At 41.1% G+C, this 57,671-nt stretch carries 52 protein-coding genes (1 of these 52 running past the window's edge); 30 read left to right on the top strand and 22 right to left on the bottom strand.

The genetic code is table 11. The annotated features are described in order from the left end of the window. The 3 genes from ubiD to fre form a co-directional block, all read left to right on the top strand. Nucleotides 1–413 carry the 3' end of a 4-hydroxy-3-polyprenylbenzoate decarboxylase gene (gene ubiD / locus F8B77_RS08165; RefSeq protein ID WP_151654948.1) on the top strand. 1,432 nt of this gene lie to the left of the window's left edge, so only the last 413 of its 1,845 coding nucleotides appear in the window; the start codon falls outside the window, past its left edge; it ends in the stop codon at nt 411–413. Between the two features lie 182 nt (nt 414–595). Continuing rightward, the gene (locus F8B77_RS08160) at nt 596–859 is read left to right on the top strand and encodes a 2Fe-2S iron-sulfur cluster-binding protein (RefSeq protein ID WP_005416876.1); all 264 of its coding nucleotides are present in this window, start codon (nt 596–598) and stop codon (nt 857–859) included. Nucleotides 860–956: 97 nt separating this feature from the next. Further along, nucleotides 957–1,667 (top strand): NAD(P)H-flavin reductase, encoded by a 711-nt coding sequence (gene fre / locus F8B77_RS08155; protein ID WP_151654947.1) that lies wholly within the window; start codon nt 957–959, stop codon nt 1,665–1,667. A 97-nt stretch (nt 1,668–1,764) separates the two neighbouring features. On the opposite strand, the gene F8B77_RS08150 is transcribed toward fre, so the two are convergent. Genes F8B77_RS08150 through hemC form a run of 4 tightly spaced genes read right to left on the bottom strand, consistent with a single transcriptional unit; the run spans nt 1,765 to nt 5,877 of the window. Next, nucleotides 1,765–2,949 (bottom strand): heme biosynthesis HemY N-terminal domain-containing protein, encoded by a 1,185-nt coding sequence (locus F8B77_RS08150; protein WP_151654946.1) that lies wholly within the window; start codon nt 2,947–2,949, stop codon nt 1,765–1,767. Then, entirely contained in the window at nt 2,946–4,181 is a 1,236-nt protein-coding gene (locus tag F8B77_RS08145) for a uroporphyrinogen-III C-methyltransferase (protein ID WP_151654945.1), read from the bottom strand. The genes F8B77_RS08150 and F8B77_RS08145 overlap by 4 nt, the downstream gene beginning before the upstream one ends. Beyond that, on the bottom strand, nt 4,178–4,939 hold the full coding sequence (locus F8B77_RS08140; protein ID WP_151654944.1) for a uroporphyrinogen-III synthase: 762 nt from the start codon (nt 4,937–4,939) through the stop codon (nt 4,178–4,180). The genes F8B77_RS08145 and F8B77_RS08140 overlap by 4 nt, the downstream gene beginning before the upstream one ends. Nucleotides 4,940–4,941: 2 nt before the next feature. Next, complete coding sequence (hemC, locus tag F8B77_RS08135) at nt 4,942–5,877, bottom strand: hydroxymethylbilane synthase (RefSeq protein WP_151654943.1); 936 nt, start codon at nt 5,875–5,877, stop codon at nt 4,942–4,944. Nucleotides 5,878–6,132: 255 nt separating this feature from the next. Here hemC and F8B77_RS08130 point away from each other — a divergent pair, with 255 nt between their 5' ends. Together F8B77_RS08130 and uvrD are read left to right on the top strand one after the other, a co-directional pair. Next, nucleotides 6,133–8,649 (top strand): class I adenylate cyclase, encoded by a 2,517-nt coding sequence (locus F8B77_RS08130; protein WP_151654942.1) that lies wholly within the window; start codon nt 6,133–6,135, stop codon nt 8,647–8,649. 151 nt (nt 8,650–8,800) lie between these two features. Further along, nucleotides 8,801–11,005 (top strand): DNA helicase II, encoded by a 2,205-nt coding sequence (uvrD, locus tag F8B77_RS08125; RefSeq protein WP_130087426.1) that lies wholly within the window; start codon nt 8,801–8,803, stop codon nt 11,003–11,005. A 67-nt stretch (nt 11,006–11,072) separates the two neighbouring features. On the opposite strand, the gene rarD is transcribed toward uvrD, so the two are convergent. Further along, nucleotides 11,073–11,987: an EamA family transporter RarD gene (rarD, locus tag F8B77_RS08120; RefSeq protein WP_151654941.1), complete on the bottom strand. Its 915-nt coding sequence runs from the start codon at nt 11,985–11,987 to the stop codon at nt 11,073–11,075. A gap of 181 nt (nt 11,988–12,168) precedes the next feature. Here rarD and recQ point away from each other — a divergent pair, with 181 nt between their 5' ends. The 5 genes from recQ (at nt 12,169) to spfP (ending at nt 18,922) form a co-directional block, all read left to right on the top strand. After that, nucleotides 12,169–14,004, top strand: a complete 1,836-nt coding sequence (gene recQ, locus F8B77_RS08115) for an ATP-dependent DNA helicase RecQ (protein ID WP_151654940.1) — start codon at nt 12,169–12,171, stop codon at nt 14,002–14,004. A gap of 3 nt (nt 14,005–14,007) precedes the next feature. Then, a complete protein-coding gene (locus F8B77_RS08110; protein WP_151654939.1) occupies nt 14,008–14,298 on the top strand; it encodes a DUF3630 family protein in 291 nt (96 codons plus the stop codon). Between the two features lie 138 nt (nt 14,299–14,436). Further along, nucleotides 14,437–15,111, top strand: a complete 675-nt coding sequence (locus F8B77_RS08105) for a 7-cyano-7-deazaguanine/7-aminomethyl-7-deazaguanine transporter (protein ID WP_151654938.1) — start codon at nt 14,437–14,439, stop codon at nt 15,109–15,111. A 729-nt stretch (nt 15,112–15,840) separates the two neighbouring features. Beyond that, nucleotides 15,841–18,642 (top strand): DNA polymerase I, encoded by a 2,802-nt coding sequence (gene polA / locus F8B77_RS08100; RefSeq protein ID WP_151654937.1) that lies wholly within the window; start codon nt 15,841–15,843, stop codon nt 18,640–18,642. A gap of 232 nt (nt 18,643–18,874) precedes the next feature. Then, complete coding sequence (gene spfP, locus F8B77_RS18120) at nt 18,875–18,922, top strand: small protein SpfP (RefSeq protein WP_439903470.1); 48 nt, start codon at nt 18,875–18,877, stop codon at nt 18,920–18,922. Nucleotides 18,923–19,365: 443 nt separating this feature from the next. On the opposite strand, the gene yihA is transcribed toward spfP, so the two are convergent. Then, nucleotides 19,366–20,013 carry a ribosome biogenesis GTP-binding protein YihA/YsxC gene (gene yihA / locus F8B77_RS08095; RefSeq protein ID WP_130045179.1) on the bottom strand — a complete coding sequence of 216 codons (648 nt, stop codon included), beginning with the start codon at nt 20,011–20,013 and terminating at the stop codon, nt 19,366–19,368. A 286-nt stretch (nt 20,014–20,299) separates the two neighbouring features. On the opposite strand from yihA, the gene F8B77_RS08090 reads away from it, so the two are divergent. The 5 genes from F8B77_RS08090 to hemN all read left to right on the top strand — a co-directional run bounded on the left by F8B77_RS08090 (nt 20,300) and on the right by hemN (nt 24,236). Further along, the gene (locus F8B77_RS08090; RefSeq protein WP_151654936.1) at nt 20,300–20,917 is read left to right on the top strand and encodes a c-type cytochrome; all 618 of its coding nucleotides are present in this window, start codon (nt 20,300–20,302) and stop codon (nt 20,915–20,917) included. A gap of 155 nt (nt 20,918–21,072) precedes the next feature. After that, a complete protein-coding gene (locus F8B77_RS08085) occupies nt 21,073–21,714 on the top strand; it encodes a class I SAM-dependent methyltransferase (protein ID WP_130048011.1) in 642 nt (213 codons plus the stop codon). Next, nucleotides 21,714–22,262, top strand: a complete 549-nt coding sequence (gene yihI / locus F8B77_RS08080) for a Der GTPase-activating protein YihI (protein WP_151654935.1) — start codon at nt 21,714–21,716, stop codon at nt 22,260–22,262. The genes F8B77_RS08085 and yihI overlap by 1 nt, the downstream gene beginning before the upstream one ends. Before the next feature lie 2 nt (nt 22,263–22,264). Continuing rightward, nucleotides 22,265–22,756: a DUF2489 domain-containing protein gene (locus tag F8B77_RS08075; protein WP_151654934.1), complete on the top strand. Its 492-nt coding sequence runs from the start codon at nt 22,265–22,267 to the stop codon at nt 22,754–22,756. Between the two features lie 106 nt (nt 22,757–22,862). Then, nucleotides 22,863–24,236 (top strand): oxygen-independent coproporphyrinogen III oxidase, encoded by a 1,374-nt coding sequence (gene hemN, locus F8B77_RS08070; protein WP_151654933.1) that lies wholly within the window; start codon nt 22,863–22,865, stop codon nt 24,234–24,236. A 193-nt stretch (nt 24,237–24,429) separates the two neighbouring features. Here the strand turns inward: hemN and asnC are convergent, their stop codons facing one another. Beyond that, on the bottom strand, nt 24,430–24,891 hold the full coding sequence (asnC, locus tag F8B77_RS08065) for a transcriptional regulator AsnC (RefSeq protein WP_130045173.1): 462 nt from the start codon (nt 24,889–24,891) through the stop codon (nt 24,430–24,432). Nucleotides 24,892–25,045: 154 nt separating this feature from the next. Between asnC and F8B77_RS08060 the strand changes: the two genes are divergently transcribed. Next, a complete protein-coding gene (locus tag F8B77_RS08060; RefSeq protein ID WP_151654932.1) occupies nt 25,046–25,822 on the top strand; it encodes a class I SAM-dependent methyltransferase in 777 nt (258 codons plus the stop codon). A gap of 17 nt (nt 25,823–25,839) precedes the next feature. Here the strand turns inward: F8B77_RS08060 and F8B77_RS08055 are convergent, their stop codons facing one another. Then, complete coding sequence (locus F8B77_RS08055; RefSeq protein WP_151654931.1) at nt 25,840–26,268, bottom strand: universal stress protein; 429 nt, start codon at nt 26,266–26,268, stop codon at nt 25,840–25,842. 183 nt (nt 26,269–26,451) lie between these two features. Between F8B77_RS08055 and ftnA the strand changes: the two genes are divergently transcribed. From ftnA to F8B77_RS08035, 4 genes are all read left to right on the top strand, one after another. Further along, nucleotides 26,452–26,979, top strand: coding sequence for a non-heme ferritin (gene ftnA, locus F8B77_RS08050; RefSeq protein WP_151654930.1), 528 nt, complete (start codon nt 26,452–26,454; stop codon nt 26,977–26,979). Between the two features lie 94 nt (nt 26,980–27,073). Further along, entirely contained in the window at nt 27,074–27,412 is a 339-nt protein-coding gene (gene uspB / locus F8B77_RS08045; RefSeq protein WP_151654929.1) for a universal stress protein UspB, read from the top strand. A gap of 48 nt (nt 27,413–27,460) precedes the next feature. Next, the gene (locus tag F8B77_RS08040) at nt 27,461–28,645 is read left to right on the top strand and encodes a BaiN/RdsA family NAD(P)/FAD-dependent oxidoreductase (protein ID WP_151654928.1); all 1,185 of its coding nucleotides are present in this window, start codon (nt 27,461–27,463) and stop codon (nt 28,643–28,645) included. A 144-nt stretch (nt 28,646–28,789) separates the two neighbouring features. Further along, entirely contained in the window at nt 28,790–31,279 is a 2,490-nt protein-coding gene (locus F8B77_RS08035; protein ID WP_151654927.1) for a bifunctional diguanylate cyclase/phosphodiesterase, read from the top strand. On the opposite strand, the gene F8B77_RS08030 is transcribed toward F8B77_RS08035, so the two are convergent. Together F8B77_RS08030 and F8B77_RS08025 are read right to left on the bottom strand one after the other, a co-directional pair. After that, nucleotides 31,243–31,869: a tRNA-uridine aminocarboxypropyltransferase gene (locus F8B77_RS08030; protein ID WP_151654926.1), complete on the bottom strand. Its 627-nt coding sequence runs from the start codon at nt 31,867–31,869 to the stop codon at nt 31,243–31,245. The genes F8B77_RS08035 and F8B77_RS08030 overlap by 37 nt on opposite strands. Before the next feature lie 4 nt (nt 31,870–31,873). Further along, on the bottom strand, nt 31,874–32,890 hold the full coding sequence (locus F8B77_RS08025) for a COG3650 family protein (RefSeq protein WP_151654925.1): 1,017 nt from the start codon (nt 32,888–32,890) through the stop codon (nt 31,874–31,876). Nucleotides 32,891–33,038: 148 nt separating this feature from the next. Here F8B77_RS08025 and F8B77_RS08020 point away from each other — a divergent pair, with 148 nt between their 5' ends. Beyond that, the gene (locus F8B77_RS08020) at nt 33,039–33,674 is read left to right on the top strand and encodes a bifunctional 4-hydroxy-2-oxoglutarate aldolase/2-dehydro-3-deoxy-phosphogluconate aldolase (protein WP_151654924.1); all 636 of its coding nucleotides are present in this window, start codon (nt 33,039–33,041) and stop codon (nt 33,672–33,674) included. A 122-nt stretch (nt 33,675–33,796) separates the two neighbouring features. Here F8B77_RS08020 and add read toward each other — a convergent pair whose 3' ends face one another. The 5 genes from add to glnA form a co-directional block, all read right to left on the bottom strand. Beyond that, nucleotides 33,797–34,798: an adenosine deaminase gene (add, locus tag F8B77_RS08015; protein ID WP_151654923.1), complete on the bottom strand. Its 1,002-nt coding sequence runs from the start codon at nt 34,796–34,798 to the stop codon at nt 33,797–33,799. Between the two features lie 164 nt (nt 34,799–34,962). Beyond that, nucleotides 34,963–36,366, bottom strand: coding sequence for a nitrogen regulation protein NR(I) (gene glnG / locus F8B77_RS08010; protein ID WP_151654922.1), 1,404 nt, complete (start codon nt 36,364–36,366; stop codon nt 34,963–34,965). A gap of 42 nt (nt 36,367–36,408) precedes the next feature. Next, on the bottom strand, nt 36,409–37,464 hold the full coding sequence (gene glnL, locus F8B77_RS08005) for a nitrogen regulation protein NR(II) (RefSeq protein WP_151654921.1): 1,056 nt from the start codon (nt 37,462–37,464) through the stop codon (nt 36,409–36,411). Nucleotides 37,465–37,545: 81 nt separating this feature from the next. Continuing rightward, nucleotides 37,546–38,073 carry a DUF4124 domain-containing protein gene (locus F8B77_RS08000; RefSeq protein WP_151654920.1) on the bottom strand — a complete coding sequence of 176 codons (528 nt, stop codon included), beginning with the start codon at nt 38,071–38,073 and terminating at the stop codon, nt 37,546–37,548. Nucleotides 38,074–38,238: 165 nt separating this feature from the next. Continuing rightward, nucleotides 38,239–39,648 (bottom strand): glutamate--ammonia ligase, encoded by a 1,410-nt coding sequence (gene glnA, locus F8B77_RS07995; RefSeq protein WP_130047975.1) that lies wholly within the window; start codon nt 39,646–39,648, stop codon nt 38,239–38,241. 557 nt (nt 39,649–40,205) lie between these two features. Here glnA and typA point away from each other — a divergent pair. From typA to F8B77_RS07975, 4 genes are all read left to right on the top strand, one after another. Beyond that, nucleotides 40,206–42,041, top strand: a complete 1,836-nt coding sequence (gene typA, locus F8B77_RS07990) for a translational GTPase TypA (RefSeq protein WP_151654919.1) — start codon at nt 40,206–40,208, stop codon at nt 42,039–42,041. A 296-nt stretch (nt 42,042–42,337) separates the two neighbouring features. Continuing rightward, a complete protein-coding gene (locus F8B77_RS07985) occupies nt 42,338–43,270 on the top strand; it encodes a virulence factor BrkB family protein (protein WP_151654918.1) in 933 nt (310 codons plus the stop codon). Next, nucleotides 43,242–43,676 carry a D-aminoacyl-tRNA deacylase gene (dtd, locus tag F8B77_RS07980; protein WP_151654917.1) on the top strand — a complete coding sequence of 145 codons (435 nt, stop codon included), beginning with the start codon at nt 43,242–43,244 and terminating at the stop codon, nt 43,674–43,676. The genes F8B77_RS07985 and dtd overlap by 29 nt, the downstream gene beginning before the upstream one ends. 375 nt (nt 43,677–44,051) lie before the next feature. Next, a complete protein-coding gene (locus tag F8B77_RS07975; RefSeq protein ID WP_151654916.1) occupies nt 44,052–44,951 on the top strand; it encodes a bifunctional GNAT family N-acetyltransferase/hotdog fold thioesterase in 900 nt (299 codons plus the stop codon). A 441-nt stretch (nt 44,952–45,392) separates the two neighbouring features. Here the strand turns inward: F8B77_RS07975 and trmH are convergent, their stop codons facing one another. The 4 genes from trmH to gmk all read right to left on the bottom strand — a co-directional run bounded on the left by trmH (nt 45,393) and on the right by gmk (nt 49,447). Further along, nucleotides 45,393–46,082, bottom strand: coding sequence for a tRNA (guanosine(18)-2'-O)-methyltransferase TrmH (trmH, locus tag F8B77_RS07970; protein WP_151654915.1), 690 nt, complete (start codon nt 46,080–46,082; stop codon nt 45,393–45,395). Between the two features lie 180 nt (nt 46,083–46,262). After that, nucleotides 46,263–48,389: a bifunctional GTP diphosphokinase/guanosine-3',5'-bis pyrophosphate 3'-pyrophosphohydrolase gene (gene spoT / locus F8B77_RS07965; protein ID WP_151654914.1), complete on the bottom strand. Its 2,127-nt coding sequence runs from the start codon at nt 48,387–48,389 to the stop codon at nt 46,263–46,265. A 53-nt stretch (nt 48,390–48,442) separates the two neighbouring features. Continuing rightward, a complete protein-coding gene (gene rpoZ, locus F8B77_RS07960) occupies nt 48,443–48,715 on the bottom strand; it encodes a DNA-directed RNA polymerase subunit omega (protein WP_060993374.1) in 273 nt (90 codons plus the stop codon). A gap of 108 nt (nt 48,716–48,823) precedes the next feature. Next, nucleotides 48,824–49,447, bottom strand: coding sequence for a guanylate kinase (gmk, locus tag F8B77_RS07955; RefSeq protein ID WP_151654913.1), 624 nt, complete (start codon nt 49,445–49,447; stop codon nt 48,824–48,826). Nucleotides 49,448–49,688: 241 nt separating this feature from the next. Between gmk and F8B77_RS07950 the strand changes: the two genes are divergently transcribed. Further along, a complete protein-coding gene (locus tag F8B77_RS07950; protein WP_151654912.1) occupies nt 49,689–50,105 on the top strand; it encodes a phosphate-starvation-inducible protein PsiE in 417 nt (138 codons plus the stop codon). Between the two features lie 75 nt (nt 50,106–50,180). On the opposite strand, the gene F8B77_RS07945 is transcribed toward F8B77_RS07950, so the two are convergent. Continuing rightward, nucleotides 50,181–51,599, bottom strand: coding sequence for an amino acid permease (locus tag F8B77_RS07945; RefSeq protein WP_151654911.1), 1,419 nt, complete (start codon nt 51,597–51,599; stop codon nt 50,181–50,183). 312 nt (nt 51,600–51,911) lie between these two features. Between F8B77_RS07945 and kch the strand changes: the two genes are divergently transcribed. Continuing rightward, a complete protein-coding gene (gene kch / locus F8B77_RS07940; RefSeq protein ID WP_151654910.1) occupies nt 51,912–53,114 on the top strand; it encodes a voltage-gated potassium channel protein in 1,203 nt (400 codons plus the stop codon). Between the two features lie 150 nt (nt 53,115–53,264). On the opposite strand, the gene F8B77_RS07935 is transcribed toward kch, so the two are convergent. After that, nucleotides 53,265–54,128, bottom strand: a complete 864-nt coding sequence (locus F8B77_RS07935) for a YicC/YloC family endoribonuclease (protein ID WP_065594945.1) — start codon at nt 54,126–54,128, stop codon at nt 53,265–53,267. A 171-nt stretch (nt 54,129–54,299) separates the two neighbouring features. Between F8B77_RS07935 and rph the strand changes: the two genes are divergently transcribed. Both rph and pyrE read left to right on the top strand, forming a co-directional pair. Then, a complete protein-coding gene (gene rph / locus F8B77_RS07930; protein WP_130045092.1) occupies nt 54,300–55,016 on the top strand; it encodes a ribonuclease PH in 717 nt (238 codons plus the stop codon). A 239-nt stretch (nt 55,017–55,255) separates the two neighbouring features. After that, nucleotides 55,256–55,897, top strand: coding sequence for an orotate phosphoribosyltransferase (gene pyrE / locus F8B77_RS07925; protein WP_130045090.1), 642 nt, complete (start codon nt 55,256–55,258; stop codon nt 55,895–55,897). Nucleotides 55,898–55,918: 21 nt separating this feature from the next. On the opposite strand, the gene F8B77_RS07920 is transcribed toward pyrE, so the two are convergent. After that, nucleotides 55,919–56,659, bottom strand: coding sequence for a ParA family protein (locus F8B77_RS07920; RefSeq protein ID WP_151654909.1), 741 nt, complete (start codon nt 56,657–56,659; stop codon nt 55,919–55,921). Nucleotides 56,660–56,870: 211 nt separating this feature from the next. On the opposite strand from F8B77_RS07920, the gene ompR reads away from it, so the two are divergent. Next, the gene (gene ompR / locus F8B77_RS07915) at nt 56,871–57,590 is read left to right on the top strand and encodes an osmolarity response regulator transcription factor OmpR (RefSeq protein WP_130047964.1); all 720 of its coding nucleotides are present in this window, start codon (nt 56,871–56,873) and stop codon (nt 57,588–57,590) included. The last annotated feature ends 81 nt before the right edge of the window (nt 57,591–57,671 follow it).

The following is a 57,671-nucleotide window of genomic DNA, read 5'->3' as shown; positions in this document are numbered from 1 at the left end:
GGTGTTTGGCGGAAATTACCAAAGCGTGCCCTGAGATTATCGATATTCATTTGCAAAACAACAATGCCAGTATGGTCGTCGTTTCTATCAATAAGCAAGCGGTCGGTAATGGTAAGAAAATCATGGAGGCGGTTTGGTCTCAGTTTGATGAGAACAAGTTTGTTATCGTGTGTGATGACGATGTCGATGTGAGTGATTGGAACGACATTATTTGGGCGGTAACCACTCGAATGGACCCTGCAAGAGATACGTTATTTTTGCAAGATGGCGACGGACACTCAAAAATGGGATTAGATGCGACCAATAAATTGGGCTCTGAATGTCTTCGTGAGTGGGGAACACCAATCAAGAAAGACCCAGAAGTTGTTGCTAAAATCGATGCCATTTGGGATGAATTAGGTATTTTCAAATAAGTATTGGTTTACTACATATTTTAGTGAAGTGTAATGTCTTGTAGCAAAACAGCTGTTGTTATCGATAAGCTATCAACACTAATTAAATCCATTCTGCTTTTGCGGAAAGACATTTCATTTCACTGGATAAAGTAAACGAAAAGGTATTTCATTAAGCTCTGAAAAAGATAAAGAAAGGTGTGATGAAAAAAATAACCTTACTCCCACAGCAAAAAGAATTCAGCATCGAAGAAGGACAAACCATCTTAGATGCGGCATTGGAAGCGGGGATAAACTACCCAAATCGATGCCAAGTAGGTGCATGTGCCATGTGCTTATGTAAAAAGTTAGAAGGGGAAATTGAATACGATTTAGAACCACTTCTAACCGACAAAGAACAACAAGAAGGGTGGGTATTTGCGTGTCAGGCAACAGCAAAAAGTGATTTAGTGCTGTTGTTAGAATAAATCCTCCCCGTATAATTAGAGCTTAATGCTCAATACACATAATAATTACAGCGTATAAATACCATGTTAAATAGGTATCAGCTGAAAAAGGAAAGTCATGCCAATCAATTGCAAAGTAAAGTCTATCGAGCCATTGGCTTGTAATACTTTTCAAATATTACTTCACCCAGAACAGCCAGTAGAATTTAAAGCAGGCCAATACCTAATGGTTGTGATGGGAGAGAAAGACAAGCGCCCATTCTCAATCGCTAGCAGCCCTTGTCGTCATGAAGGCGAAATTGAACTACACATCGGCGCTGCAGAGCACAATGCCTATGCCGGTGAAGTGGTGGAGTCAATGAAAGCGGCACTAGAAAACGGCGGAGATATCCAAATTGATGCCCCTCATGGTGAAGCGTGGATCCGTGAAGACAGCGAGCGTTCAATGCTGTTAATCGCTGGTGGTACTGGTTTTAGCTACGTACGTTCAATTTTAGATCATGCCATTAGTCAAAAAATTCAAAAGCCAATCTTCCTATACTGGGGTGGCCGTGATGAGTGTCAACTGTATGCAAAAGCAGAGATAGAAGCCATTGCAGCAGCGCATGAGCATATTACCTTTGTACCTGTTGTAGAGAAAGCGGAAGGCTGGGCGGGTAAAACGGGTAATGTACTTGAAGCGGTAAAAGAAGATTTTAACTCTTTAGCTGAAATGGATATCTACATTGCAGGTCGTTTTGAGATGGCAGGCGCTGCGCGTGAGCAATTCACCACAGAAAAACAAGCGAAGAAAGAACAGTTATTTGGTGATGCGTTTGCCTTTATCTAATTTTTAGCTTTAGTTAATACAAATAAAAATGCCACGTTAATAGTGGCATTTTTTATGGGTATAAATTGAGTATTCTAAGTGCTAAATTACTTTTGTATTACTCTGTATCATCAACCATGGTAAGCGCTTTACGAGATAAGTCCGCTGCTGCTTGCTTACGGTTTTGCTTATCTAGTACTCGTGCAAGGTAGGCGTAATCAGACATATCTTCACGCACCTCTAATGCCGCTTCAAAGTGGTCGCGTGCGGGCTGCCATTTTTCTGTGCGCATATATAGCTGGCCAAGCGTACTTTGAATAACAGGGTTACGCACGTCGTAATTGGCCATGTTTTCTAGTAATACGGTTGCAGGATGATAATCAGCCAGGTTCAACGTAGGTAAGAGTGCGACTAAGCGATCATCCGCACGTTTCTTCAAGTTATCACGCAGGATAATATAAGCTTCAGAGTCTGCTTTACGATCATGTAATTGTTTGATTAAACAAATTAAAACAGGAACGTGTTTTTTTAGTTTCTTAGGCAGCGTATTCCAATGCTCTAATAAGCCTGCTGTGCCTTTATTGGTTGCGATAAAGGCCATTAATCCACATTCCGCTTTCTCTTCCAGTTCTAACGCTTGCCGCTCTGAAATAAGGTTCGCTTTAGTTAAAGGATGAATGATGTTCTTTAGGGCTTGCCATTCATTAAGTGCCAAATAACACTCTTTAAGTAACCCAAGTAAAATAGGGTTACGAGGGTAATCGACTTTGACTGACTGAAGAGTAGCAAGGGCGCGCTCATACTCTTCTTCACGCATTTGTAATTTTGCACTTGTTAGCGCTACCGCGAGTGTACTGTCTGACTGTTCAGAAGCCAGTTGTAGGTAGCGATCACGCTGTTCTATCTGTTGACGACCTTGAGCGGCTTCAGCAGCAGCAAGATAGTTAAGTAGAGGAAAGTCATTATAACGACCGCCTTTGGTGATCAGGCGTTCCGCTTCTTTCCATTCCCCCTCATGCAGTTTGATCATACCTTTAAAGGTGTTATAACGCGCTTTACGTAAATGACGAGCGCTGAACCAACCACGAGTAAAATTACCAACAGAGAGAATGCGTTTTACCAGTATTTCTAATAAAAATAACCCTGCGATCAAGGCTGCAATAAAGATAACCAGTGTGGTTAGACTCATTTCAATCGTTGTATCAGCCACAGAAATAAGCACATAACCTTGTTGGTCGGCAAATGTCGTCCCTACGATTAATCCACCGACTAAGACAATGGCCAGAAGAAGTAATCGGATCATGATTCATCTCCTTTAGTCATTTTTTCTACGTTGGCTTTCTTTTCAGGAGCAAGGGCTTTCTTTGCCGGCTCTGTTTTTACTTGCGTTTCGCCAATAGATTGTACGTTACGACGTAGGCGCTCAGAGATGAAATCAGACAGTAGCACTTGAGTTTTAAGTTTTTGTGGATAACGAACATCGACGTTGAGTTTAGCTAAGGAATCCAACTGAGCCATAAAGCTTTTTACTGCGGGGTCATCTTGTTGGAAATATTGTGAAGACCATAATTTCGCACTTTCTAAAGCGGTTGCGTAAACTTCACTTTGTTCACGATATAATGCTTTTGAAGCCAGCAGTAATTTACCTTTAATGTTTTCTTTTAGGTAGAAGTGTTGCTCAGGACTTAGTAATGGGATGACATTACCTTCACGCACACGATAAGTAATAAAGTGTCCTGCGAAGTCATCCAGTGATTGCATTAGGTTCGATTGCCAATCATTGATATTAGTAGACACTTCTTTTGTCTCAATCGCATTGGCTTCAGGAAGAATCGCACTGGCTAACGGTAATTGATTAATTTGTTGTTCAAGGCTATTTAGTTTAAGAACTAATCCATCACGGTCAATAAGAGGAATGGCTTTTAATGTCGCAATGTCATTGGCCATTGCGCGACGTAGAGGAGTTAAGCTTGGGTCATTTAGTGCAGAGATTCGTTGGTCGGCATTTTCCATTAATCGGGTAGCGCTAACCACATCATGCTCAAGCCACAGTTTACGACCAGCCATTTTTACCAAGTAATCAGCTTCAGCAAGTAGCCAGTCATTCGGGCGACGGCCTTTCACATCAGCAATCGCCAGTTGTAGGCTCGCAATGCTTTTATCTTGCTGTTGCATTAATACCGTTGCTTTACGAACGATTTCGTCTGCTTTATCGGTAATACGCTGCTCTGCGGTGACCAGTTTTGCATCAAAAGAGCTATCAGCAGCCTTGAGTTGTTGTTCAAGCTGAGCGATTTTAATCTGCTGTTGTGTTGTTTGTTGTTGAGAGGTAAGGAAGGTTCCGCCACTCAACAGAATAGAGATAATGATAGCAACAGTGCCTAGACGACGACTTTTTTTATCAACAAATGCGTCTGTTTTTGTCGTTGATTGTGGTGGTGTTTGCTCTGTTTTCTTCTGTTCTTTTTCTATTGCAGGAGAAGAGGAAACCAGTTCTGCTTCTTCTGCAGTCTGTGGTTGATTATTTTTTGTCATTTGAAAATCCCATCATGATGATGCTCACAGATATAGTGCAGCAAGTCGGAATTAGAGGCTCCGCCAACCGTTTCAATATGTTGATAACCAAGTTGTTGTCCAAGTAGGTTAATTCGTTCGCTAGGCACTAACAATCGACAGTGCAGCACCCAATCTAAGTCTGTTCCAGCAAATTGAGAGGTGAAAAACGACAGTTGCTCTCCGCTGGTGATAATTATGGTATTGATGTTTTGTGATTGCCATTTTTGGGCATTGAGTTTGCCATCAAAAGGCGTCATTTTACGTTGATAAACTTCACAGTAATTTACTTCTGCACCGAGTGCTTCAAGTGCTTGATAAATTAGATCACGTCCCCCGTTTCCTCGTAAAATAAGTACTTTCTTACCTGCCACACGGTTTAGCACTGGAAGCGCTAATAAATGTTCACTGTCGCTCGGTGTTGGGAAGTGTACTGCATCTGAAATATAGGTTCTGAGGTGTTGGGCGCTCTTTTGACCAACAGCAAGATAATTTAGCCCTTTTTTCCACTCAATTTGGTGATGTTGCAAGTAATTTTGAGTGTGTTCGACAGCGTGCTGACTGACCGCAATAAGGAAATCCCCATCAGAGAGTGGTGAGAAAAGTTCTGGAAGTTGAGAGAGTTCATTACCGGGATGGATAGTTAACAACGGGTGAGAAATAGCAGGATGCCCTAATTGATTCAGGGCATCACACAATGCTTGGCTCTCTTGCTCAGGGCGAGTCACCAAAATCGTCATCGTTAAGCGTCAGCGTAGAGGCGGTCTAAAATATCTTTCGCGCCATCGTTAAGTAACTGTTCAGCCAGTTGTGTACCCAATGCTTCGGCGTCTGATACAGACCCTGTAATTTCACCACGTACCATGATAGAACCATCAGGCTCACCAACTAACGCGCGTAACCAGATTTGGTCACCATCAATAAGAGAGTAGCTACCGATAGGAACCTGACAGCCACCTTCAAGACGGTTATTCATTGCGCGCTCACACAATACTCGATGCGCGGTTTCTGGGTGGTTTAATGGTTCAAGTAGTGCTCGAATACGAGTATCGTCCAAACGAGTTTCGATGCCCACCGCACCTTGACCAACGGCAGGTAGCGATTGTTCTGGTTCAATTGAGCTTTTGATTCTATCTTCTAGACCAAGACGGATAAGACCGGCACACGCAAGAATGATCGCATCATAATTACCGTCGTCTAATTTTTGTAGACGAGTGCCTACATTGCCACGTAGTTCTTTAATAATTAAGTCAGGGCGTGCTTCTTGTAATTGACATTGACGACGCAAGCTACAAGTACCAACAACCGAACCTAGTGGTAAGTCTTCAATGCAAGTGTAAGTATTTGAGACAAATGCATCACGTGGATCTTCACGCTCACAAATTGTCACTAAGCCTAATCCTTCAGGAAACTCAACAGGAACATCTTTCATTGAGTGAACCGCAAGGTCAGCACGGCCTTCTAACATAGCCACTTCAAGTTCTTTTACGAATAATCCTTTTCCGCCTACTTTTGCTAATGGCGTATCAAGAATGATGTCGCCTTTAGTTACCATTGTAACTAATTCTACTTCCAAACCTGGATGAAGTGTTTGCAGTGCATCTTTAACAAAGTGTGCTTGCCATAGAGCCAGAGGGCTTTTGCGAGTGGCAATTCGAACTGGTAATTGCTGTGACATAGTAATATCCGATCAAAATAATTACCTTATCCTATCACTACTTGAGGGTGAGGTGAAAATACAGGATGACAACAGTGTGATTATAGGTTAAAAACGACACCCAAATGGTATGGGCACCCATATTGTTGTAAGCGTGTAAACTTTACGAGCACAATGAAAAGTGTTATCTTGATCACGTTTTACAGTCGGTATTGAATAAATGATATTCAATATTAACCGTCATCACTGATGACAAAGATGAACTAGGCTTTCTATTTGCAAACCTATATTGAAACTTTAATTGCTAGACAGCAACGCCTTACGGAACAACGTATAGAGCGTGCGCTGGCATTAATGAAACCACTCGGGCAAGAGATTTTCCATCAATTGCCATTATTGTTGCATTTTAATCACTCGGAGCTTCCGGGTTTTATTGAAGGTGCACCTAGCGGTATTAAACAGTTTCATGCAAATAAGAAGCAGCGTGAGTGGATGGCTCAACTGACGCTTCGCTATCCTTTATCTACCTCTAATCAGGGCAGTATCCTTGGTTTGTATTCTATGGGTAGTACTTCTTCTATTGGTCAAACCATTGGCAGTGACCTTGATATATGGGTCTGTATTCCAGAAGATCTTCCCGCAGAGAAAAAAGTATTATTGCAGCAAAAGTGTGATGCGCTAACAGAGTGGGCAGAGCAATTTTATATTGAAGCAAATTTTTTCTTAATGGAACAAAACCGTTTTCGTGAAGCGTATTCAGAAGAGATGACGGGCGATAACTGCGGGTCTTCCCAGCACTTATTATTGTTAGATGAATTTTATCGAACGGCAGTATGTCTCGGTGGACAGCAGCTGTTATGGCAAATTATTCCACCAGAAATGGAAGAGAGTTATGACGAATATGTCGATCAGCTATGCTCTCAAGGTGTAATAAAAAGAGATCAATGGATTGATTTTGGGCGCCTAAATCATATACCAGCAGAAGAGTACTTTGGCTCTAGCTTATGGCAACTCTATAAGAGTATTGATTCACCGTTTAAGTCGGTGCTAAAAGCGATCTTATTAGAAGCCTATTCTTGGGAATACCCACACACTCAATTATTAAGTATTGATAGTAAACGTCGATTCTTTGCCGATGAGCCTGATCTCTACGGTATGGATGCGTATTATCTGATGCTAGAAAAAGTGACGCGTTATCTTGAGCGGACCAATGATCCGGCTCGTTTAGAATTAGTACGCCGTAGTTTCTACCTTAAAACCCATGAGAAATTGTCTCGTCGTCAAGGGCAAGGCTCTGTTGAATGGCGCCGTAAAGCGCTAACAGAATTGACGACTCAGTGGGGATGGCCTCAAGCGACGATTGTTGAGCTTGATTCTCGTCGTACATGGAAGGTGGAACAAGTTAAAAAAGCGCATAACGACTTGCTAGAAGCGTTAATGCAAAGTTATCGTAACTTGATCCGTTTTGCGCGTAATAATGATATAACGTCGTCGATTAGCCCCGAAGATATCAGTATTCTTGCTCGTAAGCTGTATGCTGCATTTGAAGAGCTGCCAGGCAAGGTGACCTTACTGAACCCCCAAATTTCCCCTGACTTACATGAAGCAGATTTGAGCTTCGTTGAAGTGCAAGATGGCGGTATTAACAAAGCGGGTTGGTATGTTTATAAAAAACCATTAATTGCAAAAGAGTTAATGGGTGCAAAGCACTTAGAGCATAACCGATATTTGAGTAAGTTAGTGGCATGGGCATTTTTTAATGGCTTACTAACCGAATCAACGCGTTTAGATGCCGTGGTTCGCGATGCTGATTTGAACATTGATAAGTTCTATCAAATGGTCAGTGATCTAAGAAATACCTTTTCTGTTCATATGCCACACCCAACCAAAGAAGAGTTGGGTAGTCCATGTGAGGTTCGCCAGCTTTCTATTTTTATTAATTTAGAAAATGACCCAACAGAAACATTGAAGATGAAGCCTGAACGTATGAATCAGACGGATGCGGATATTTTCAGTTGTGGTAGTGAGCAGAATAATCTGATCGGCAGTGTCGACTTGGTATACCGTAATTCATGGCATGAAGTGAGAACGCTTAACTTTAGTGGTGAGACCGCCATTCTAGATGCGCTTAAAACCGTACTATGTAAAATGCACCAAGACGCAACACGTCCCGAATCGGTTGATGTTTTCTGCTATAGCAAACAGATGCGCGGTATTATTCGTAATAATATTTATCAATTGCTGGCTGAGTGTATCGAACTGCGTCTAAAACCAGTTGAAAATAACGAAAAACGTCGTCGTTTTAAAGGCATAAAGATTGGCTCGACCATGTATGGCTTATTCTTTGAGCGTCGTGGGGTTTCGATTCAAAAACTGGAAGATTCGGTACAATTCTACTCGAGTATTTCAACCAATAAAGCAATTGGTTCAACGACTATTCCTCTTGGCGATAGCAGTGGTATCGTTATTCCAGAAGCGGTAGATTCGTTTGCAAGTGAAGGTTTAATTCAGTTCTTCTTTGATGACAGTCAGGATGAAGGCTTTAATATCTACGTCTTAGATGAAGAGAATAAGGTTGAGATTTACCATCAATGTTATGGCAGTAAAGATGACATGGTCAACAGCATTAACCATTATTACACCTCAAGCCGTAATAATGTCGATTTAGCGAATCCAGATAAAGTGAACTTCAATTTACCTCAGTTTTATGAAGTGGTCTCTAATGGTGAGCAAGAGACATCTATTTTACCTTACCGTAGTGGGCAGCAGCAATGTAAGGCAAAACCGGTCTAAGCTTTCTTATAAACTAAAGCGAAGGGACGTAAGCTAAGTCGAAGTCAGTCTTAGCTTTGCTCAATTAAAGGCAAATCCCCCCTCGGCGTTTGGGTCTCACTTCATTTCAGTATATACTTCACTCACATGTATAAATAACCAGTGTGATGTGATGGACGTTTCTTTTCTTCTTGATGGTCTTAATGACAAACAACGCGAAGCCGTAGCCGCTCCGTTAGAAAACATGCTTGTGCTTGCGGGTGCCGGTAGTGGTAAAACTCGAGTACTTGTGCATCGTATCGCATGGTTAATGCAAATCGAACAAGCGTCTCCTTTCTCAATCATGTCAGTAACCTTTACCAATAAAGCCGCCGCTGAAATGCGTGGTCGTATTGAAGAGTTAATGCATGGCAGTGCTGGCGGTATGTGGAATGGTACTTTCCACGGTATTTGTCACCGCATTCTTCGCGCTCATTATCTTGATGCAAAATTGCCTGAAGGCTTTCAAATTATCGATTCGGACGATCAACAACGTTTATTAAAACGCTTGATCAAAGCCCAGAATCTAGATGATAAGAACTGGCCAGCTCGCCAAGCTGCATGGTTTATTAATGGCAAAAAAGATGAAGGTTTGCGTCCGCATCAAATTAACACCTTTAATGATCCTATCGCTCAGACTTGGCTAAAAGTGTATACCGCGTATCAAGAAGCGTGTGATCGTGCTGGCTTAGTCGACTTTGCTGAAATTCTTCTTCGTGCCCATGAACTACTGCGTGATCACAAGCATATTCGTGAGCATTACCAAGCGCGCTTTAAGCATATTTTGGTCGACGAATTCCAAGATACCAACAACATTCAATATGCGTGGTTACGCATGATGGCTGGCTCAGATTGTAATGTGATGATCGTGGGTGATGATGACCAATCGATTTATGGTTGGCGTGGTGCCCAGATTGAAAACATTCAAAAATTCTTAGATGAATTTGTTGGTGCCAAAACCATTCGCCTAGAGCAAAACTACCGTTCAACCGCCAATATTCTAAACGCTGCCAATGAATTGATCAGTAACAACACTGAACGCATGGGCAAGAAATTATGGACTGAAGGCGTTGAGGGCGAGTTAATTTCTATTTATTCGGCGTATAACGAATTAGACGAAGCACGCTTTGCTGTGGGTAAGATTAAAGAGTGGCGTGATAACGGTGGAGCATTGGAAGACTCTGCTTTCCTATACCGTAATAACGCCCAGTCTCGTGTTCTTGAAGAAGCGTTAATTCAAGCAGGCTTACCGTACCGAATTTACGGAGGTATGCGATTCTTCGAACGACAAGAGATCAAAGATGCTTTGTCTTACTTGCGTTTAATGAATAACCGTAATGACGATGCTGCGTTTGAGCGTGTTGTTAATACGCCAACGCGTGGTTTAGGTGATAAGACATTAGAGACGGTTCGTTTTGCTGCTCGTGAGCGTGGTGCAACCATGTGGCAAGCGAGTATCGCTTTAATTGAAGAGCAAGTATTACCGGGTCGTGCTGCTGGTGCATTAAGCCGTTTTATCGAGCTAATTAATGCACTAGAAGACGATACTCGTGACTGTCGTCTGCATGAACAAACTGACCAAGTGATTAAAAGCTCGGGTCTGTTTGCTATGTATGAGCAAGAGAAAGGCGAAAAATCAAAAGCGCGTATTGAGAACTTGGAAGAGTTGGTAACCGCAACTCGTCAGTTTGATAAGCCAGAAGAAGCAGAAGAGATGACTGATCTCACTGCTTTCTTAACTCACGCAGCATTAGAAGCGGGTGAAGGTCAGGCGGATGAGTTTGAAGATGCCGTTCAACTGATGACATTGCACAGTGCTAAAGGGCTAGAGTTCCCGCTTGTGTTTATGGTGGGTGTTGAGGAAGGCATGTTCCCAAGCCAAATGTCAGCAGAGGAAGCCGGACGTTTAGAAGAAGAGCGTCGTCTTTGTTATGTCGGTATGACTCGTGCGATGGAAAAACTGTACATCACTTATGCAGAGATGCGTCGTTTGTATGGCCAAGATAAATACCATAAACCATCGCGCTTTATTAAAGAGATCCCAACGGAATGTGTTGAAGAAGTTCGCATGAAAGCGAAAGTCAGCCGCACAGGTTCGTACGGTAGCTATGGCTCGCAAGGCGCGTCTTCAGACAGCCGTTTTGGTCAAAAAGCGGTGAATAATAACTTTAATGAAACGGGTTATGCGTTAGGTCAGCGAGTGAAGCATCCTAAGTTTGGCGAAGGAACCATTATCAACTTTGAAGGGGCGGGTCCACAGGGTCGTGTTCAAGTTGCTTTTAATGGCGAAGGGATTAAGTGGTTAGTCACTCAATACGCTAAATTAGAATCGCTGTAATTTAAGTGATTTAAAAATAAAAAAAGAGAGCGAATTTGCTCTCTTTTTTATTAACGTAATATCAAAACTAATGCCTGATCTTCTTCTTTTTCTTTCTGAACAAGATAGCATCGGTAGTAAATACAATCAGAGCACTCCAAATAAAGACAAAGGTAATTGCCTTATCTGCACTAAACTCCTCTCCGTAAAGCCCAACCGCAAGAACAAACATTAAACTTGGTCCTATGTATTGGAAAAACCCTAACGTCGATAGTTTTAATCGTGTAGCAGCACCGGTAAAACAAAGCAGAGGTACCGTGGTAATAATGCCCGCAGCAACGAGTAATAAATTTAGAGTCATTGGATTTGCTGCAAAGTTTGAGGTTGGGGAGTCTGCAATAAATAATAAATAAACAGCAGCAATAGGTAACATAACGAGAGTTTCAATAAATAAGCCAGATTGTGCATCCATCGCTACTTTTTTACGTAATAAACCATAAGAACCGAAACTACAAGCCAGTGCTAATGCAACGATAGGGATAGAGCCAAAAGTGACTAGCTGAATAACCACACCAATGACGGCAAAAGTAACCGCAAGCCACTGTAGTTTGCGCAATCTCTCACCCAAGAAAACCATTCCAAGCATGACGTTAAAAATAGGGTTGATAAAATACCCAAGGCTGGCATCCAACATATGATCGGCGGTAACAGCCCAAATAAAGATGAGCCAGTTAGTTCCTATTAATAATCCTGTAGTTGCCAGATAAGCCATTTTTTTCTTATCTTTTAACGTGTTAGAAACGGTTTTCCAGCCTTTAGATAGAAACAGTAATCCAGCCAGAAAAAAGAAAGACCAAATCACACGGTGACTTAAAATCTCAAAAGGCGAGACTTCACTGATGGTTTTAAAATAAATAGGTGCAATGCCCCACATGGTGTAAGCACCAAGAGCAAAAAAAACACCCTGGCGAGTGCGCTGTTGTTCGAGTTCAGTGGTTGGCATAAGCAAATTCTTAGTGAAGTATTGTAATAGATAAGGTCTTTTTATGATCACACCTTATAGGAGTTATTATGTGACGAAGTATAGAGGGGAGTGTCGAATGTGCCTAGTATTTTCCTATTGCTCTTTTCCTCACCAATAACCATAGGTAGAATGAGCCTCCCATAGTATTGATGAGTTTTTTATGTCCAGCATTATCGCAGAGCAGTTAATGGAACAGGTATCGCCAAGTTATACCGTTTTAAAAGACGTGTTTGGCTACCAAGAATTCCGTGTTGGACAAGAAGAAGTCATTAATGCCGTCCTTGATGGTAAAGACAGCCTTGTTATCATGCCAACGGGCGGTGGTAAATCTCTCTGTTATCAGATACCCGCATTGGTTTTTGACGGGTTAACCTTGGTTATTTCTCCTTTAATCTCATTGATGAAAGACCAGGTTGATCAACTTAAAGCTAATGGCGTAAAGGCGGAGTGTTTAAACTCAACCATTGATCGTGAAGAGCAAATTTCGATTTGGAATCGTGTTAACTCTGGCGTGGTAAAAATGCTGTATGTTTCACCTGAACGCGTGATGATGCGTGACTTTATGGATCGTTTAGCCTCCTTAAATTTGTGCATGATAGCGGTAGATGAAGCGCACTGTATTTCACAATGGGGTCACGATTTCCGTCCAGAATACGCATCACTTGGACAGATTAAACAACGCTTTCCTGCTGTTCCTATTATGGCCTTAACCGCGACAGCTGATGATGCTACGCGTAAAGACATTTTAAATCGTCTCTCTTTACCGAATCCTCATGAATATTTGGGCAGTTTTGACCGTCCAAATATCCGATATACGGTATTAGAAAAGCACAAGCCAGTAAGTCAAATTGTTCGTTATCTTGCTACACAGAAAAACCAGTGTGGTGTGATCTATTGTGGCAGTCGTAAAAAAGTAGAAATGTTGACGGAAAAGCTCTGCAATAACCATATTCGAGCTGCGGCTTATCACGCTGGTTTGGATTTGGATGAGCGCAACTACGTACAAGAAGCGTTTCAGCGAGACGATATTCAGATCGTGGTAGCCACGGTTGCTTTTGGTATGGGGATTAATAAATCAAACGTTCGTTTTGTCGCACACTTTGATATTCCTAAGAACATTGAATCTTACTACCAAGAGACAGGACGAGCAGGGCGTGATGGTTTGCCTGCTGAAGCGGTAATGTTATACGATCCTGCCGATATTGTATGGCTAAGAAAACTGGTAGAAGAGAAGCCTGAAGGTCCTCAAAAATTGGTAGAAAGCCATAAACTGAATGCCATGACTGCTTTTGCTGAAGCCCAAACTTGCCGTCGCCAAGTACTATTAAACTACTTTGGAGAATACAGCGCTAAGCCTTGCGGTAACTGCGATGTCTGTTTAGACCCACCAAAACAATTTGATGGTACAGAAGCTGCACAAAAAGCATTATCTTGCGTATATCGAGTAAACCAAGGTTTTGGTGTTGGCTATGTGGTGGAAGTATTACGAGGGCTAAAGATCGCCCGTATCCGTGAACATGGCCATGATAAGTTATCGACTTATGGTATTGGTAAAGAACACAGCCATGAGTATTGGGTGAGTATTATTCGCCAGCTGATCCATAAAGGATTATTAGCGCAGAATATTACCCGAAACTCGACCTTACAATTAACAGAAGAAGCTCGTCCTATCTTAAAAGGACAAGAAGCCTTAGAGCTTGCTGTTCCGCGTTTAGATATTGCGGCGAAAACAGCAAAATCAGAAAAACTCAATAACCGTAATTACGATAAGCAGCTGTTTGCTAAGTTACGTAAATTGAGAAAGTCGATTGCAGATCGCGATGACTTACCACCTTATGTGGTCTTCAGTGACGCGACCTTAATGGACATGGCTGATATCACACCGACATCCTATGGTGAAATGCTTGCCGTAAATGGCGTAGGTCAGAAGAAGTTAGAGAAATACGCCGATCCATTCTTGGATCTGATTGAAATGCACATTACCGGACAAGGATAAGTCATGAGTTTATTTTCAGTGATTGAGTTTGATAAAGACGCCGGGCGGATCATTTTTTCTATTCCAGAGTTTGATTTTGATTCGTTTGAAATGATAGGTAAGCAGCTAGTGAGAGCCATGGATGCTACAATTACAGAGCAGCAAATGGATGCGGATTTACATTCTTGGCTAATCGACTTTGAAGGCGCACAATTTATGCTGCGTGCTGAGCATTACTCTAATTCGGTTTGGCTAGAAGCCTTAGCTCGTACCGAGAATCAAGAAGAGTTAGCGTTTATCGCAGGTTTGTTTTAAGCACCTCTTGTGATCAAAAGCGGTTAATGTATAATCACCGCCCTGAAAATTGGCTAGAGTTATTACGTAAATAAACGGTAATTTTAGCTTTGTGTTTAATTTGGGTTCCCTCGCCCCCAATGACAAAAAGGTACTTATATGAGTACATTTACGCCCGCGCAACAGCGCAACGCTTTATCCTTCCTTGTAGTGTTCCACCTTGTAATTATTGCATCAAGTAACTATTTGGTTCAGTTACCCTTTACTATTTTTGGGTTTCATACCACTTGGGGTGCATTTACCTTTCCTTTCATTTTCTTAGCGACAGATTTAACGGTTCGTATTTTTGGTGCCAAAATGGCAAGAAGCATTATCTTCTTTGTTATGTTGCCAGCATTAGCGGTATCGTATGTCTTATCTGTTGTCTTTTTTGAAGGCCAGTATCAAGGTTTTTCCCAGCTTGGAGAGTTTAATTTATTCGTTGCGCGTATTGCGATAGCAAGCTTTATGGCTTACCTACTTGGGCAAATTTTAGATGTGCACGTATTTAATCGTCTACGTCAGCTAAAACAGTGGTGGGTCGCTCCGACGTGCTCGACATTGTTTGGTAACGCATTAGATACGCTTGCTTTCTTTAGCATTGCTTTCTATCAAAGCCCAGATGCTTTCATGGCAGAGCATTGGACAGAGATCGCATTGGTTGATTATGGCTTTAAACTGGTGATCAGTTTAGGTCTATTTGTACCAATGTATGGCGTGTTATTGAATTATCTAACTCGTAAGCTAACTTCTGAAGGACATCAATTAGCAACGCAACCTCCGCAGGTTTCATAGTTATTTGTGTTTTAAGAAGGAAGGTCAGCATTTTGCTGACCTTTTTTATGTCTAATCTTTTGAAAATAAAAGAATTAGTGATTTTGTTGAGATCTTTTCTCATTTAACCATTGCAATTTAAATGAGAATGGTTATTATTACCTTGTCTTCAGGGAGCTACGCACTATGGTTTACCCCGTATTGCTCCAAGAAGGCACGACATTGCTCACATTGCTTCCAGTGTAAATCAGCTCCATGAGTAGTGATAACGTTTCTAAGTTAACGGTTATCATTATTCTCTTTTGCTGAGCGGCGCTTCTTTTCGAAGACGCCGCTTTTTTTTGTTTATTTTTTGACATGTTATTCCGATTTTTAATCAATTTTCAGGGTTATAAATTGAGTGTTTTTTCGCAAAAAAAGAGCGGATTTAATATTATTGTCCACAAAGCATGATCAAGTAAGGATCTCTTTTGGGATCGCTGTATGCGATCTAAGCTTTTGATTTTTTAGTTTTAAATTTGCTTATTTTGAATTGATAAAATAGTTATTAATTAGGCTAAAAATAATTACAAACAGACTTATCCACAGAAAGAGTGCTTGTGTGAATTGCGGTTTTTTCTCAAAAGATGGAGAAAAGCACGATCTATTTGTAGAAGATAGCGAAGCAATTATCGTGGAAACTAGCATCTTGAAGTTACTTGGGTATAAAATGAAACTTACAGTTCATCAAATCTCTGGATAATACCGATCATGGCAAACATTCCTGATAACCCATTTATTTTAGTGGATGGTTCTTCGTACCTTTTCCGCGCTTATCATGCGGCACCTAACTTTACTAATGGCGATGGCCAACCAACAGGGGCGGTGTATGGTGTTATCAATATGCTGCGTAGTCTGTTAAAGCAATTTGAAACCGATCGTATTGCGGTTATTTTCGATGCAAAAGGAAAAACCTTTCGTAACGATATGTACCCAGAGTACAAAGCAAATCGTCCGCCAATGCCGGATGATCTGCGTTGCCAAATTGAACCACTGCATAAACTGATTAAAGCAATGGGCTTACCTCTAATTTCAATTCCAGGCGTAGAAGCGGATGATGTTATTGGTACATTGGCATCTCAAGCGTCAAAAGCGGGTATCCCGGTACTGATCAGTACGGGTGATAAAGACATGGCACAGTTAGTTGATGAAAACGTCACGCTAATTAATACCATGACTAATGTTGTTATGGGGCCTGAAGGCGTTGTTGAGAAGTTTGGTATTGGCCCTGAGCTTATTATTGATTACCTAGCACTGATGGGCGATAAGGTCGACAACATTCCGGGTGTTCCTGGCGTGGGTGATAAAACTGCGACAGCACTATTACAAGGCATTGGTGGCTTAGAAGCGCTTTACGCCAATCTTGATGATATTGCACCCCTTGGTTTCCGTGGTTCAAAAACCATGGCGAAGAAGCTTGTTGATAATAAAGAGGGGGCTTACCTTTCTTATGAATTAGCAACCATTAAACTTGATGTTGAATTAGATCAACGTCCAGAAGAATTAGTGAAACAAGAACCAAATGTGGATGAATTGATCCAAATGTTTGGTCAAATGAATTTTAAACGTTGGTTAACAGAAGTGTTAGACGGCGGTGACGGTAAGATCGTTTCACATGAAACATCGGCAAACCGCGCTACCAAAAATACAGCAACAGAAAGTACTGATCCTGAAGATGTGATTGTTGCCGCTCAGGTTGATCGTTCAAAATACGAAACGATTTTAACCAAAGAAGCATTTAACGTATGGCTAGAGAAACTTACTAATGCGGATGTTGCTGCATTTGATACTGAAACGGATAGCCTAGATTACATGGTGGCTAATTTAATCGGCTTATCTTTTGCTATTGAAGAAGGCGAAGCTGCCTATCTACCTGTTGCTCACGATTATCTTGATGCACCAGAACAACTTGATCGCGATTGGGTTCTAGAGCAACTAAAGCCGTATTTAGAAGACGACAGCAAAGCAAAAGTAGGCCAAAACTTAAAATACGATGCAAGTGTATTAGCGCGTTACGATATCGAGATGAAAGGCATTAAATTCGATACAATGCTTGAATCTTATGTGTATAACAGTGTTGCTGGTAAACACAATATGGATAGCCTAGCGCTACGTTACCTTCAGCATAACACCATTTCATTTGAAGACATTGCGGGTAAAGGTAAAAAACAACTTACGTTTAACCAAATCGCATTAGATGAAGCGGCCCCTTATGCTGCTGAAGATGCAGATATCACATTACGCCTACACCATGTATTAAACGCTAAGCTAGAAGTTGATGAGAAACTAAAATCAGTATTTACTGATATTGAATTGCCTCTTGTTTCAGTGCTTTCTCGTATGGAAAGAAAGGGCGTATATATTGATGATATGCTGCTGTCTGCACAGTCGCTTGAAATTGGTCAACGCCTTGATGAACTAGAAAAAGCCGCGTATGAAGTGGCTGGTCAAGTGTTCAATATGAACTCACCAAAACAGCTTCAAGCGATTCTATTTGAAAAAATGGAACTGCCCGTCATTAAGAAAACCCCATCAGGTGCGGCATCGACGAATGAAGAAGTACTGCAAGAACTAGCACTAGATTATGAATTGCCTAAGCTGATCTTAGAGTATCGTGGCCTAGCTAAATTGAAATCCACTTACACTGATAAGTTACCTAAGATGATTAACCCATCTACGGGGCGAGTACATACCTCTTATCATCAAGCAGTAACGGCGACAGGTCGTTTATCATCGACCGATCCAAACTTACAGAATATTCCAATTCGTAATGAAGAAGGTCGTCGTATTCGCCAAGCGTTTGTGGCTCCTCATGGTTGGAAAATCTTAGCCGTCGATTACTCTCAAATTGAGCTACGTATCATGGCGCACTTATCTCAAGATAAAGCGTTATTAGAAGCTTTCTCAGCAGGTAAAGATATTCACTCAGCAACAGCGGCAGAAGTGAAGGGCGTATCTATTGAAGAAGTGACCTCTGAAGATCGTCGTCGTGCAAAAGCGATCAACTTCGGGTTAATTTATGGCATGAGTGCCTTTGGTCTTGCGAAGCAAATTGGTATTTCTCGTGGTGAAGCGCAAGATTACATGAATGTGTATTTTGAGCGTTATCCTGGCGTCATGCAGTACATGGAAGAGACTCGTTTACTAGCAACCGAACAAGGCTATGTTGAGACGCTATATGGACGTCGTCTGCATTTACCTGAAATTAATGCTCGAAATGGCATGCGTCGTAAAGCGGCAGAACGTGCGGCTATTAACGCCCCAATGCAAGGCACAGCGGCTGATATTATCAAAAAAGCTATGATCTTAGTGGATAACTGGATTGAAGCGGAAGGTAATGGTCGAGTTAACTTGTTAATGCAAGTACACGATGAATTGGTATTTGAAGTGCAAGAAGATGCACTCGATGAAATCACCAATAAGGTGAAGGCATTGATGGAATCGGCCGTTGAACTCGATGTTCCATTAGTCGCAGAAGCTGATGCGGGCAACAATTGGGATGAAGCACACTAATTATGATGTACTATGCATCATTTGATGTAACTGATTAAGTTGTAATTTAGTTACATTGAAAATAAAAACTATGAGCCAGCGCACGCGTTGGCTTTTTTTTATCTAAAATAAAGTGAAGTTTGTCAGGTATTTGTTGTGTTTTTTGATACGAAACTGAAAAAAAATTACAAATAAAGGTTTTCAAAACTGCTCGTTTGTTGTACATTTATCTGCGTAGGGTACAGAGGTAAAGATGTTCTATCTTTCAGACCTTTTGTTTCACGTTATTGAATTTGGCTAAATTCAGCCGCCTCAGTCAACCTTTTTGACTGAGGCGTTTTTTCTTTCTGAGCCTCATAAAACTTATTCCCCTCTCTTTTTCTGTGTTTTTCTCTATATCTTCTTATCTTTCATTCTATGTAATTTTACTACAAGTTATTTTATTGATAATTAATTTACATAAATATCTTAAGTCATTGTTTTTAAATTGTTTAATTGTGTATTGAATGGTTTTTAAGGTGAATTTTTTGCTTTGAAGGGGATTAGTTATTTTAATTGGCAGTATTGGCTTTGTGGCGGTTTGTTTACAGCGAGGGTTTGTAGCATGATGCGCAGCAGAAAAATAAAAACACCTCTTTATCTCTCCCATTTCCCCACCTGTTACGGTGGGGTTATTTTTTGTCACAGGCTGAAGCTGAATCAATCTATACGGATAGTGTTTATATAGATTGATATTAGATGTGATTACTCAGCATCTAATTCTTCAATGAATTCGTCATCGATTTCAAAAGCCGGTGCAAACCATGTGTCTAATTTAGCGCGAAGAATATCCACACCAATGCCCTTTAATGAAGAGAAGGCATCAACCACCACTTCACCACCAAAATCGACAGCAGCTTCACGTACTTTTAGCACTTGAGCTTTACGCGCACCACTTTTCAGCTTGTCAGCTTTAGTTAATAAGATTTGTACTGGAATATTTTGATCAACAGCCCAAAACACAAGTTGTTGGTCAATATCTTTAAGCGGGTGACGGATATCCATCAATACCACTAAGCCTTTTAAGCACTGACGCTTCTGTAGGTATTCCCCTAAAGATTTCTGCCATTTCTTTTTCATCTCAATCGGTACTTGAGCAAAGCCGTATCCTGGTAAATCCACGATATGGCAGTTTTCATCCACTTTGAATAAGTTAATTAATTGCGTACGACCAGGAGTCTTAGAGGTTTTCGCTAAGCCTCTTTGGTTTGTTAAGCGGTTTAATGCGCTTGATTTACCCGCATTCGAACGGCCAGCGAAGGCAACTTCAATACCTTCATCTTCAGGTAGATGGCGAATATCTGGTGCACTCGTAATAAAGTGCGTATTTTGGTAGTGAATAGTTTTGCTCACTGTTAACTCCGTCTCGAAGGAAACCAAGCTGTAGATAATGATCCAAGTAGGATTATTGTAGTCAGCTGATTACTTTTTTGTGAAAATGTGTAAAATAAACGCATCAAGGTTGTCACAATGTTTTTTTATCGTGTCAAACTTGGCATAAACGGTAAAGATCGCTCATTGTACCATGCTGTAGCCAATTTAGAGCGGTACTGGAAGCTTAATATCCAACACAATGTAAATAAATCCTATAAAAAAGGATAACTCATTGTAGGGGAACGATAATAATAAATGGAATGTCATGAAAAAATTAGCGCTGATATTAACTCTCCTAGCTAGTTGCTCAACATGGGCTCAAGGAGATATCGAAGCTGGAAAGCAAAAATCGGTAACGTGCACAGCTTGTCATGGACAAGAAGGTAACAGTGCGTTAGCACAATACCCAAACCTAGCGGGTCAACATGCAGGTTATCTTGAGAAGCAACTTCATGACCTAAAATTAGGTATGGAAACGCAAGGTAAGCAAGGCCGATGGGATCCTGTTATGAGTGCAATGGCAATGCCACTAAGTGAGCAAGATATCAAAGATATTTCTGCTTACTATGCGTCATTACCTATGGCTGATAATACGACGCCAGAGCGTGTTATACCTGAAGGTAAAGCATTGTATTTAGCAGGTGATATGCAACGAGGTATTACGGCTTGTATCGCTTGTCATGGTCCGCGCGGAAATGGTACTTCATTATCTGGTTTTCCTAAGATTTCAGGTCAACACGCAGACTATATCAAAGCACAGTTAGAGCAATTTCGTTCAGGTGAGCGTCATAATGACATGAATGGTATGATGCGTGATATTGCGAATAAACTGACGGATAAAGACATTGCTACCTTATCTCAATATGTTGGTGGATTACATTAATTCGTAATGTAATTGCTGTTGCTTAACGACACAATTTGAAGAAGCAGCTCTCGTAGCTGCTTTTTTTTATCAAAAAGACGTTAAAACGATTATCTTTGCACCAGTATCAGGTATACTTCCCGCCCTAGAATTTTCAGGTAGTGGAGTGAGCGTATATGCAATCTTGCCCTTTGTGTCAGCATTCACACGCTGATGACTTCCATCAAGATAAGCGTCGACGTTATTACCGTTGTCAGCAATGTCACCTTGTTTATGTGGATAAGGCGGATCATTTAGACTCTGATACAGAGAAAGCTCACTATGATCTCCATGAAAATAATCTTGAGGATGAAGGGTATCGAACCTTCCTATCACGATTTGCAGAGCCGTTGTTGCAGCGTGTTGGTGAGACACCTCAACAAGGACTAGACTTTGGATGTGGCCCTGGACCATTGCTTGCTCATATGATGAGAGAAGCGGGTCACCATGTCGAACTCTATGATATTTATTACGCCCCAGATAAGCACGTGCTTACTAAGCAGTATGACTTCGTCAGTTGTACAGAAGCGATAGAGCATTTTTATCAACCTCAAAACGAATTGGAATTGTTATTGAGTTTGGTGAAACCTGGTGGTTGGTTAGGTATCATGACGAAACTAGCCAGGGACGAAAGCGCGTTTGCCACTTGGCATTACAAGAATGATTTAACCCATGTCAGCTTTTTCAGCAAAGAAACGTTTGAGTTTGTAGCAAAGCGTTACCAACTTGAGCTCGAATTTGTTGGGAATGATGTCATCTTACTGAGGAAAACCCAGTAATGAGCCGTATTAAAAAAGCCCGTAAGCCGGGAATGGCGAGTGAGCCAGTTGTTGTTACACGTAACCGTACCGATCGTGATGTTGATAGTCGTGAAATTAAGCGTAAGAGAAAGCGTAAAGGCTTAAAAGCTGGCGCTCGTAATGCTGAAAGTAACGCAGAGCAAAACCGTCGTTTCGCACAGAAAAAAGATCCACGTATCGGCAGTAAAAAACCAATTCAACTTGTTGTTGAAGCGAAAGTGAAGTCAACGAAACAAGAGCGTCGTTTAACCAACGAACAAGAATTAGCAATGCTAGAAAATGATGCGCAGCTAATGGTTCTTCTAGATCGTCTCGACAATGGTGAAAATCTAGGTACCGGCCTTCAGAAATACGTTGATGAGAAATTAGCACGTATCGAGCACTTAATGGGTCGTTTAGGCTTATTAGATGACGAAGAAACAGAAGAAGAAATTGCTGAATTCCCAGAGTTCGCAGAGCGCAAAGCGAAAAGCGATGATGATCTGTTAGCTGAATTCGATGACTTTAATATGGATGACTTTAAGTAATTATGTCTACAGTAACCCTGTTAGCACTGCTTGGCGGTGCAATTATTCTTGCGTTAGCCGGTTATGCTGGCAGCTTACTGATGAAGTTAAAGAAGCAGAAGGAACTGCAAGAACAACACAGAAAATTGGCGATACAGAAACGTAACGCCAATATTTTTGAGAATGTGGTATTGCTATGCCAAGCAGGAATGCAGGAGCAGTGTGATCACTCAGAATTAGCGATTCGCTTATACTGCATCATGGATTATCTGCAAGAAGATGATCGTATTGATGTAGAGAAAGACTATCCAGCGCTTTCTGAGCTTTATCATGTGGTTAAAGACATGCCACGCGGTGATGAAAGACAAAAACTCGCAAAGCAAGATCGAATGAAAGACAATTTGATTCGAACTAAAGCGGAAGCTCGTTTGCAAGGTGCAATTAAAGAAGAGATTCAACAATTGCATGCTCGCATCAAACCACTGAATCAAAAAATTGATATTAAAATGATCTGATCGACAGTTCTATTTACCACTGCATTGAAGTCATCGGCTTTATGAAGCAAATGTTTTATGATGCAGGAACAGTGTCAATGCAGATATAAAGAGATGGAAGTAAGTCATGTCAAATCAACAAATAGTATGGGACCAAGAGATCATTGAGAAGTACAACTACTCAGGTCCGCGTTATACCTCTTACCCAACTGCTTTAGAGTTCCACGAAGCTTATACTCCTGCTGAATTCGATATGGCGTGTACTCAGTACCCTGAGCGCCCACTGTCTCTTTATATTCATATCCCATTCTGTCACAAGCTATGCTACTTCTGTGGTTGTAATAAGGTGATCACTCGTCATCATCATAAGGCGGATATCTATTTAGACTCCCTGGAACTTGAGATCCGCCAACGTGCAGCACTGTTTACTGAACGTAAAGTAACGCAATTGCATTTTGGTGGTGGTACACCAACCTTCCTAACTAAAATTCAATTTACTCGCTTAATGACGTTATTACGTGGTGAATTCAATTTTGAAGAAGGCGCAGAGATCAGCATTGAAGTTGACCCGCGTGAAATTGAATTGGATATGCTTGATCACCTACGTGATGAAGGCTTCAATCGACTAAGTATCGGTGTTCAAGATTTTAATAAAGAAGTTCAGCAACTGGTTAACCGCGATCAAGACGAAGATTTTATTATTTCTATGGTTGAGCGAGCAAAAGACTTAGGCTTTCGCTCAACCAATCTAGATTTAATTTACGGTTTACCAAAGCAATCTGCAGAATCTTTAGCGTTAACCATTAAACGTGTGCTTGAGATGGAACCGGGCCGTTTGTCTGTATTTAACTACGCTCACATGCCAACTCTGTTCGCTGCTCAGCGTAAGATTAAAGACGCTGATTTACCAGCACCCGCTGAGAAGTTAGTGATGCTGCAAGAAACCATCGAGAACTTAACGGGCGCAGGCTACCAGTTTATTGGTATGGATCACTTTGCATTGCCTGATGATGAACTAGCCGTTGCACAACGTGAAGGCATTCTTCACCGTAATTTCCAAGGTTACACTACTCAAGGTGAGTGTGACTTATTGGGCATGGGCGTATCAGCCATCTCAATGATTGGCGACAGCTACGCACAGAACAAAAAAGACTTAAAAGAATACTACGCTCAAGTTGATGAAAAACGTCATGCTCTGTGGCGTGGTGTAGCGCTTGACCAAGATGATTTAATTCGTCGTGAAGTGATTAAACAGCTTATCTGTAATTTCACATTAGATACTAAAGCGATTGAAGTTGAATTTAATTTAGACTTTGATAAGTACTTTGCTGAAGACATTAAACTGCTGCAAACGTTTATTAACGATGAGTTAGTAACAATGCATGAAGGACGTATTGATGTTGAACTGCGTGGTCGTTTATTGATCCGTAATATCTGTATGTGTTTTGATAAGTACTTGCGAGACCGTGCGCGTCAGCAGCAGTTTTCTAGAGTTATCTAAAAAGCGCTGTGATCTTTTTGAAAATTTGAAACCGTAGGTGTTATACACCTGCGGTTTTTTTGTTTTGAGAGCAAGGTTTCAGGGCGCTTCGCTTGCAGGGTTCAGGATTTGTTACTTTTTGTTTTTGTGCTGTGATTACAGCGAGCACCTCTGAATCCTTTAAGGGAGCTTGCGACCGATCTGAACCCTGCTCTTAAGGCTTCACATTCCTACTGATCGGGTTCTGCAACGAGATCAGCGTCTCCGTCGATTGCACTTCCTCAATCGCTTGCAGCTTATCAATCAATACAAACTGCAGTTCATGAATGTTTTTACACATCAACTTAACGAAAATATTGTAAGCACCGGTGGTGTAATATGCTTCAACAACCTCCTCTAATGCATCCAATTTAGCCAGGGCAGAGTGGTAATCACGAGCTGCGTATAAATTAATGCCGATAAAGCAGCACACGTCGTAGCCCAACGTTTTTGGGTTAACGATAACCTCGGTACCTTCAATAATCTTGGCTGACTTCATTTTTTCAATGCGAACATGGATGGTGGCAGGGCTTACATTAAAGCGCTTTGCTAATTCAGCATAAGGAGTGCGAGCATCATTCATCAACGCTTGTAAAATGTCGCGATCGAGATCGTCGAGTTTATTGGATTGATTCATGATGCGTCCTTAGCGTAGTGAGTATTTTATTATCCAATCTTTAAATTACCTCAAGATACTCAGTACAGCGAGCACTTTATCTAGTCGTTTTTATTAATATCCATTACCATAGGCGCTTGCTGTTGCTAATTGATTAAGCTTATTGGAGTACCCTGTGCAAATAGCGTTATTGTGTGAAGACCCAAATCGTCAACCTGAGTTAGAGGCCATTGCCACTCGCTGGGGATTAACGCATGACCAAGATAATGTGTTTGCTTTGGTGTTAACGACCGAGAAGCTAGAGCTGCGTAAGCGTGATGAACCCAAATTAGGCGCAATTTTTGTTGATTTGGTTTCAGGAGCCGTTGCACATCGTCGTAAATTCGGTGGTGGTAAAGGCCAGTCTATCGCTAAAGCGGTTGGTTTAAACAAAGGGGCAACACCAGTTGTGCTTGATGGTACGGCAGGGTTAGGGCGAGATGCGTTTGTATTAGCATCGTTAGGCTGTAAAGTTCAAATGGTAGAACGTCATCCAGTGGTTGCCGCTTTACTTGATGATGGCTTAGCGCGTGCAAAACAAGATCTAGAAATTGGTGGGTGGGTATCAGATCGTATGTCACTGCTTCACGCCTCAAGTCATGATGCGTTAGCGCAATTGATGGCACAAGATGATTTTGAGCAGCCTGATGTGGTTTATCTTGATCCTATGTATCCGCACCCAGAAAATAAAAAGAAAAGTGCGTTAGTTAAAAAAGAGATGCGTGTTTTTCAATCTTTAGTCGGCGCAGACAATGATGCCGATGCATTATTAACACCGGCATTAATCATGGCAAAGAAACGAGTGGTGGTAAAACGTCCAGATTACGCAGAGTGGCTGGATAACCAAAAACCATCAATGGCGATTGAGACTAAAAAGAATCGCTTTGATGTGTATGTAAATGCGGCTATGTAATTCAATCGTCTTACGGTTTATTGATCTTTAAACGGCACCACAAGAACATCAATAGGGCTGGTATTGATCACTTGTCTGGTTGATGACAGCAATTTACTCCAGAAATCTTGATGATGGCCACATACAACAAGGTCGACATCAAGATGTTCAATCGCCTCACACAGCTCATTACTCAAATCACCACTGCTTACCAAGGTTTTATGTATTGGGTACTCTGCAAACGCCACTAAGTGCTTCATGGCTTCTTTAGAGGCTTCCATTGCCTGGTGTTGTGTCTCTGCAAGGTTGATATCAATTAAGCCAGTATAAAGTTCAGCGTAGCTTACATCGATATGAATAAAAGAAACTTTAGCCTCTAGCGCTTTTGCTAATTTAGCGGCTTTAGTAACCAAAGATTTACTCTCTTCTGTTAAATCGACAGCAACGAGAATATGTTGGTAACTCATGATGTCTCTCCTAATTAATCCAATATGAAATTTGTTTATAAATATAGATTAGCACCAGAACTGTTCTTTTTTTGTCGCCTAGATCTCGTTCTGATTGATGATTATTGAATAAGTTATTAGCTAGCGAGATATGATAGAATTGTTGTAATTTCTAATGATAATTGCTCATAAAGGAACGTAAATATGTTAGCTAAAACGATGATTGATCATCTAAATGCACAAATTAACCTAGAATTTTTCTCATCTAATCTATACTTACAGATGAGTGCTTGGTGTGAAGATAAAGGTTTTGATGGCGCAGCGTCATTTTTCCGAGCTCACGCAACCGAAGAGATGGAGCATATGCAGCGTTTATTTACTTATGTAAGTGAGACGGGCGCAATGCCAATTTTAGGCGTGATAGAGGCACCACAATCAGAGTTTTCTGGTTTAGGTGATGTATTTCGTACGACGCTTGAACATGAGCAAATGATCACACAAGAGATCAATAAATTGGCGCATGTGGCATTCACTTCACAAGATTACTCAACGTTTAATTTCCTTCAGTGGTATGTAGCTGAACAGCACGAAGAAGAGAAATTATTTAAAGGCATTTTAGATAAAATTGATTTGGTAGGTGAAGACGGTAAGGCATTATTCTTTATCGATAAAGATTTAGCGGTATTAGCAAAATCTGGTTCTACATCTATTATGGATAGCACAGCTGGATAAATATCAATCTTTGCAATGTAGTCGTCTACAGGTAATGTAAGTACATCAAGGGTCGTTATTTATCAGGTACACAGACAAGCATGTCGAGGTGATTATGATAAGTGGCGACCTTATATTATTAGCGTTATTTTCAGTGACGAGTATCAACATTATTCGTTATTTAAGTACATTAAAAACCCTTCTTTTTGTGATGAAAGAAGCGCACCCTCTGCTTTATCAACAAGTTGATGGTCGCGGATTTTTTACAACCCACGGTAATATTGGTAAGCAAACCAAATTGTTTCAATATCTATGGCAAGAAGAGTATCTTGGCCATTACGACACCCTTTTTGTTTTTAAATGTGAAAAAGCACGATATCTATTTATGCTCTCTAGCGCGTTACTACTCGTGAGTGTGGCTGTGTTTTTCTTAGTAATTAGTTTGGGCATCTAGCGCTGATAATAGTACACTCCCTGCCAATTGAATTTGGGTGAGAGTGTCATGAAAAAAGTAGACGTAGTAGTTATCGGTGCAGGTGCTGCCGGGCTAATGTGTGCAGCAGAAGCGGGTAAGCGAGGCCGCAGTGTATTAGTGGTTGATCATGCTAAAAAACCAGGACGAAAAATTCTGATTTCTGGTGGTGGTCGCTGTAATTTCACTAACTATGATGTCACGGCTAATAACTATGTGTGTAAAAACCCTCACTTTGTTAAGTCCGCACTATCTCAATATACCAATTGGGATTTTATCTCAATGATATCTAAATATGCTATTGAGTTTGAAGAGCGCGAACATGGACAACTATTTTGTGTTGATTCAGCCAAAGAGATTGTCGATATGCTGCTTAAAGAATGTGAATTGGCCGGTGTTAATTACCGTTATCGTTGCGCTATCTCTGATGTTACTAAACGAGACTCTGGTTTCTCTCTTAAATTAGATTCTGACATTATTGAATGTGAATCCCTAGTTGTTGCAACGGGGGGCCTTTCAATGCCAAAACTTGGCGCTACGCCATTTGGCTATCAATTAGCTGAGCAATTTGGTCTTTCTCTGGTACCAACCATTGCGGGTCTTGTGCCGTTTACGTTACATAAAGAAGATAAAGAAGCGTTTTCTGAGTTATCAGGCATTGCGATACCCGTACTTGTTGAGTCAGAAAGTGGTGATAACTTCAAAGAGAATTTATTGTTCACACATCGCGGTTTGTCGGGCCCATCTATTCTACAAATTTCATCATATTGGAACGCAGGTCAAAAATTAATGATAGATCTGTTACCTAATAACGACTTGTCTGAAGAATTAGATAAGATGCGTGAAGCTCATCCAAATCAAAGTGTTAAGAACTCACTTGCGAATTTTTTACCTAAGAGAGTGGTAGAGACTCTATTAAATAATACGGTTTTTAATGATCGTTCTCTAAAACAAGTCAATCATAAAGAGCAAGAGCAGTTATGCACTCTGATCCACCAATGGAAAGTGTTACCTAACGGTACGGAAGGATACCGTACGGCTGAGGTCACATTAGGTGGTGTTAATACGGATGAGCTCTCTTCTAAAACAATGGAGTCAAAAAAAATATCTGGCTTATATTTTGTTGGTGAAGTAATGGATGTCAGTGGTTGGCTAGGCGGCTATAACTTTCAGTGGGCATGGTCAAGTGGCTATGTGGCAGGAATAAACGCGTAATATCTACTAATCTAGAATTTATGTATGGCTTACTTCGTGAATACGAGTAAGCCATACTATTACCCCAAACCTTGTCATGGGAAGATATTAAACTATTGGTATGATATACTGTGAAGAGTAATGAATCATAAGGCTTAATGAATAATGAAAACTCTCTCGTTCAATGTGCAAAGTGTTGTTCAACTTCAAGAAGAGTGTGACTTATTATCGATAAAATCAGGTGCTTCTTGTTTAATTCAACTTTTCTCATCTCAAAGTAAAGAAGAGGTTGAAGGTTATTATGATGTATTAAATAAGCTCTTCCCAAATGCTGAAATTATCGGTCTTAGTGTTATTCACGCAAGTATTAATTCGGCTATTTATTCACACTCCACAGTAATTTCAGTCTCAACGTTTGAGTCGAGCCAAATTACTTCCGCCAATGTTTTCCATTGTGTCGATGAGAAAACAGTCGGTCATCAATTGCTAAGAAAATTGTCGATGAACCAAGCAACTAAGAGTGTGATCGCTTTTGGATGTTATGGCTCGGCAAGTAACTATCCTTTATTTGAGGCCTTCTCTGATTCTCCCTATGGCGTACCCGTTTCGGGTGGCGTTGCTGCCGATGCTGGGCATGAGGTTTGGGTATTTTTAAATGGGCAGTTTTACAAAGACTGTATTGTTGCTATTGCCTTGCATGGCGAGAGCTTGAGGGTATGGTATGAAGCTTTTGTAGAATGGAATCCAATCGGCAAGCGTTTTCGAATTACGTCATCAGAAGGTCGAATTGTAAAAGCCATCGATCATATTCCTGCGTATGAGTTTTATTGCAAGTATTTAGCAGATAGTAAAAATTTACCTTTGAGCCAAATCCAAGCATTTCCACTTATGCTTGAAGAGGATACTGCACGAATTATCAACCCAGTAGAGTCGATAACAGAAGAAGGGTATTTACAGTTTACGTTAGACGTTCAGATGGGGGATGAAGTACGACTCTCTTATTACCACCCTTCATTGACTCAAGAGCAAGTGAATCAAGGGGCGTTGATGCTTGCTAGAAAGTGCCCAGAGTCTATTTTTATTTATAACTGTGAATCTCGTATTGAAAGCAGTTCTGAATCAACGGAATTACAAAGTTTTTCTGATATAGGTCCATGCCAAGGAATGTATGGTATGGGGGAGTTTTTCCGTTCCACTAATCAACAAATTCTTCATCATAGTTTAACTTACCTAGCATTGAGTGAATCATCTGATTCTATAGCCATTGATACTTCCATTTCACACTTACCACGCACACATAATTTAACGCCGCTGTTCTCACTGATTAAAAATTCAATTCAAGACTTGGATACTATGACGTCTGAAATGGAAAAAAAGATCAGCGAGCAGTCGATGCGGCTTATTCAAACGTATCGTATTGATAGAAGAACGGGTCTACTTAATCGTACTGTATTAAAAGAGCGTTTATCCCATATCGCGTGCACCGATCATTTACTCTCTTTTAAGTTAACCAATTTAAGTCAGGTCAATGAGAAATATGGCTATCAAGTGGGTGATAAATTACTGCAAGACATTAGTCTTTATATCAATACGCACTTAGGTAAAAAAATAGAGGCTAATATCGAGCTGTACAGCATTGGTATTGCTGAGTGGGGAGTTATTTTTCACAGCGATAAAAACAGTGAGTTTTTACGAAAATGCATTACTGACTTTATTGAAGACTTAGAGCATGAAAACTTTGAACCATATGGACTCAGTGATGTGGATTATCTGAGTGTCGCTATCTCTGGCGGTATTATTAGTCGCCGTGATTTTGCTCATGTTGCCGTGGAAGATTTAATATTAAAAACGGTAGAAGCTCGTCGAATCGCGATGCGCCGTAATCGCCATTTGTGCAATGCCCGTGATCTTCTTAATGAGGAGCGTTCACGCCAAAGTCAGCTTGATTGGTTAACTTGTGTGAATAGAGCGGTCTCGCAACAAGGGGTGTTAGTGTATGGTCAACCTATTTTTGAATCACATACACGCCAACTTGCCTCTACGGAATGTCTAATGCGGATCCGTGAGGATGACCAAATATTTGCTCCTGGGCAGTTTTTACCCGCTGTTGAGGGGACTCATTTATATACTCGATTAAGTCGTGAAATGATCTCTCGCTCGTTTGAGATTATGCAAAATAATGATCTGAAGTTTTCAATTAACCTATCACCACAAGATTTAATGAGTGATAGAACTCTCGACTTGTTAGAAACATCAATTCTACGTTTAGATAATCCTTTTAGAGTGGGGTTTGAAGTGCTTGAAACTGAGCAAATTCAAGATTATGACCGCATGATAGAAGTGTGTAATTATTTTAGACGTTTAGGGGCTCGTATCATCATTGATGATTTTGGTTCTGGATATTCAAACATCGATGAAATCATGAAACTAGAGCCCCAAGTGATTAAGTTAGATGGGTCTATTATTAAAAATGTACACCAAGATAAACGCCAGCGTTTGATCTCTCAACAAATGGTACAACTGTGCCATGCCCTTGATGCCAAAGTCGTGGCTGAATTTGTTCATAACCAAGAGGTGTGTACCATTGTTGAAGACATGGGTGTTGATTACTTACAAGGCTACTTTTTAGGTGCACCTAAAGCATTAGAGTTGTAACTGTGACCGCTGCGTTCGGCCTGAAACACCGTTAAAAATTGATCGTAATACTTAAAAAGAGCTTGAGCATTCTCAGGCTCTTTTACCATTTCTAATACCTCTATTCCCGCCTCACAAGTACAGAGATTTCCTTGGCTTTGATTACGACGTAAATGGTAACGAGAGATCTCAGATGGACTTAGTTCTAGACAAGGAAGCGCCTTTAACCAAGGGCTTTTATTTACCATTTTTTTGGCTTCTTGCCATGTTGCATCTAACAGAATAAAGAGCTGTTTTTTGCTTGGATCTCTACTCGTTAAATATTCAGAACTTAAAGTTGGAGCATCACTAGGAAACAGCAACCACGCTTCTATATCCTCTTGATGTATTTTATTGATGAGCGCTTCTGGCTGAACTTTTCTTTGCCATAAATAGCTTTTAGCTTTAGGTAGGCCATTTAGTAATAGCCTGCCAGTATTGGTGAGTTTATCTAACTCGTTTTCATGGTAAAGCAAAGCAAATTCAACCTGGGATTCTAAGTTAGGTTGATGATCGCAAATGCAATTATGAATGAAACCACAAACAGAGCATGCGTGAGAAGGTGTTGTCATTAAGTTATTTATTATCCGTTGAATAAAGTGTCAGCCCTGATTGAATAGGGAATAGTACGCCATTAACTTGCTCTTCTTTGGCTGAAATCTTTTCTCCCTCCTTAGAGAATACGCGTTCAGAAATCATGTATTGGCGTTGGTGGCGGCTCATCAGAACATGGAGTTTGTTGTCTCTGGTTGCTTGCCATACACCAGTTTCAACCAATTGAGGTTCGTCAGTATTGTAATCGTAAGTCGTTATTGCTGAGTGATCAGCATTTAATGTTAATCCAATGGTTAATCCTGAAGCACCAACTGGACTGGTGCCTTGGTAAGTATTCACCCAATTAAGCGTCGTATCTTGGGCGGCTAATGTGGCGCAGCCTTGGTACTTTTTATCATTAATAGTGACTTCAGAGTTCCATCCATAGAGTGACTCAACCATGGTATCTTTGCAGATCCCTTTAGTCATAGTAAGGGAGAAATCACGACTTTGATATACTCGTTTATTGATATCAAATTGTTGTTCTGTGATCGTTTGCGCCTGTTTTTGTTTTCCAATTTCAGAGAAAATCAATTCACCATTGACCACTTGTAAACTCCAAAATGGTTCAGAGCCAAAAGCCTTGGTTGGCTGAATACTTCGCTGGCAAGATGCGCCTTCACCGGCGACTAGAGTGTTAATTTGAGAGACGACAAAACGAGCAGGATAATCATTGGCAAAGCCACCTTTTGGTGGTGCTTCAAAGTGGCCAATGAGCTCACCATACATAGGTTGATAAGGAGAGGATTGGATATCATTTCCTGCCTGCCATTGTGCTGGAGATAAGTTTATCCAGTATTGCTGATCACTGCCGCAAGGTTGAATGCTTTGAGATTCATGGCCAATAATTACGGTGCCACGCAACATAAACGTATGAGGCGTTCTTATCTCATTTAAGCGGTTTTGTTGAGATGCGTCTTTTGATGGATTAGTCGCATTATTTTGACTGCATCCTGATAAAAACAGCAAGGCGCCTAGCGCGAGTAATGATGTTCTCATTTACTTCCCTTGTATATGATTAGCCTAAATACCAGTATGCCATAGGACAGTAAAAATGCGTGAGAATTCACCTTTATCAGAGCTATTAAAAAAAAATTAGCGTAAAATACCGCCGTCAATTTAAATGAGTAAAGAGAGCTATAAGAATATGAGTTGGAACCTTTCGCCTTCAGACGTATTTAGTGCATCACCAGTTGTCCCTGTCATGGTTATTGAGCAGTTGGAAGATGCAGTACCAATGGCTCAAGCCCTAGCTGCGGGTGGTATTAATGTTTTTGAAATTACATTGCGAACAGCTGTTGCTCTAGAAGCGATCACAGCGATCCGCAAAGCAATGCCGACGGCATTAGTTGGTGCAGGTACCGTCATTAGCACTCAGCAGTATGATCAAGCGGTAGACGCGGGAGCTCAATTTATTATTTCACCTGGATTTACACCAAGCTTATTAGCACACGCTAAAACTGCGGATGTTCCATTAATTCCAGGAGTAGCTACGCCATCAGAAGTGATCCGTGCAATTGAGTTAGGTTACGCTCACTTAAAATTCTTCCCAGCAAGTGCGTTTGGTGGCCCATCAGTATTAAAAGCAATGGCAGCACCGCTACCACAAGTTCAGTTTTGCCCGACAGGTGGTATTAACCCACAAAACGTAAATGACTACACGGCATTAGATTGTGTGGCGACAGTTGGTGGTTCTTGGATGCTACCGAAAGACGCAATTGCAGCAAAAGATTGGGATAAAGTGACGAGACTTGCGAAAGAAGCGGTCGAGTTGATTAAGTAAGAATTAAGAGACTAGAAGCTATACGCTTCGCTAACTAGATACTATAAGAGCAAAAGATAGGATTCAGGGCTCAGGTTTCAGGAAGATCAAAGCAAGTGCTCCTGAAACCTGCTTTAATTTAATTAACGCTTAGCGGCCATATCACGCAGTGCTTGTTTCTCGGCGTTGTTTAGGAAAGCTAGATCCAACCCGTTGACTTGAATTTGACGCAGCTGTTCTTGAGTTAAACCTACTTTTGGTGCAGCAACTTCATATTCATAAGGAAGTTCAATACCCTCAACAGCAGGATCATCCGTATTAAGACAAACTTTAACACCATAGTTAAGGAAAGTTTTGATAGGGTGCGATTCAAACGAAGCAACCGTACTGGTTTGGATGTTTGATGTTAAGCAAGACTCAATACCAATGTTGTTTTTCGCTAAGTATTCCATTAGCTTTGGATCTTCAATCGCTTTTACACCGTGACCGATACGCACTGCACCAAGCTCGTTGATTGCTTGCCACATACTTTCTGCACCCGCTGCTTCACCGGCGTGAACCGTTACTCGAAGCCCTGCATCACGAACTTGTTTAAAGTGGCTTACAAAGCGATCGCCTGGTTGGCCTAATTCATCACCAGCTAGATCGATAGCAACCAATTTGTTCTTTTGGGTTAGAAGACCATCAAGTTCTTGCTGGCAAGCATCTTGACCAAAAGTACGACTCATAATGCCAATTAGATTTGCTTTTACCCCAAAATCTTTACAGCCTGCTTCAACGCCATCCACAACGGCTTCAACAACACCTGCAATCGGTAAATTGTGTTTCATTGCCATGTAGTATGGAGAAAAGCGTAATTCAGCATAATCAATTTGTGCATTCATTGCGTCTTGAACATTTTCGTAAGCTACGCGGCGACATGCGTCTAAATCACCAAGAACCGCCACACCCCAATCAAGTTTAGATAAGAAGGCAACAAGGCTTGGCTCTGCTTCTACGATTTGTACGTGAGGGCGCAATGCTTCAAGATCATAAGCTGGTAATTCTAAGCCAAATTTTTGGCCTAAATCTAAGATAGTTTCAATTCGAATGTTGCCATCAAGGTGGCGATGTAAATCAGTAAGAGGGAGTGTTTTAGTTATCATTATTAACAGTTCCTACAAAAAAGAGGTGAATGCGTATAAATATTAAGACTGAGTATAGAGAGACATTATTATGATGTCAGTAGCCGATTGGCTAAAAGCAGCGCAATTTGATGGATTACGCTTTGATGTTAACTTATTCTGTTGAGGCTGTTCTTTAAAGTATATTATTCAATCTCTTTTAATTTTCGAGTTAAGGTGTTTCTTCCCCAACCAAGCAATTTTGCTGCTTCTTGTTTATGCCCATGAGTATGATTAAGGGCCTTTTCTAATAATATGCGTTCAACATTTGGGATAACTTTATTTAGGATATCCATTTCCCCTTGCTGTAATTGTTTCTCAACCCAGTCACTTAATTGCGCTTGCCAATCCTCATTGATACTTTGTATCGGTGAACTTGACGTCGCAAATAATTCTTGTGGTAGATCGGCTGAAAGCACTTCTTGGCTGCTTGCCATTACCGTTAACCAGCGACAGGTGTTCTCAAGTTGTCTGACATTACCTGGCCAATTACATTGACTGAGGGCTTTGCTTGCTTCGTTGCTTAGAGTTTTACATTCTATACCAAGCTCTTTGGAAGCGAGGTGCAAGAAATGCTCAGCAAGTTTAGCAATGTCTTCTCGACGCTCTCTTAGTGCAGGAATATGCACGCGAATAACGTTGAGCCGATGAAACAGATCTTCACGAAATCCTCCGTCGGCAACCAGTTTCTCTAAATTTTGATGAGTTGCCGCAATGATCCGAACATCTACTTGCACAGGCGAGTGTCCACCAACGCGATAGAACTGCCCATCAGCAAGCACTCGAAGTAGGCGAGTTTGAATATCTAATGGCATATCCCCAATTTCATCAAGAAATAAGGTGCCTCCATTAGCTTGCTCAAATCGTCCTTTCCGAACGGCATTGGCTCCAGTAAAGGCGCCTTTCTCGTGCCCAAAGAGCTCAGATTCAATTAAATCTTTTGGGATTGCCGCCATATTAAGAGCGATAAACTCACTATTTGTTCTTGGACTGTGACGATGAAGAGCGTGAGCAACCAGTTCTTTACCTGTGCCTGATTCTCCGTTGATGAGCACAGAGATAGAGGACCGAGACAAACGACCAATGGCACGAAAAACTTCTTGCATTGCGGGCGCTTCACCAATAATTTCAGGAACATGGTGGGCTTTATTTGGTTTGTTCCCGTTTTGTTTTTTCTGCTCCTGGCTGTGAGCAAGTGCGCGCTCAACGAGCGTTAAGGCTTCATCAATATCAAAGGGCTTTGGTAGATACTCAAATGCCCCTTTTTGATAGGCACTAACGGCTGCATCTAAATCCGAATGCGCGGTCATTATAATCACAGGCAGTTCAGGATAATTTTCTTGAACGTGGTTAAGTAAAGATAGACCATCCATTCCAGGCATACGAATATCCGAGATGATCACATCTGGCACATTACGCTCTAGGGCTTGAATGACACTTTCAGCATCACCAAAACTTTCACACATCATGTTTGTACTGGTTAAGGTTTTCTCTAATACCCAGCGAATTGAACTGTCATCATCGACAACCCAAATATATCCTTTGCTCATAAAGTGTTCTCCGTAGCCACTTAAGTGTGTTATTGGTTATGGTTATTTAAGTGGAAGATAAATAGTAAATACGGTCTTTCCAGGCCAACTTGTGACGTCGATTTTTCCGTTATGTTGGTCGATAAGGTTTTGTGAGATCGAAAGCCCAAGCCCTGTGCCTCCTTCTCGTGCACTGACCATGGGGTAGAATAAGGTGTCTTGAATATGGCTAGGTATGCCTGGTCCATTGTCAGTAATATCAATTTTGACAGCAAGTCGATGGCGTTGACCATAAATATTGGTTTGAAAGTCAGTGCGAGTACGCAAAGTTATGGAGCCATCGGGTTGGTCTTTGAGTACTTCAGCGGCGTTACTAACAATATTGAGGATGGCCTGTTCTATTTGCTCTGCATCCATATCAAAGTCGGGCAAGCTAGGGTCATAATCTCGAATGATTCGTACTTGATAACTGGAGTTAAGCTCAATCAGTTGGCGGACTTTTTCAATGACAGCATGTAGGTTTTCTGGCTTTTTGTGTCCTAATTTTTGAGGACCCAATAGGCGATCAACTAAGTTTCGTAGTCGGTCTGCTTGCTCAATAATGATTTGAGTGTACTCATGTAATTCAGGCTTTGGCAACATTCGTTCGAGCAGTTGTGCTGCGCCACGTAATCCCCCTAATGGGTTTTTAATTTCATGAGCCAAACTACGAACTAAGACTTTAGCAGCTTGTTGTTGAGCGTGTTGATTAATCTCTTGAGACAAACGGCGTTGTTGTTCGATTTGGCGAATTTCAACCAATAGGTAAAGTGATTTTTCGATCTCAATGGGGCTTGATGTGACTTCAATATAAAGTGATCGGTCATCAATCATGATTTGAACATCACTATCCGTCACGCTCTGGCCTGTTGTTAGCGGTTGCATTAAGGTAGAGAGATCAAATTTAGAGTGGTGAAATAGTTCATCAAAACGATGTTGAGCCATTCGCTGCGCGCTTTGAGAAAAGAGTTGTTCTGCTGCTGGATTGGCATAATGAATAGTACGGTGATCATCCAGTAATAAAATCGCCGTTACTTGGTGCTCAAGCAGCTGTGTCGAAAAGTCCATCGTTAACATCATCGTCCTTGTATCGCAAAACCCATCTTGCACCATTGTAGTGCATTGCACCTTGCTTGTCAGGAAGGAACGGAAGCGGTTCCTTTAGTTTGTTGATGGGCGATGCAAAAAAACAGTAATAATAGGTGATGATGCAATTCTCTTGCCGTCTTTCAGAGCAATAACGGTAATGAGGTGAGTTCCTCTATTTATGTTTTTTAGTTTCCACTCTGTGGATGTTTGTGGCAGACCATAAGGCGCACCATCGAGCAGTAACTGTAATTTTTCATTAATGCTGAGCTTACGTGTGAGTTCAGTTAATACGGTGATATGGCCTCGAGAGCTGCGGATTGTTTCTTCTTGTTGTAAGTTAGTCACTGAGATAGCGAGTGGCTTGAGTTTCTTTTCCAGTGGCTTGGTTGCGGGTGCTGTTTTTTTCGAATGTTCAGGCACTGCTGGAGAGGTTTCAAGGCTAGTAGTGGGTGATAAAGAGATCGTTGTTACAGGCTCCTTACTAAGAGGTGCGCTATCACTAAAGTGGCGAACGCCCTTGCTGTCTTCCCAGGTGTAAATCGTATTAGCGAAAATAGATGCTGAGAGTAAGCTAAAAAGGATGAAAAAAATATAACGCATAATGTCACCATGGTATTGATGTCATAACGATACTGCAGAAATGAAATCTGGGTAAGTGTGAGCCTAATAGAATTACTGTTAAAAGAGAAATTGCCAACATAAAAAAGGCTCGCTTGTGAAGCGAGCCTAAAAATAGCAATTTGATTTCAAACTGTTGCGTCAGAATTAAACTGAGTAATACATTTCAAACTCAAGTGGGTGAACCGCTGTGTTGATTGCTTCAACATCTTGAGACTTAAGTTTGATGTAAGAATCAATAAAGTCATCTGAGAACACGCCGCCAGACGTTAAAAATTCACGGTCAGTATCTAACGCTTGTAGAGCGATATCTAGAGATTCAGCTACTGTTGGGATTTCTGCCGCTTCTTCCGCAGGAAGGTCGTACAGATCCTTATCCATAGCTTCACCTGGGTGGATCTTGTTCTTTATGCCGTCAAGGCCAGCCATTAGCATTGCTGAGTAACATAGGTATGGGTTAGCCGCTGGGTCACCAAAACGAACTTCGATACGGCGTGCTTTCGGGCTTGGTACCACAGGGATACGGATAGAAGCAGAACGGTTACGTGCAGAGTATGCAAGCATAACAGGTGCTTCAAAGCCAGGAACAAGACGCTTGTATGAGTTTGTTGATGGGTTAGCAAATGCGTTAATTGCACGAGCATGCTTGATGATGCCGCCAATGTAGTAGATAGCCATTTCAGATAGACCGCCGTACTTATCACCAGCAAACAGGTTTACCCCGTCTTTTGCTAGAGATTGGTGAACGTGCATACCAGAACCGTTATCGCCAACCAGTGGTTTAGGCATGAAAGTCGCTGTTTTACCGTAAGCGTGTGCTACGTTATGAACAACGTACTTATAGATTTGAGTCTCATCTGCTTTTGTTGTTAGCGTATTGAAGCGTGTTGCGATCTCATTTTGACCCGCAGTTGCTACTTCATGGTGATGCGCTTCAACAACAAGGCCCATTTCTTCCATGATTAAACACATAGCAGAACGGATGTCTTGAGAAGAATCAACAGGAGCTACTGGGAAGTAACCGCCTTTAACACCTGGACGGTGGCCTTTATTGCCGCCTTCGTATTCAGTACCTGAGTTCCAAGCTGCTTCGATATCGTCAATTTTGAAGAAAGAACCAGACATGTCAGTGTTGAAACGAACATCATCAAATAGGAAGAACTCTGGCTCAGGACCGATTAACACTGTGTCAGCGATACCTGTTGAACGCATGTATTCTTCAGAACGCTTAGCGATAGAGCGTGGGTCACGATCGTAACCTTGCAGTGTTGCTGGCTCAAGAATGTCACAACGAATGTTTAGTGTTGGATCCGCTGTGAATGGGTCAAGTACCGCACTTGCTGCATCTGGCATCATTACCATGTCAGATTCGTTAATGCCTTTCCAGCCTGCAACTGAAGAACCATCGAACATTTTACCTTCTTCAAAGAAGTCGGCGTCAACTTGATGAGAAGGAATTGAGATATGTTGCTCTTTACCTTTTGTATCGGTAAAGCGTAAATCAATAAATTTTACTTCGTTCTCTTGAATTAGAGCTAATACGTTTTCTACTGACATGTAGGATAACCTCCAGTGTTATAATATAAATATTGGCCAGCTAAGCTGTTATTTACTATGTAGCTAGAACTGTGCCAAAAGTAATAATCCTTTATTATTAATGACTTGCGTTTTTAATTTACTAAAAGCTATCTTTAACTGCACTAATTTGATCCCTGTTTGCACCATTATTGTGCGCTGCAATAGGAGAGTGCAGATAAAAATAAATTGTCATTAATTACTTCTATCCGCTATTCAGCAGTGAAATAGAAAATTTGTCAATCTAATTCCAACATAAAATTAAATTATCAGTAACAACGTTGCTCTTAAGGATTTGATATTTATATTCTTTAGTTTTTTGGTAAAGATAATAAAGTTATTAACTAGATTGCATAAATCTCGCTAAAACTGGTCGTTTTTACAGCGTTTTTTGGCGCTGTATTAAATAAATTTAAAAATAATTGTGTCTTTAATCACATATTTCGTGGGTTTTGCGCTAAAATCTGTTAAATTATTGACCGTTTTTAAACCAAGTAGTGCCAATGGTGGCTCTACATGCTCTGAGTGAATTTGAATCCATGTCTACTCCACAGATTGATAAACTAAGAAATATCGCAATTATTGCGCACGTTGACCACGGTAAAACAACCTTGGTTGATAAGCTATTACAACAATCAGGCACACTAGAATCATCTCGTGGTGAGACTGAAGAACGCGTAATGGACTCGAACGACATCGAGAAAGAGCGTGGTATTACGATCCTTGCTAAAAATACAGCAATTAACTGGAACGATTACCGCATCAACATCGTAGATACTCCTGGACACGCCGATTTCGGTGGTGAAGTTGAGCGTATCATGTCTATGGTTGATTCTGTTCTTCTTATCGTAGATGCTGTTGACGGCCCAATGCCTCAAACGCGTTTCGTTACACAAAAAGCATTCTCACACGGCCTTAAGCCAATCGTTGTAATCAACAAGATTGACCGTCCTGGTGCTCGTCCTGATTGGGTTATGGATCAAATCTTTGATTTATTCGACAACCTAGGCGCAACTGATGAGCAACTAGACTTCACTACTGTTTACGCTTCAGCACTTAACGGCTGGGCAACAATGGAAGAAGGCGAGACTGGCGAAAACATGGAACCATTGTTCCAAGCAGTAGTTGATAACGTAGATGCGCCAAGTGTAGACATCGACGGTTCTCTACAAATGCAAGTTTCTCAACTAGATTACAACTCTTATGTTGGTGTTATCGGTGTTTGTCGTGTTACTCGTGGTTCTGTAAAAGCAAACCAACAAGTAACTATCGTAGGCGCAGATGGTTCTAAGCGTAATGGTAAAGTAGGTACAGTTCTTGGTTACCTAGGTCTTGACCGTCACGAAGTTGAAGTTGCAAATGCTGGTGACATCATTGCAATCACAGGCCTTGGTGAGCTGAAAATTTCAGACACAATCTGTGACGTAAACAACGTTGAAGCGATGAAGCCACTGTCTGTTGATGAACCAACAGTAACAATGACTTTCCAAGTAAACAACTCACCTTTCGCTGGTAAAGAAGGTAAGTTCGTTACTTCACGTAACATCCTTGAGCGTCTAGAAAAAGAACTAGTTCACAACGTAGCATTACGTGTTGAGCAAGCGTCAGATCCAGATAAATTCCGCGTATCAGGCCGTGGTGAACTTCACCTATCTATCCTGATCGAAAACATGCGTCGTGAAGGTTTCGAGCTAGCAGTATCTCGTCCAGAAGTTATCATCAAACATGATGAAAACGGTGTTCTAACAGAACCGTTTGAAACAGTAACTATCGATGTTATGGAAGAGCACCAAGGTGCAATCATGGAAAACATCGGTATCCGTAAGGGTGAGCTAACAGATATGGCTCCAGATGGTAAAGGCCGTATTCGTATGGACTTCATGATGCCTTCTCGTGGTCTTATCGGTTTCCAAACTGAATTCCTAACAATGACGTCTGGTTCTGGTCTAATTTATCACTCGTTTGATCACTACGGTCCACACAAAGGTGGCGAAATTGGTCAACGTGCTAACGGCGTATTAATCTCGAACGGTATGGGTAAAGCAGTAACTTACTCTCTATTCAACCTTCAAGATCGTGGTCGTTTATTTGCAGAGCACGGTGATGAAGTATATGAAGGTCAAATCATCGGTATTCATAACCGTGCTAACGACCTGACTATCAACTGTCTACGTGGTAAGCAACTGACTAACGTACGTGCATCTGGTACTGATGAAGCTCAAACGCTTTCTCCTGCTATCAAATACACACTTGAGCAAGCTCTAGAATTCATCGATGATGATGAACTAGTAGAAGTAACACCAGTAAGCATCCGTATCCGTAAGCGTCATCTTACAGAGAACGATCGTAAACGTGCTGGTCGTGCACCTAAGTAATTATTGATTCGGATTTAGCTTTAGTTAAATCACAAATCAAATAAAATTTAAAATCCCTTTGTAGGCAACTACGAAGGGATTTTTTTTATCTGTTATGATGATACCAACTCAAATAAGTAGGTGTTCATTCTTGCTTGTTAAAATAGATTATAACTGCGTTATAAACTTTATAATTAGGCCCACTAGTTATTGCAGTTTATGCCTTGTTTTAATCTATTTTTCCTACGCAATCATCTAGACACCTACTCACTTGAATTGGTATATGTAAGCGTTGATATATAATAAAGAGCGAATTGATGGAAGAAAAAATCAAACATGAGCTAAGGATTAGCTGGTCATATCTGCTTTTCTTAAAGCAACGGATTATCCATGACAGACTAACCGTCAGTGCCGGATATATGGCCTACATTACGTTATTGTCTTTGGTGCCGTTAATTACCGTTTTATTGTCTGTATTGTCGCAATTTCCAGTCTTCTCTGGTGCAGGAGACACAATACAGGCATTCGTGATTCAGAATTTTGTACCAGCAGCCAGTAATGCAGTTGAAGCCAGTTTAAAAGAATTTATTTCTAATACAGGAAAGATGACGGCGGTCGGCTCTGGATTCTTATTTGTTGCTTCGGTAATGCTGATTTCTGCTATCGATAAAAGTTTGAATTATATTTGGCGAGTAAAGAAAAAGCGTCGTCCAATGTATTCATTTTCTTTGTATTGGATGATTTTAACTTTAGGCCCTTTATTGGTTGGGGCAAGTTTAGCTGCAACTTCATATGTGGCCTCACTAAAGATCATGGATGATGAAATAGTGTCCAGTTTTTATCGAACTTTATTGGGTTGGTTGCCTATCATATTGTCGTTCTCAGCATTTGTTGGTTTGTATTTATTAGTGCCGAACAAAAAGGTTCGAATAACGCATGCGCTTGTTGGAGCTATGTCTGCAGGTTGCTTATTTGAGTTTAGTAAAGTGGGGTTTGCGCAATACATAACACAATTCCCATCATATCAAGTGATTTATGGCGCGTTGGCTGCAATACCTATTTTGTTTGTTTGGATTTATTTATGTTGGATTATTGTCTTAATTGGCGCTGAAATAACAGCAAGTCTCGGCGAATTTGAAGGATGGAGGGCTGGTAAGGTGAGTACCAATATATTGGAATCAGACATTAAAGCATTAACAGAACAACAAGGATTGATAGAAAGTGATAGCACTGATCCAGAGAGTAAGTGAAGCTGCTGTAAAAGTAGATGGCGAAATTATCGGTGAAATTAATCAAGGTTTATTAATTTTATTAGGCGTTGAAAAAGAAGACGATGAAGCAAAAGCCAAACGTCTAATGGAAAGAGTATTAACTTACCGAATTTTTGAAGATCAAGATGGTAAGATGAACTTAAATGTGCAACAAGTAAATGGTAGCGTATTGGTTGTATCGCAATTTACGCTGCCTGCAGATACAAAGAAGGGTACTCGTCCAGGGTTTTCAAAAGGGGCGCATCCTGTGGATGCAGAGCGCTTATATGACTACTTCTCTGACTTATGTGAAGAGAAGTTACATACTCAAAGAGGACGTTTTGCTGCGGACATGAAGGTCTCGCTAGTGAATGATGGTCCAGTGACGTTTTGGTTGCAGGTTTAAAGGCAAGGGCGAGATTCTAGGACGCTTCGCTCTAGGGGCGAGGAAAAGCAGAAGACTATACGCTTCGCTGACTAGAAACTAGAGACTATAAGAGCGAGAGTGTTGATGTGGTGAGTTTTTAAGTTTCAGGATGCTGCGCTTGCAGGTTTCAGGAAGAGCAAGAACTGAGTTCGGTTGGCTTTTACTCTTCCTGAAACCTGAAGCCTGAACTCTCGCTTTTTGCTCTTATAGTCTCTAGTTAGCGTAGCGTATAGTCTCTCGTTTCAGGTTCATTCCTTGAAATCACCACGATCGCCCCTGAACCCTGCAAGGGAGCTTGCGACCGATCTGAACCCTTAGCTCTTCCTTACCCCTAACAACAATAAAAGGATTTATATGTTTCGATTGATCACACCAACCACAGACGCGGAATTAAAAGCGTATTACCATTTCCGTTGGCAAGTATTACGTGAGCCCTGGCATCAACCTGAAGGCTCTGAGCGTGATGCGTATGATGACATGAGCCAACATCGAATGATTTTAGATGGTCGTGATCAACCTGTCGCAGTAGGGCGTTTATATTTAACGCCTGATAATGATGGCCAAATTCGCTATATGGCCGTTGCAGCACATTGTCGAGGCAAAGGTATAGGCGCATTGATTTTAGTGGCTCTGGAGTCTTATGCGCGCCAAGAGAACGCTAAACGTCTGGTATGTAATGCTCGTGAAGATGCAATTCCTTTCTATGTGAGAAATGGATTTACTAACCAAGGTGAACTGAGTGATGAGAGAGGCCCAATTCGTCACCAACAAATGCTTAAACATTTAGATCCTCTGGCTGATGTACTTCGACGTCCAGATTGGTGCGCAGAGCTTCAAAAGCGTTGGGAAAATGAAATTCCAATCAGTGATAAAATGGGCATAAAAATCACTCAATATACCGGTTATCGCTTTGAAGTCAGTGCGATCTTAAATGCGAATTTAAATCCTCATAATACGATGTTTGCAGGTAGCATCTTTACCATGGGAACCCTAACAGCTTGGGGGATGGTATGGCTACTGCTAAAAGAGCAAGGTTTAGATGCAACCAGTATTATGTTGGTAGACAGTCATATTCGTTATCGCCAACCGATCACCGAAAATCCAAAAGGCATTACGTCATTAAATTGTTTGCAAGGGGACTTTGACCGCTTGAAATCAGGTAAGCGAGCCAGAGTGAAAGTGAAGGTTGATTTATGCAATGGGGATCAGCCTGCGGCCGAGTTTTCAGGAACGTTTATGTTGATGAGGGATTGAGAGTAGGACGCAACAAGTTGCTGAAGGGCGCTTCGCTTGAGGACGGACTTCGTCCTAAAGGATTCAGGAAGAGGAATAGCTCAGATCGCTGCGCTTTCAGAATTCAGAGGCGAACGTTGTTATAACATCGACAAAGAATGGTTCCTCCCCTTTAACGCTATTGCTATGAGAACGATATAGTTGATACAAGGGGGAGTTAGGGGGGGTGATTATTATTACTAGGTTTCAGGAGAAGAACTAGAAACTATACGTTTTACTAACTAGACCGCTTCGCTTCTATAAGAGCAACAGCAAGAGCAGAATTCAGATCGTTACGCTTGCAGAGTTCAGAGTGGCCTCTCTTGCTTTTATAGTTTCTAGTTAGCGAAGCGTATAGTCTCTGATTTTAAAATTCATACGCTGAAATCACAACGATCACCCCTGAACCCTAAGTTCTCGATTTTAATCCGCCGCCTGCATTCTTGCCCACCACGCTTCATCTGCAACGATCTGCCCTGTTTCATCAAGCTGCGGTAATTCAAGACCTTTACGTTTGGCTACTTTCGCAAGTACAGGGTGGCCACGCTCAAACAGCACCTTATTGATGTACTCTTTTGGTAACATACTCTCTTCACGGTCATACATACCAGCTAAATCGCGTTGACGTTGTGCTTCATACAAAACCAATGCACTAGCAACAGAAACATTCAGAGACTGCACCATACCGACCATAGGAATAATAATATCCTGATCTGCGAGGGCTAATGCTTCTGTGCTGATGCCGGTTTTCTCGCTACCTAAAATGATAGCCGTTGGCTTGGTGTAATCAACCTCGCGAAAATCAACCGCAGTATCAGACAGGTTAGTTGCCAAAATCTGCATGCCTTGCGCTTTTAAAACCGCAACAGCATCCTTTATGCTTTTATGAGTTTCAACATCAACCCAGTTACGAGCTCCTGCGGAAGTATGCCCTAACATTTGCATTTGCTCGGTTGGCCATACCGCATGAATCTTATGGATGCCGGTTGCATCGGCTGTACGAACAATGGCAGAAACGTTATTGGATTTATGGGTTTCTTCTAAGCACAGAGTAAGATCAGTTTGACGAGCTTTTAATACGGAAGTAATTCGTTGATAGCGTTCTAAGTTCATGATTTTTTATTTCTTGGAATAGGTTAGAGGGACTAGGGGTAAGTATGGAGAAGCGAGGATTCAGGTCTCAGGTTTCAGGAAGGTCAAAAGCGAGTGCACCTGAAACCTGCGAGCGAAGCGATCTGAAACCTAGATCTAACTAAAAGGACGAAGTCCGTACTCGAACCTCGTCCCTCGCATCTAGTTCTTATGTCTACGAACTTTCAGTGCGTGTGGCATAACACGAATTCGACGCATGATCTCCGCTAAGTGCGTGCGATCTTTAGTCGTTAATTCAACCGTAATTGTGTATAAACGGCCGTCTTTCTCTTCGGTACTAATACCACGGATATTTGAGCCCGTACTAGCTATGACATTGGCTAAATCCGCTAATGCACCTTGGTGGTTTTGGATATCAATATCCAGAGCAGTCGCGAATTCTTGATCGAACTCATCAGCCCACTCAACTCCCATGTACTTATCAAGCTCTTTTTGATAACCACGAACATTCGCACACTCTTCCATATGAACCACAAGGCCACGGCCAGGGCTTACATGAGCAATGATGTGATCGCCAGGAATAGGACGACAACAATTTGCGAAGGTCAGCAAAATACCATCAGCACCACGGATAGGTAATTTTTTACCCGTTCTGGTTTCAATGTTTGATGAGTCTTGCTCTGTTAGTTCATCCGCATCGCCAAGTAGACGACGAGCAACCACAATACTCATTAACTCACCAAGACCAATGGCCGCTAGTAAATCCTCGGTGTCTGCAAGCTTAAGATCAGACAGAACATGAGTAATGTTATCTTGTGAAATATCATCCAGAGAGACATTGTGGCCCAGCGCATGGTTAAGTAGACGGCGACCTAAAATCACAGAGTCTTCTTTACGCATGGTTTTCAGTACTTGGCGGATCTTAGTACGAGCTTTTGAGGTCACTACATAGTTTAACCAAGCGGCATTTGGACGCGCACCTGGAGCACTGATGATCTCAACCGTTTGGCCGCTTTTGAGTGGTTTACTTAGAGGGTAAGGTTGACGGTTAACGCGTGAACCAACACAGCTGTTACCAACATCAGAGTGAACAGCGTAAGCAAAATCAACCGCAGTTGCGCCAACAGGCAGTTCAAAAATACGGCCTTTTGGAGTGAAAACGTAAATTTCGTTCGGGAAGAGATCCGATTTTACGTTTTCAATAAATTCAAATGAGCTACCTGCACTTTGTTGAAGTTCAAGTAAGCTTTGCATCCAGCGCTGAGCTCGGATTTGAGCGGTAGTACTAGAGTTATCGCCCTCTTTGTACGACCAGTGTGCAGCAACACCTTTGTTCGCCATTTGTTCCATGTCTTCAGTACGGATCTGCACTTCAACTGGAACGCCGTGAGGGCCAACCATAGAGGTGTGAAGAGATTGATAACCATTGGCTTTTGGTACAGCAATGTAATCTTTAATACGGCCTGGGCGAGGTTTATAAATACTATGAACCTGACCTAATGCGCGGTAACACGTATCGACATTATCGGTAATTACTCGAAACGCGTAGATGTCCATAATGGTATGGAAACGCTGCTCTTTATTTTTCATTTTGTTGTAAATAGCGAACAGGTTCTTTTCTCGACCAATCACACGACCTTTAATGCCAGCTTCAGCAATACGGCCTTCGATCTCAGAGTGGATTTTTTGGATCATCTCTTTACGGTTACCACGAGCTGATTTTACCACTTCTTTTAATACGCGATAGCGATTTGGGTAAAGGGCTTCAAAACCTAGCTCTTCAAGCTCAGTTTTAATGTTATGTATACCAAGGCGATGCGCCAAAGGAGAGAATATTTCTAAGGTTTCACGAGCAATGCGGCGACGTTTATCAGGGCGTAATGCACCTAATGTACGCATGTTGTGGGTGCGGTCAGCAAGTTTGATCAAAATAACGCGGATGTCTTGCACCATCGCCATGACCATTTTTCGGAAGTTTTCAGCCTGCGCTTCTTTTTTATCGCGGAACTTAAGTTTGTCCAGCTTAGAAACGCCATCCACTAATTCAGCAACAGTCTCGCCAAATTGTTCTGCTAGCTCTTCCTTGCTAACTTCAGTGTCTTCAATAACATCGTGAAGCAGTGCAGCCATTAGCGTTTTATGGTCGAGTCGCATTTCTGCAAGGATACGAGCCACAGCTACTGGGTGAATGATGTAAGGTTCGCCACTTGAGCGAGTCTGCCCTTCATGGGCCTCTTTTGCTACCAGGTAAGATCGACGAAGAGCCTCAATGTGAGGCTCTGGCAGGTAATCTTTGGCAGCATCTTTCAGGCTATCGAATAAATCCAAATTTCGCCCCGTCAGGTTTGCTGTAATTTATAATCTATAAAAGATTATAGAGATTAACGATTGTGTGTGATTGAGCTTACTGCTGCTAATTCAGCGGCATCTTGCTCTTGTTGCTCTTGACGTTCACGAGCATCAAGTAATTCTTTAGTGATCAGGCCTTCTTCAATTTCACGAAGAGCGATAACAGTCGTTTTATCGTTCTCTTCAGGCACTAGCGCATCTTTACCACCAGTTTGCATTTGACGTGCGCGACGAGATGAAACTAAAACAAGGTCGAAACGGTTGCCGATTTTTTCAACTGCGTCTTGAACGGTTACACGTGCCATGAGGACTCCAATTTATTAACAAAAATAGTTATATGTTGAGAAAGTATACAAGTAACTAGTATAAGTTTCTAGCTAGGGTTACGAGATACTAATAGAAATACGAAGAAATTAGTCAGCTAAAAGCGCGTCTAACATGCCTTTGTATTTCATAGTTTGTTTGTCTTGCTTTAAACGCTCTGCACGGATAATGGCACGGAAGTCCATTTGTGCAGTATCAAAGTCATCATTAATAATCACATAATCGTATTCATCATAGTGAGAAATTTCTGACTTTGCTTCGCTCATGCGCTTAGCAATAACAGCATCGCTGTCTTGACCACGTGCATTTAGGCGTCGTTCAAGTTCTCCATTTGATGGAGGTAAAATGAACACACTTTTTGCTAAGGGCATTTGTTCACGGATTTGACGAGCGCCTTGCCAGTCAATGTCCAAGAATACATCAATGCCTTTATCAAGCGTTTCTTCGATCCATACACGAGAGGTTCCGTAATAATTACCAAACACTTCCGCGTATTCTAGGAATTCATCCTTTTGAATCAGCTCTTCAAAATGCTCTTTCTGCATAAAATGGTAATGAACACCATCGGTTTCTCCTGGGCGCATACCACGAGTAGTATGAGACACTGAGACTTTCATAGCATAAGTTGGGTTGCTTTCTAACAGTGCCGAGATCAAACTCGACTTACCAGCACCACTTGGCGCTGACACAATATAAAGTGTACCTTTACTCATGATAGATTCTCTTGGGAGTTATGGCATTTCTCTTTACGTTACACTTTAAACGGTAAAATAAAGATGGATGCGAAGCATAGAAAATTGGGTGGCGAAGAATAGCACAATCGAGAATTAATTTGAATGAAATAAATATACTAATTGAAATAATAATTTTGTGTTAACTTGGCTTGGCACTATCATTAGAGCGTAACCAATTAATTATCATATTTATTATAGCAATAACGGTGGATAACTCCTTATGCCTTCTCATTTACCCAAATCATTTAGTAAGCCTTTCTTAAAAGTATTTCATCTTTTAGAAGCGGTCCTACTGGTTGCAATAACGCTCTCTACTTTATTTGCCATGATAAATGAGTTTGTTCATGTGTTTTCGGTAAGACAGATCCAGTTAACTGATATCTTATTAATGTTTATTTATCTTGAAGTGCTCGCTATGGTGCAGCAATTTGTAATGAACGGTAAGATCCCTGTACGTTATCCTATCTACATTGCGATAATGGCAATCGCTCGTTACATTACGCTTGGAATGAAGGAGTTAGATGCCGTATTGATTGTATGGTTAGCACTTGCCGCTTTCATTTTAGCCGCAGCAACCTTATTGATCCGAGTTGGGCACCATTATTGGCCGTATGTTAATCATAAAAGTGATGAGTAGGCGATAAGGTTAGGGACAGGAAGTCTTGCCTTATTAAGTTACGTTAACAACAAAGCTGTTAACGTAACTTATTATTTAATTGTTAGTTTTTCCTCGCATACGAGCGTAAATTATAAAAGGAATACATAGCGTAATAACAAAGCTAATAACTAAAATGCTCATGTAAGCAGTATCAGCAGCGCCTCCGCCTAGCTGTGCTGGTGGAATAAATGAAATACCAAGAGCAAGAACGGATATAATTAATCCTGCAATTGCGGTTAGCATCTTCACTGTGCTACCCCCAGGTATTTCAAATGCACGTGGCAGATCTTTAAATTTCAATACCACGGTAATGTATGAAATAAAGAAGATAATATAACCGACCAGATAAATAACCACAGTCAGCGAAATCGCGGTAAAGAATGATACATTGGCACCACTCCCACCAAAGGTAAGCACAGCAGCCCAAATGGTGACGATAATACCTTGCAGAATTAAGAAGTTTACTGGAACATCATATTGGTTAGTTTCAGCCAGCTTCTTTGGTAATAAACCATCTCTACCTGCTTCTAACATCCCCCAAGATGGGCCTACAACCCAAGCTGAGACCTCAGCACAGACACCAAATGCGATAAATACCGCAATAATTCTCACCAGCAGCTCTGGGTTTTCGATGAAGTGACCAAACAAACCTTCAAAGCCTTGTACAACACCAACAGACAAGCCTAGTGATTTTTCAGGAACAACAGCACCAATTGCAATACCGCCGATAGTATTTAGACCGATAGCAAGTAAAACAAGTAGGATGATCGCAATGGGATAATCTCGTTTTACATTTTTCATTTCATTAGCGTGTGTTGCAGATGCTTCAATCCCTGCGTAAGCAAGAATAAATGAGACGAATACAACCACAGTATTTAATTGACTAAAATCAGGAATCATTGAACTTAATGATAAATCCATGTCACTGACGCCACCGGTAGCAAAAAAACCAATAGTTAGTGAAAATAGAACAATTGCTGGGATAGCGATGCCAAGAATAAAACCTAGTTTAGCAATGGTTGCGGTCAATTTGGTGCCTTTAAACTGTGAGAAAGTTAATCCCCAAAACACTACCATTACACCAATGAAGCGAGTCAAAGGGTCATTATTGAGAGCTTGCCAGTCGACGACATAAGACAGAGCACCAAGAATAAAATAGATCATGGTGACAAAACCAACGGTTATCTGGAACCACTGGAAGAAGATATTGGCAAATCCCCACTTTTCTCCAAGCGATTTTCCTGCCCAAGTATAAACCCCGCCTTTATCCCAACCTTCAATAGTTGCCATCTCAGCGGCGCATAATGCAACTGGTAGAAACCAAAAGATACCAGCAAGAATAAGATAAAAAACTAAAGAGATACCAGATGAGGCAAAAGTTGGATATTCATAAACAGTCATTACCATGGTTGCGGTAAGTGCAAAAAAACCAAATAGGCTAAGGTTTTTTGCCTTCGGTGCAGAGCTAGTCATTATTAATTCCCTTAATTTAAATTGCGTTGGTTAATGTTTATTTAGTCTCACGTTAAAAAAATTACTAATTAATGGTTATTGTAGCGAACGTGTTAATAATAAAGTGTAGTATTAACTTTTATGTATGTCGTTAACTGTTTATGATTAAGTTTGTGTGATTATAATGTTTATTTATTTGAAGGTTGTGAATGATCCCAAAGAAATGGTAGAAAATATCGTAATGCTCAGGCGATAAAGTGAATAGCATTAAATATACAAGTAATTAATCGCTAGACTTAACATAATGAAATCATAAATGGTGAGATATACAGCGTGAATAAACTCAAATTATTAGAAAGCAACTGGCGTTCAATTTGGCTAAATCAACGATATAAGCTAGCCGCAGTCTTGGTTTTACTTAACAGCGTGTTAATATTTCAAGCAGTTTATGGTATGCGTCATGATATATTTTATGCATTCTACATATCTAACTTTTCTAACATTGATTTTGTAAGATTAGCTAATGCACCTTGGTTTATGTTGGGTTTCTTTTTACTAATTAATTCAATCGGTTTGTTTTTTCGGGCTAGGATTGCCTGGGTCATGAGTTTAGTTTTATTACTTACTACTTTGGTATTTACCGTTCACTATTACTCCACACAATATTTAAACATGCTTTTTCCTGCCATTACTATTTGCGTATTACTTTTATTTAGTAAAGATTTTTATCGAAGCAGCGCAACAGCTGGCAGTATTGTTGCTGTCATAAGTTTTACTATTTTAATCATTTATTCAACCTATGGTAGTTTGTATTTTGGTGAAGGGTTTAGTCCTAAAATTGATAACTTAAGTACGGCATTTTACTTCTCCATGGTCACCATGACTACAGTAGGCTACGGTGATGTTTTGCCTGTAAGTGAGGCTGCAAGGCTATTCACCATTTCAATGATCATCGCCGGTATTGCTGTGTTTGCGACCTCTATCAGTAGTATTTTTGGTCCATTAATCAGCAAAGGTTTCAATCAGCTTATAAAAGGTAGGAAAGATAAAATGAACAGAACTGATCACTTTATAATTTGCGGAACATCCACAATGGCAATGAATACCGTAATGAGATTACGTCAACGTGGTTTGCCCGTCACTATAGTTACCATTAGGCCTGTTGAAGAATTTAACCAGATAGAACAAAGCTTAGAAGGTGAGTTTGATATTATTTCAGGTGATAGTTGCGATAGTTCTGTATTAAAAACGGCGGGTGTAGAGGAGTGTCGAGCAGTATTAGCACTGACTGAAAATGATGCCGATAATGCTTTTATCGTGTTATCCGCGAAAGAAATAAGTTCAGAAGCCAAGACAGTCATTATTGTTAATGATAGTAAAAATTTAAATAAAATTAAGATGGTACAGCCTGACATACTACTATCACCGCAACTTTTTGGCAGTGAATTGCTGGCTCGAATGTTAAATGGTGAAGAGGTAGGTAATACCGATTTAGTGTCGATGTTATTTAATAGTACAGCTACAGAAACAAAATAATAGCACTAACAAGAAAGACATTAGTAACACACCAAATACGGAAGAAAACAGTGCTACATAAAAATGCAAGAAAGAGATAAAAAGAAAACAGGTATTGAAATATGATATTAAGGCTCTTTATTGAGATAATGAGCCTTAATATGTAATCAATTATTCAATGTTCTGGATCTGCTCACGCATTTGTTCGATAAGTACTTTTAATTCAACCCCCGATGCTGTGATATCTGTGCTGATAGATTTAGACGCTAGCGTATTTGCTTCACGGTTAAATTCTTGCATCATGAAATCAAGTTTACGGCCACAAGCGCCGCCTTTCTTCATAACATTAGTGGTTTCTTTTACGTGTGAATCTAAACGATCAAGCTCTTCAGCCACGTCAGATTTTTGAGCAAGAAGGATAAGCTCTTGTTCAACACGAGAAGAATCTAATTCAATTTTCGCATCTTCAAATTTAGTGAGAAGACGGTTACGTTGCCATTCTAAAATCTCAGGCATACGAGCACGAACTTTTGCCGCTTCTTCTGTGATCGCATCTAAACGCTGAACGATCAGTGCTTTCATGTTTTCGCCTTCACTCGCACGCGCTTCAACAAAATCATTCACAGCCAGTTCAAATTCCGCCAATAGTTCTTTATTGATTGAATCGAAATCTTGCTCAGGCGCTTCCATTACCCCTTGCCATTGCAGAACTTGGAAAGGGTTAATGCCGCCTTCGCCAGATTCTGTTTTCACCCACTGCGCTGCTTTAATTACTTGGCGAGCTAAATCTTCATTAATTTTTAATTCGCTGCTTGCTGCGTTGTTTGCTTCAAAGCGTAAGTGACATTCCACTTTACCGCGAGCAAGACGCTTACGAAAACGCTCACGTAATACAGGTTCTAAACCACGGAATTGTTCCGGCATGCGAAAATACGTTTCTAAATAACGTTGGTTTACTGAGCGGATTTCCCACACAGCGTTACCCCAATCAGCTTTTACTTCGCGGCGTGCATAAGCCGTCATACTGTAGATCATGTAAGCGTCCTCAAATCATCAATAGGAAGGATGATGAATAAAAATATTGTGCATACTATAGCAGATAAGCGCTTTAGGAAGTAAGTAGAGTCGATGAAAGAAACGGCGCTATGCTTTATTATGGGAGTTCGGTATAATCGCCGACAATTTGTCATAATCAAGGTATCTGCCATGCGTCCTAGCGGAAGAACAGCTCAGCAAGTCCGTCCAATTACACTTACTCGTAACTTTACTGCACACGCAGAAGGTTCAGTATTAGTTGAATTTGGTAATACGAAAGTAATTTGTACTGCAAGTGTTGAAGAAAATGTTCCTCGCTGGTTAAAAGGCAAAGGTAAAGGTTGGGTAACGGCTGAATACGGCATGCTACCTCGCGCAACACACACTCGTAACCGTCGTGAAGCGGCAAGTGGCAAGCAAGGTGGTCGTACGATGGAAATCCAACGTTTGATCGCTCGTAGCCTACGTGCAGCGGTTGATCTAGAAGCACTAGGTGAGCAAATGATCACGGTCGATTGTGATGTTATCCAAGCGGATGGCGGTACACGTACCGCCTCTATCACAGGCGCAAGTGTTGCATTAGCAGACGCTATTAATCACATGATTGCATCGGGTAAGTTAAAGACGAACCCTATGAAAGGCCACGTTGCTGCGGTTTCTGTAGGTATCTACAACGGCGAAGCGATTTGTGACCTTGAGTATGTAGAAGACTCAGCAGCTGATACCGATATGAATGTCGTAATGATGGAAGACGGTAAGATGATTGAAGTGCAGGGCACGGCAGAAGAAGCGCCGTTCTCTCATCAAGAATTGTTGGACATGCTGGCTCTGGCGCAACAGGGCATCAATGATATTATTGAGAAGCAGAAAGCGGCGTTGGCCGAATAATTGATTTTTATAGCTCCTGATTCAGGGGCTATTTTTTTATGTGTTTTAAGATCTGAGTTCTAGGATTCAGGACGCTACGCTTGCAGGTTTCAGGTGTACTCGCTTTTGACCCTCCTGAAACCTGAAACCTGAGACCTGAACCCTTTGCTCTTATAGGAGCGAAGCGGTCTAGTTTCTAGTTAGCGTAGCGTATAGTTTTTTATTTTAAATATCACAATACCAAAAAAGAGAGAATGAAAATGAAAGCATACCAACGTGAGTTTATTGAATTTGCCCTTGAGAAAGAAGTACTAAAATTTGGTGAGTTTACTTTAAAGTCAGGTCGCACAAGCCCATATTTTTTTAACGCTGGCTTATTTAATACCGGTCGTGATCTAGCGCGTTTAGGTCGTTTTTACGCGGCAGCATTGGCTGATTCAGGGATTGATTACGATGTATTATTCGGCCCAGCGTATAAAGGTATCCCAATCGCTACAACCACAGCAGTAGCGTTAGCGGATCACCATGACACAGACAAGCCATACTGCTTTAACCGTAAAGAAGCAAAAGATCACGGTGAAGGTGGCAACCTAGTGGGTAGTGCACTTGAAGGCCGCATCATGTTAGTGGATGATGTGATCACGGCAGGTACCGCAATCCGTGAATCAATGGAAATTATCCAAGCAAACGGTGCCGATCTTGCCGGTGTTCTTGTTGCGATTGATCGCCAAGAAAAAGGCAAAGGTGAGTTATCTGCGATTCAAGAAGTTGAACGTGATTTTGGCTGTTCAATTATCTCAATCGTAAGCTTAACTGACCTGATCTCATTCTTAGAAGAAAAAGGCGGGAATGCTGAGCAACTTGAAGCGGTAAAAGCGTACCGTGCAGAGTTTGGTATTTAACTGTAGATTCAAACAAATGCGTTAATAGCGTTTTTTCAATAAAGAACGATAAGTGGTTGGCTTCGGCTCAGCCACTTTTTTTATTTCAGGCTCTGGTGGTTGTGGTGGTGTCATATCAACATCTAGCCACTGCTTCATCTTTTGCCAAAGTTCTTTATCTAATTCAGGATGGCTAATCAAAAAACTGTTCTTTTCAGAAAACATATTTTGATATGCCTGACTTTCTGACATGGTACCTAATAACGGGTATTTCATGTGTTGCAGTACTTTATGGACGAACTCAGTGCCTTGTTTGTTTTCTTTACAACGAGTGATCACAAACGCAAGCTCAACGTTGTTTTGATTAAAAGCAGGTGATTTAATTAAATCTTTAATAAACCCCAGCATAGAGTGAACATCAATCGGTGAGGGTTGTACCGGAAAGACAATTTTATCCACCATTGAAATGTATTTTTCCATCTCAAATTGGCCAAAGTTAGAAGGCGAATCAATTACCGTAATTCGAGTATCTGCTTCTAACCGCAAAGCTAAAGAAAAAGGCACACTAGAAGACGGTAAAAACTTGGTTGTTCTAACCCCATCGTTTTTGCTTCCCCAAAAGTGACTCGTACCCTGAGGATCAAGGTCGATAATTTCAGTTTTTACATTTTGATGAGCGTAGAAAGATGCCATTGCAATCGCAAAGGTTGATTTCCCAGCACCACCTTTACGGTTGATAACCAGAACCTTTTTGCATTGTGATCGTTTATATCCGACTAACATATTTGCTCACTAATCTATCGTACTCATAACTTCTTATTAATTAAGTAGTCCATATGGCATATAAATTTACTCTAATACCTTAGTTTATACGTAAAACTTGAAGCTGTTACATAAAAAGTAACAATTTCGCCTCTCATTTTTTATGAAATAGCACTTCTATTGCTTAAAGTTACGAGTAAACTGAAATAATACATATATTGAGGTTAAGCCCATGCAAGAAAACCATAAGATTTTAGTCGTTGATGATGACGCTCGCCTTCGTTCGTTATTAGAGCGTTATTTATCAGAGCAAGGCTTTCAAGTACGTAGTGTGGCTAATAGTGAGCAAATGGATCGCTTATTGGCTCGTGAAACGTTCCACCTAATGGTATTGGACTTAATGTTGCCAGGTGAAGACGGCCTATCAATTTGCCGTCGTTTACGCAGCGCGAACAATATGTTGCCGATTTTAATGTTGACGGCAAAAGGCGATGAAATCGATCGTATCGTTGGTTTAGAAGTGGGCGCAGATGATTACCTTCCAAAACCTTTTAATCCCCGTGAACTATTAGCACGTATCCGTGCGGTTCTGCGTCGTCAAGTAATTGAAGCACCAGGTGCGCCAAGCGCAGAAGACAAAATGGTTGAGTTTGGCGAGTTCCGTTTAAACTTAGGTACGCGTGAGATGTTCCGCAACGAAGAGCCGATGCCACTAACATCTGGTGAGTTTGCAGTACTTAAATCACTTGTGACAAACATGCGTGAGCCAATGTCGCGTGATAAATTGATGAACATGGCACGTGGTCGTGAATATTCAGCAATGGAACGCTCTATTGATGTTCAAATTTCTCGTCTTCGCCGCATGATTGAAGAAGACCCAAGTCGTCCCCGTTATATCCAAACGGTGTGGGGATTAGGTTATGTGTTTGTTCCTGATGGGGCAGAAGCGTAAGGGCCGGATTCAGGTTTCAGGAAGTGCAAAAGCAGGATTCAGATCGGTCGCAAGCTCCCTTGCAGATGTATGGACTCCCGA

The organism is Aliivibrio finisterrensis (assembly GCF_008933155.1).
Lineage (GTDB): Bacteria > Pseudomonadota > Gammaproteobacteria > Enterobacterales > Vibrionaceae > Aliivibrio > Aliivibrio finisterrensis.
Note: the sequence above shows the minus strand (reverse complement) of the source record. Positions and strands in the feature narration are given on the sequence as shown.

Coding starts and splice junctions, on each gene's coding strand:
- add (WP_151654923.1), bottom strand. CDS start 34,798: ATGATAACTAAAACACTCCCTCTTACTGATTTACATCGCCACCTTGAT.
- F8B77_RS08105 (WP_151654938.1), top strand. CDS start 14,437: ATGAGTACATTTACGCCCGCGCAACAGCGCAACGCTTTATCCTTCCTT.
- F8B77_RS08075 (WP_151654934.1), top strand. CDS start 22,265: ATGTCTACAGTAACCCTGTTAGCACTGCTTGGCGGTGCAATTATTCTT.
- recQ (WP_151654940.1), top strand. CDS start 12,169: ATGTCCAGCATTATCGCAGAGCAGTTAATGGAACAGGTATCGCCAAGT.
- pyrE (WP_130045090.1), top strand. CDS start 55,256: ATGAAAGCATACCAACGTGAGTTTATTGAATTTGCCCTTGAGAAAGAA.
- F8B77_RS08020 (WP_151654924.1), top strand. CDS start 33,039: ATGAGTTGGAACCTTTCGCCTTCAGACGTATTTAGTGCATCACCAGTT.
- ftnA (WP_151654930.1), top strand. CDS start 26,452: ATGTTAGCTAAAACGATGATTGATCATCTAAATGCACAAATTAACCTA.
- F8B77_RS08145 (WP_151654945.1), bottom strand. CDS start 4,181: ATGACAAAAAATAATCAACCACAGACTGCAGAAGAAGCAGAACTGGTT.
- rarD (WP_151654941.1), bottom strand. CDS start 11,987: ATGCCAACCACTGAACTCGAACAACAGCGCACTCGCCAGGGTGTTTTT.
- rph (WP_130045092.1), top strand. CDS start 54,300: ATGCGTCCTAGCGGAAGAACAGCTCAGCAAGTCCGTCCAATTACACTT.
- F8B77_RS08035 (WP_151654927.1), top strand. CDS start 28,790: ATGAAAACTCTCTCGTTCAATGTGCAAAGTGTTGTTCAACTTCAAGAA.
- fre (WP_151654947.1), top strand. CDS start 957: ATGCCAATCAATTGCAAAGTAAAGTCTATCGAGCCATTGGCTTGTAAT.
- F8B77_RS08085 (WP_130048011.1), top strand. CDS start 21,073: ATGCAATCTTGCCCTTTGTGTCAGCATTCACACGCTGATGACTTCCAT.
- polA (WP_151654937.1), top strand. CDS start 15,841: ATGGCAAACATTCCTGATAACCCATTTATTTTAGTGGATGGTTCTTCG.
- F8B77_RS07950 (WP_151654912.1), top strand. CDS start 49,689: ATGCCTTCTCATTTACCCAAATCATTTAGTAAGCCTTTCTTAAAAGTA.
- F8B77_RS08025 (WP_151654925.1), bottom strand. CDS start 32,890: ATGAGAACATCATTACTCGCGCTAGGCGCCTTGCTGTTTTTATCAGGA.
- glnA (WP_130047975.1), bottom strand. CDS start 39,648: ATGTCAGTAGAAAACGTATTAGCTCTAATTCAAGAGAACGAAGTAAAA.
- typA (WP_151654919.1), top strand. CDS start 40,206: ATGTCTACTCCACAGATTGATAAACTAAGAAATATCGCAATTATTGCG.
- F8B77_RS07985 (WP_151654918.1), top strand. CDS start 42,338: ATGGAAGAAAAAATCAAACATGAGCTAAGGATTAGCTGGTCATATCTG.
- F8B77_RS08150 (WP_151654946.1), bottom strand. CDS start 2,949: ATGATCCGATTACTTCTTCTGGCCATTGTCTTAGTCGGTGGATTAATC.
- F8B77_RS08055 (WP_151654931.1), bottom strand. CDS start 26,268: ATGAGTTACCAACATATTCTCGTTGCTGTCGATTTAACAGAAGAGAGT.
- F8B77_RS08030 (WP_151654926.1), bottom strand. CDS start 31,869: ATGACAACACCTTCTCACGCATGCTCTGTTTGTGGTTTCATTCATAAT.
- trmH (WP_151654915.1), bottom strand. CDS start 46,082: ATGAACTTAGAACGCTATCAACGAATTACTTCCGTATTAAAAGCTCGT.
- glnG (WP_151654922.1), bottom strand. CDS start 36,366: ATGAGCAAAGGATATATTTGGGTTGTCGATGATGACAGTTCAATTCGC.
- F8B77_RS08140 (WP_151654944.1), bottom strand. CDS start 4,939: ATGACGATTTTGGTGACTCGCCCTGAGCAAGAGAGCCAAGCATTGTGT.
- ompR (WP_130047964.1), top strand. CDS start 56,871: ATGCAAGAAAACCATAAGATTTTAGTCGTTGATGATGACGCTCGCCTT.
- F8B77_RS07945 (WP_151654911.1), bottom strand. CDS start 51,599: ATGACTAGCTCTGCACCGAAGGCAAAAAACCTTAGCCTATTTGGTTTT.
- F8B77_RS08000 (WP_151654920.1), bottom strand. CDS start 38,073: ATGCGTTATATTTTTTTCATCCTTTTTAGCTTACTCTCAGCATCTATT.
- F8B77_RS08090 (WP_151654936.1), top strand. CDS start 20,300: ATGAAAAAATTAGCGCTGATATTAACTCTCCTAGCTAGTTGCTCAACA.
- glnL (WP_151654921.1), bottom strand. CDS start 37,464: ATGATGTTAACGATGGACTTTTCGACACAGCTGCTTGAGCACCAAGTA.
- F8B77_RS08160 (WP_005416876.1), top strand. CDS start 596: ATGAAAAAAATAACCTTACTCCCACAGCAAAAAGAATTCAGCATCGAA.
- F8B77_RS07935 (WP_065594945.1), bottom strand. CDS start 54,128: ATGATCTACAGTATGACGGCTTATGCACGCCGCGAAGTAAAAGCTGAT.
- rpoZ (WP_060993374.1), bottom strand. CDS start 48,715: ATGGCACGTGTAACCGTTCAAGACGCAGTTGAAAAAATCGGCAACCGT.
- F8B77_RS08110 (WP_151654939.1), top strand. CDS start 14,008: ATGAGTTTATTTTCAGTGATTGAGTTTGATAAAGACGCCGGGCGGATC.
- F8B77_RS07975 (WP_151654916.1), top strand. CDS start 44,052: ATGTTTCGATTGATCACACCAACCACAGACGCGGAATTAAAAGCGTAT.
- gmk (WP_151654913.1), bottom strand. CDS start 49,447: ATGAGTAAAGGTACACTTTATATTGTGTCAGCGCCAAGTGGTGCTGGT.
- uspB (WP_151654929.1), top strand. CDS start 27,074: ATGATAAGTGGCGACCTTATATTATTAGCGTTATTTTCAGTGACGAGT.
- asnC (WP_130045173.1), bottom strand. CDS start 24,891: ATGAATCAATCCAATAAACTCGACGATCTCGATCGCGACATTTTACAA.
- F8B77_RS07920 (WP_151654909.1), bottom strand. CDS start 56,659: ATGTTAGTCGGATATAAACGATCACAATGCAAAAAGGTTCTGGTTATC.
- F8B77_RS08040 (WP_151654928.1), top strand. CDS start 27,461: ATGAAAAAAGTAGACGTAGTAGTTATCGGTGCAGGTGCTGCCGGGCTA.
- hemC (WP_151654943.1), bottom strand. CDS start 5,877: ATGTCACAGCAATTACCAGTTCGAATTGCCACTCGCAAAAGCCCTCTG.
- uvrD (WP_130087426.1), top strand. CDS start 8,801: ATGGACGTTTCTTTTCTTCTTGATGGTCTTAATGACAAACAACGCGAA.
- yihI (WP_151654935.1), top strand. CDS start 21,714: ATGAGCCGTATTAAAAAAGCCCGTAAGCCGGGAATGGCGAGTGAGCCA.
- hemN (WP_151654933.1), top strand. CDS start 22,863: ATGTCAAATCAACAAATAGTATGGGACCAAGAGATCATTGAGAAGTAC.